The following is a 57,671-nucleotide window of genomic DNA, read 5'->3' on the forward strand; positions in this document are numbered from 1 at the left end:
CGACGATCCCTTCAAGGTGACAGCCGATTGTTCCACGTGAACCCACGGTCCGCCGACGGCGGTCGGCCCGACATCGAGAGGCGTAGATCACCCTCCCTCTTTCGGGGACTTCTCGCCTCCCCGGGCAGCGCGGATGCTGTGGAAACAGCATAAGGAGGGCGGAATGGGAGCGGCACTGATCGGTGTCTGCGTAGCAGTCATAGCCGGGTTCGCCGCCGGTAGCGCCAACACCAAGGCCAGGCGGGCCCGGCTGGACTACACGCGCACGAAGGCGCTCGTGCCGACCGCGCGGAAGGCCGCGTGGACGGAGAGTCTCCGCGGCTTCCGCGTGATTGCCACTGCGGCGGCGGTACTGGTAGCGCTGGCGATGGCGATGAACGTCATCGGGCAGCGCTGACTCCGACGCCTCCGAAGTTAGGGTGAAAAGTCCGTTTTGTCAATAACGGTCACGCGGAGAGCGACCGCAGCAGTACCGACGCCACATCGACGACCTCGACGTCATCCGGCGCAGCACCGGCCGCCTTCTTGCCGGTGACGCCGTCGCCCAGCATCGTCAGGCAGAACGGGCACGACACGGCCACGGTCTTCGCGCCGGTGGAGAGCGCCTCCTCGACCCGCTCGACGTTGATGCGCTTGCCGATGCGCTCCTCCATCCACATGCGCGCGCCGCCGGCGCCGCAGCAGAACGAGCGCTCCGCGAAGCGGTCCATCTCCACCAGGCCGGCGTCGTCCTGGGTCGAGGTGCCGGCGACCGCGCCGAGGACCTCGCGCGGCGGCGCGAAGACCCGGTTGTGGCGGCCCAGGTAGCACGGGTCGTGGTAGGTGATGGAGCCGTCGAGCGGCTGCACCGGGGTCAGCTTGCCCGAGGAGACCAGCTGGGCCAGCAGCTGCGTGTGATGGATGACCTCGAAGTGGCCGCCGAGCTGGCCGTACTCGTTGGCGAGCGTGTTGAAGCAGTGCGGGCAGGTCGCGACGATCTTCTTGACCCCGGCCTCGTTGAGCGTCTCGACGTTCTGCTGCGCCAGCATCTGGAAGACGAACTCGTTGCCGATGCGGCGGGCCGGGTCACCGGTGCAGGTCTCGCCCTGGCCGAGGATCGCGAACGACACGCCGGCCTGGTTGAGCAGGGTGGCGACGGCGCGGGTCGTCTTCTTGGCGCGGTCCTCGAAGGCGCCGGCGCAGCCGACCCAGAACAGGTATTCGAAGTCGCCGCCGTCGGCCACGTTGGGCACCGTGAAGTCCAGGCCCTTGGTCCAGTCCTCGCGGGTCGACTGGGCCGCGCCCCACGGGTTGCCCTTGTTCTCCAGGTTGCGGAGCATGACGCCCGCCTCGGTCGGGAAGTTCGACTCGATGAGCACCTGATACCGGCGCATGTCCACGATGTGGTCGACGTGCTCGATGTCGACCGGGCACTGCTCGACGCAGGCGCCGCAGGTGGTGCACGACCACAGCACGTCGGGGTCGATCACGCCGTGCTCGTCGACGCCGCCGATGAGCGGCCGGTCCTTCTCGGCGAGGGCGAGGACGTCGACCTTGGCCAGCGCCTCCTCGCTGGCCGACGAGCCGCCGGCCAGCAGGTAGGGCGCCTTGGCGTAGGCGTGGTCGCGCAGGCTCAGGATGAGCAGCTTCGGCGAGAGCGGCTTGCCGGTGTTCCAGGCCGGGCACTGCGACTGGCACCGCCCGCACTCGGTGCAGGTGGAGAAGTCGAGCATGCCCTTCCACGTGAACTGCTCGACCTGCGCGACGCCGAACTGGTCCTTCTCCGGGTCGGCCTCCTCGAAGTCGAGCGGCTTGCCCTCGCTCATCATCGGGCGCAGGCCGCCGAGGCCGGAGCCGGCGCGACCTGGGTTGCGCTTGAAGTAGATGTTGAAGAACGCGAGGAAGCGGTGCCAGGCAACGCCCATCGTGATGTTGCTGGCGATCACGATGACCCAGGCCATCGAGACGATGATCTTCACCATGGCGATGAGGCTGACCGCGGCGGCGCTGGCGGGCAGCAGGGCGCCGAGCCCGTGGCTGACCGGCGCGGCCCACACGGGCCACTCGAGGGTGTCGTTGGCGGCCTTGAAGCCGCGGATGAAGAAGCCGCAGAGCAGGACCGCGAGGATCGTGTACTCGACGTAGTACGCCTGCCACATCGTCGACCCGGCGAAGCGGGAGCGCCGGTTCGGGTTGCTCGGCAGGTTGCGCAGCCGGATGCCGATCAGGACCAGGATGCCGACGAACCCGAGCACGCCGATCCACTCGGTGACCAGGCCGTAGACGTTCCAGGCGCCGATCAGCGGAAGGCCGTGGTCCGGCACGGCGACCTCGAAGTACGCCTCGAGCACCAGCGACGAGAGCGCGATGAACGCGATCATGACGAACCAGTGCGCCGCGCCGACGACGGTCCAGCGCAGCATCCTGGTGTGACCGAGCGTCTCCGCGAGCATGGTCTTGAGGCGCAGGCCACGGGAGTCGCCGCGGGACGGGTCGGGCTGGCCCAGACGCACCACGGAGATCATGCGACGCACGGTGCGCACGACGAGCACGATGGCGACGATGGTGATCGCCGCCGCGACACTCGTCGCGATGTACTGCACTAGGCCCATGCCGATGCCTCCAACGCCGCTGGTTCTTCAGGAGACCCTAGTCCCCATCGTTACCCACGAGTAACGTGAAGTTTGTCGCAGCAAACGCTAAGACACCCGGGAGCGGGCCAAACACACGACGCGGCAAGTTGTGACACATTCGCACCGTTGACCCCGAAAACGCACGCCAAGAAGCCCCCTCGACACGTTGGCATGCCGAAGGGGCCCCGAGCTGTGGAGCCTGCTAGATCAACGCCACTTGGAAAGCACGCCAAGCGACGCCACGAGGAACGCGAACCCGATGGCAAGGTTCCAGTACTGCAGCTTGGCAACGGCGGAGAACGCATCCACGTCGAAGAAGCCCTGCGTCAGGTAGTAGGCGACCAACCACCCGATGCCGATCACGATGAAGCTCACCGCGAGGATCGGCACCCAGACCGGACTAGGACGGCGCTTGGCGGCCACCGTCTCTTGTGGGCGCAACTCCGCCGGCGGCGTGTACACCTTCTTCTTACGAACTGTCGACTTCGGCACGGCGCTCTCCTGGAGGGGTCGTCTGGCCAACACTATCCACGTGACGCCGCCACCTCCGCCAGCGTCGGCCTGAATAATGTTCTACGTCTAGCGTAGTCAAGTCGGCACGCGTCTGCGGGGAGGGGTCGTGGTGGAGTACACATCAGGCGACTCCTCGTGGGCTCGCGCCCTGCGCAGGCTCGGTCGCGCTATGCTGCCGCGCCGCCGCAAGGACCGACGTTTGGGCTGGTCAGTGGCGACGCCGGTGGTGTTCGGCGCGGCCGGGCTGCTCTTCTCGCTGACGGCCGCGACGGCGCACGGCACCGACCTGCGCGACGACCGCCGGCCCGAGCTGACGAATCTGATCGCTGAAAGAAAACAGGAAATTGCCACGTCTCGCGCCAAGGCCGGCCGGCTGCGCGGCGAGATCGAGGCACAGCAGCAGGGGCAGACGGGCGCCGACACCGCGGTCGACGAGCAGCGCCGCCGCGGCGAGAGCCAGCTGGCCGCCGCCGGCCTGACCGCGGTGCACGGCCCCGGCGTCGTGGTCGCGCTCGACGACGCGCCCCGGCGGCCCGACGGCAGCCGTCCCGCCGGCGCCCGCCCCGACGATCTGGTGGTGCATCAGCAGGACGTGCAGGCCGTGGTCAACGCCCTCTGGGCCGGCGGCGCGGAGGCAATGACACTCATGGGCGTCCGGGTCATCTCCACCAGCGCGGTACGCTGCGTTGGCAACACACTGCTGCTCGACGGTCAGGTGTATTCACCCCCGTTCGAGATCGCCGCGATCGGCGACCAGGCGCGCCTCCAGCGCTCGCTCGACGAGACGGAGGGTGTTCAGCTGTTCAGGGACGCCGCGGACAACTTCGGCCTGGGCTACCAGGTGCGGATGGAGGCAGACGTGCAGGCGAAGGCCTATGACGGCTCCACCGCGCTGCGGTCGGCGACGACCGGGTCCTGACGTGAGCGGGCCGCAGCGGAGCGAGGAGCCGCGAATCATGTGCTCAGATTGGCTCAGGCCGACGCCGGAGGCGGCGGCATGAGCAATGATTCGCACCGACCTCGTCACCGCGCGCTGGATCAGGACGACATAGCGACCCGGATCATTCCTCGCATCCGGGACGAGCATCCGCCCGCGGAAACTGGCACCGTCCTAGCGGAGCCGGTCACCGCTCCGGCGGAGACCCACTCGGAGACCTCTTCCGAGGCTCGCTCCGAGACCCCCTCCGAGACCCCCTCCGAGACCCCCTCCGAGACCCGCTCCGTCCCTGCGGAGAGCGTCAGCACCCCCGCGGACACCACGGCCTACATCCCGCGCTTCACGGAGCAGGCCGACGCGACCACAGTGCTGCCGAAGATCCCGGCAATGCCGGAAACACCCCTGAATGCCACCCCTCAGGATGAACCGGAAGCGACTCAGGACCCTGACATCCCAAAGGGTGTCAAGGTCGTGCCGTTGCGGCCGGTGCGCACCCAGGAGGGTTATCGCAGCGTGTACTCCGAATACACGAGGACGACGTTCGGCACAGTCGTGCGGGCAGTGAGCCGGGGCACCGGCGAGCTGCTCATCACGTTCGGCCTCATCGTGCTGCTCTTCGCCGGCTATGAGGTGTGGGGCAAGTCGGCGATCGTCGAGGCGCACCAGGACGAGCTCAACCGCCAGCTGGAGCAGCAGTGGGCGCAACCGGGCTCGGACCCCACCGTGTCCCCGTCCGGGACGCCCAGCCCAGTCGCGAAGCCCGCCAACGGCGCGGTGATGGCCTCCGTACACATTCCGCGGCTGAAGAAGAAGTGGGCCGTGGTGCAGGGCGTGACCCCCGCCGACATCCGCTACGCACCCGGGCACTATCCGGACACGGCGCTACCGGGGCAGATCGGCAACTTCTCGATGGCCGGGCACCGCACGCCGGCGATCTGGTGGGACCTCGACCAGCTCAAGCCCAACGACCCAGTGGTGATCAAGACCGCCGAGACCTGGTACGTCTACCGCGTGACCGGCCACGAGATCGTGCTGCCGACGGCGGTGCAGGTCGTCGCGCCGGTGCCGGACAAACCGGGGGTGGCGCCCACCAAGGCGCTGCTGACGATGACGACGTGCAATCCGAAGTTCAACAACTACCAGCGACTGGTCGTGCACGCCGAGCTGGTCCGCACACAGCCGGTCGCCGAAGGCGATCCCGCCGAGCTGAAGGGATAGCCGCGTGTACGGATGGATCTGGCGGCACATCCCGTTCAAGCAGTGGCAGCTCAAGTCGCTGGTCTCGGTGATCCTGATCGGCGCCCTCGCCGCGCTGCTGTGGTACAAGGTCTTCCCCGCGGTCGAGCCGGCCCTGCCGTTCGACGACGTGCAGGTGGAGACCACCGACCCGGCCGGCGGGCAGATGGAGCCGGCCAGCGCGGCGCCGTCGACCGCACCCTCGACCGCGACATCGACCGGGCCGTCCAAGCTGCCGTCGAAGCTGCCGTCCAAACTGCCCACCAAGACACCGTCCGCCCCCCAGGTCCTACCGAGCTAGGTGAGCCGATTGCGCGTCCTTGTCATCGACAACTACGACTCCTTCGTGTTCAACCTGGTCCAGTATCTGGGCCAGCTCGGCGTCGACTGCGACGTGCGCCGCAACGACGAGATCTCGGTGGACGAGGTCGGCGCGGCGAGGCCCGCCGGGATCCTGCTCTCCCCCGGGCCGGGCACGCCGGAACGGGCCGGGATCTGCATGTCCGTCATCGAGCGGTACGCGGGTCAGGTGCCGATCTTCGGGGTGTGCCTCGGCCATCAGGCGTTCGGCGCGGCGTTCGGCGCCACCGTGACCCGCGCGCCGGAGCTGCTGCACGGGAAGACCTCCCTCGTCAGCCACGACGGCCAGGGCGTCCTCAACGGCCTGCCGGACCCGTTCATCGCGACCCGGTACCACTCGCTCGCGGTGGTCGAGTCGACGCTGCCGCCGGAGATCGAAGTGACGGGTCGCACCGAGTCGGGTGTGATCATGGCGATGCGCCACCGTGAGCTGCCGATCGAGGGCGTGCAGTTCCACCCTGAGTCGGTGCTGACCCAGGGCGGGCACCTGATGCTGGCGAACTGGCTGGCGGTCTGCGGCCTTCCCGCGGCCCTCGACCGGGCTCCGGAGCTCGTCGCCGAGGTGGAGGCACGCCGCGTCGCGGCGTTCGCCTAGCGACGGCTCAGGCGGCTCTGCCGCCACCCCACGCGGGTGACTTGAGGACTTGCCTGTGTAAAACCCTGTGGATAACTGCCGTGTTATCCACAGGGTACGCACCGTGACTGGTGGGGAATCACCCCAAACCAGGACTAATTATTGGGTGACGCCGTCACGCTCGGCTTCGGCGAGTTCGACGGGTTGGTCCCCGCCAGCACCCCGATGCGCAAGGTGATGATGTCGGTCTTCATCAGTGCCTTGCCGCTCGGCTGTGACGCGCTGATGACCAGACCGTTCTTGTTCGCATCGGTCACCTGCGTCTCCGTCGTCTTCGGCGGGGACGTGAAGCCGGCCGCCTCGAGCGCCGCCTGCGCCTGCTCGAGCGTCTTGTTCGCAACGTCGGGCATGATCGCCTGGTTGAACTTCGAGACGTAGAGCGTGACCGTCGAGTTCGCCTTGACCTGCGTGCCGGCCGGCGGGTCGGACTCGATGACCTCGTCCTTCTGCTGCGGACCGTCCTTCGGGATCGACACGACCTTCAGGTTGAGGTTCTGCAGCTGCTGGGTGGCCACGTCCTTCGTCTGCCGCACCAGCGTCGGGATGGTGATCATCGTGGGCTGGCCGCAGATGTCGTAGTCGATCTGGGTGCCCTCTTTGACCTCGTTGCCCTTCGGCGGGTTCTGCGAGATGACCGTGCCGGCCTTGCAGTTCTCGCTCGAGCCGGTGCGCGGGTCGCCCTCCAGCTTCGACTGGCGCAGCGCCGCCGCGGCCTCGGTCTCGTTCTTGCCGACCAGGTCCGGCACCGGGACCGTCGGGTCCTGATTGGCCAGATAGAGCCCGATCGACAGCGCGGCGACCGCGAGCAGGCTCAGCACCGTGAGCGCGACGGCGATGCCGGTGGAGTTCTTCCGCTTCTGCCGCTGCGCGGCGCGGGCGGGCTGGCGCGAGGCCGGCGGCGGCCGGTAGGCGGTCTGCGCCGCCATCATGCTCGCCACTTCGTCCTCGGTCATGACCGGCGGCGCCGAAACCGGCCGGCCCGCCGCCGCGCGCATCACGTCGGCACGCATCTCGCCGGCGCTCTGGTAGCGGTTGAGCGGGTTCTTGGCCAGGGCCTTGAGCACGACCGCGTCGATCTCGGGGGTCACGTCGCGGTTGCTGCTGCTCGGCGGCCGCGGGTCTTCCCGGACGTGCTGATAGGCCACCGACACCGGGTTGTCCCCGACGAACGGCGGATGGCCGCAGAGCAGCTCGAAGAGCACACAGCCGGACGCATAGACGTCGCTGCGGGCGTCGACCGGCTCGCCGCGGGCCTGCTCCGGCGACAGATACTGGGCGGTGCCGATGACCGCGGAGGTCTGCGTCATCGTGGTGGCGCCGCTGGCCAGTGCCCGCGCGATGCCGAAGTCCATCACCTTGACCTGGCCGGTCTGGGTGAGCATCACGTTGCCGGGCTTGATGTCCCGGTGGATGATGCCGTGCCGGTGGCTGAACTCCAGCGCCGCGCAGATGTCGGCGGTGATCTCCAATGCCCGCCTGGGCATGAGCCGCCCCTCGGCCGCGAGCACCTCTTTGAGGGTGCGGCCGTTGACGAACTCCATGACGATGTACGGGAGTTCCTCGCCCGCCGGCCCACGCTCGTCGCCGGTGTCATACACGGCGACGATCGCGGGATGGTTGAGCGAGGCGGCGTTCTGTGCCTCCCGGCGGAACCTCAGCTGGAAGGTCGCGTCGCGGGCCAGGTCGGTGCGCAGGGTCTTGATCGCAACATCGCGGCCCAGGCGCAGGTCACGGCCCCGATGGACCTCGGCCATGCCGCCATAGCCAAGCAACTCCCCGACCTGGTATCGGCCGCCGAGGAGGCGAGGCTGGGCGGTCATGTCGTGTCGTCCTTCGGTCATCGACTCTTACCTTGCCACGTCTTGCGACGAGAACCCATTCCGATCTAGCCCACGCACTGGTTCCCGACGAGGATCGCCGGCGGTGTGCACGACGGCTTGGCGCCGCCGGCGGGCGGCGACGAACCGCCGCCGGTGGCCGGGGACGGGGGCGCAGAAGCGTCGTCCGTCGGCTCCGCGGTCGGCTGCCCGGCGCCGGCCTGGTAGAACAGCGTGACGTCGGTGCCCTCGGGCACGTCGCCGCACGGCTGGACATCCAGCACGATGCCGGGAATGCCCTTCTTGTCGTCCCGCGCGACCTGCTTGACGTTGAGCTTCGCCTTCTTCAGCTGCTGCGCGACCGGGGTCCGCAGCTTCGGCGCGCCCTTCGTCCATTCGTCGCCGCAGGGCACCTTGACCAGCTTGCCGGTCGGCTTCGTGCTGGCCGGGGCCTGCGTGGCCGGCGCCGTGGTGCCCTGGCCGGTGGGGTTGTCCTTCTCGTCGTTGTCGCTCATGGCATACCAGATGCCGCCGATGCCGAGCAGCAGCACCAGCACCGCGGCGGCCGCGCCGACGCCGACCAGCAGGCCGCGGTTATTGCCCTGCCGCTTGTTTGGCGGCGACTGGTAGCCGCCCGTCGGCTGATAGCCACCGGCGTCGCCGGGGAAGTAGGCCGTCTCGTTGCTCGGCGGCGGCGGTACCCCGGCCGCACCACGGGCGGCGTGCCCGCCGGCGGCCGCACCCGGGGGCGGCGGGACCGCACCGCCGGGCATGATCCGCGTGCCACCGGCACCCGGCGACGTGGGTGCGCCACCGGAGACCGGCGATCCGGACATCGGGATGCCGGACATCGGGCCGCCGGAGACCGGAGGGCCGGAGACGGGCGAATACGCGACGGGCGAGCCCGGCATGCCGACCGGCGACCCGGGCGGGCCGAGCGGCGCCGCCATCGGGATGCCGGGGCTGGCCGAGGTGCCGCCACCGGAGACCCTGCGGGCCGCCTGCGCGAGCGCGGCGGCGCTGGGCCAGCGAGCCGCCGGGTCCTTGGCCATCGCGCGCTCGACGAGCTGCACGATCGCCGGCGGGATGTCGGCGGGCAGCGGCGGGGGCATGTCGCGGACGTGCCGCATCGCGATCTGCAGCGGGTTGTCGCCCTCGAACGGCCGCTGGCCGGACAGGCACTGGTAGGCGACCACGCCGAGGGCGTAGACGTCGGACAGTGGCGTGGCCTGCGCACCGGAGGCCTGCTCCGGCGAGATGTAGGAGGCGGTGCCGAGCACCGAGCCGGCGGCGGTGAGCTGCGCGATGGCGGCCGACCGGGCGATGCCGAAGTCGGTGAGCACCAGCGTGCCGTTGGGCCGCACGAGCAGGTTGCCGGGCTTCACGTCACGGTGGACGATGCCCTTCTCGTGCGCGGCGTGCAGCGCGTCGGCGGCCTGGGCGACCAGCGCCATGGCCCGTGCCGGGGTGAGCCGGCCGACCCGCGACAGGGTGCGGGAGAGCGCGTCGCCCTCCACGTACTCCATGATCAGGAAGGCGGTGCCGTTTTCGCTGCCGTAGTCGTAGATGTCAACCACGCCGGGGTGGTTGATGGTGGCCATCGTGCGCGCCTCGCCACGGAAGCGCTCGGCGAAGCCGGGCTCCTCCAGCAGTGCGGGCAGCAGCACCTTGATCGCGACCGTGCGGCCGAGCACCTCGTCGGTGCCACGCCACACGTCACCCATCCCACCGCCCGCGATGCGTTCGTCCAGGCGATAGCGCCCACCCAACGTGGTGCCGGCGCTCAACATGTCGCGCACCTCATTATTTGATGCCCTTTTCGTCCGCGTATGCCTTCATGACCAGGCCGGCAATGCGAGCCGCCTCCGCGCTGCCACCCTTGCCAGCGTTTTCGAGGAAGACCGCGACCGAGACGATCGGCTTGCCGTCCTTCAGTGCGAAGCCGATGAACCAGCCGTGGTCGCCCACGTCGTCGCCGTCCTCCGCCGTTCCGGTCTTACCACCCACCTGCAAGCCCGAGACGGCAGCGCTGCGGCCGGTGCCGTCACGGGACGTGACGACACTGAACATCATCTGCTGCAGCGAGCTCGCCACGTTGCCGGTGATCGGGCGGCGCAGCTCCTGGGGGTCGGTCCGGTCGGCGTTGGACAGGTCGGCGTTCTGCAGACGGTCAACAATGTAGGGCCGCATCTCGCGTCCACCGTTGGCCACCGTCGCCGCAATCATGGCGCCTTGCAGCGGAGACATCTTCACTTCCCGCTGTCCGATGCTCGACTGAGCAACGGCCGGCGGGTCGACGACGCCGTTGTCGGCGGTCATGGGCCCGGTGTGGCTGGGCGCGACGTTGCAGTAGTTCTTGTCCTGGTCCTCGATGAAGCGCGGCTCGGCCTCGAAGCCGAACGCCTGGGCCATCGACTTGAGCCTCTCCGCGCCGATCCGCTCCACGCCCATGCGGGCGAAGACCGTGTTGCACGACACGGTCAGCGCCTGCTTCAGCGTGATCTGCTCGGGGCAGATGCCTTCGTGGGCGTTCTTGATGCGGAACGACGAGGTCTGCGGCGGCTGGTAGAACTCGCCACCCTGCACCGTCGAGTCGGGCGTCAGCGACGAGTCCGCGGACAGCGCCGCCGCCGACGTGATGACCTTGAAGGTAGAACCGGGCGGGTAGATCTCCTGCACCGCGCGGTTGAGCATCGGCTTGGTCGGGTCGGCGTCCAACTTCTTGTAGTTGGCGCTGGCCGCGTTGATGTCGTGGGTGCTCAGCAGGTTGGGGTCGTAGCTCGGCAGCGACACCTCGGCGAGCACCGCACCGGTCTCGGGGTTGAGGGCCACGACCGCGCCGCTCTTCGCCTTGACCTTGTTGGTGCCCAGCTGCGTGTACGCGGTGTCCTGCGCGGCCTGCGACAGCGTCAGCAGCACGTTGCCGCCGGCCACCTCCTTGCCCGTGAACAGCCCGGCGATCCGGTCGGCGGCCTGCTTGTCGGAGGTGCCGACCAGGAAGTCGTTGTTGAGCTTCTCGAGGCTCGTCGCACCGAGGTTGACCGGCTTGAAGCCGACCACGTGCGCGTACTTGTCCTTGAGCGGATAGGTGCGCAGGAACTTCAGCGTGTCGCCGGTCTCCTGGGCGTCGGCGAGCGCGATGCCCTGCGCGTTGATGATCTTGCCGCGAGCGCGCTCGTATTCGCTGGCCTGGACCCGTCCGTTGTGCGAGTTGGTCCGGTAGTCGTCGGCCTTGACCACCTGGCGGTAGTTCAGGTTGACGAACAGCATCGCGAACAGCACCAGCGCCACGACACCGACCCGGCGCAGTGGGGCGTTCATCGCACGACCTCCGTGGGAAGCTCTTGGATCTGGACCGGCGCGCCGCCACCACCACCGGTGGACACCCCGCCCAGCCCGATCGACGGCGCACCGCCGGCCGGACGTCGCGACGCGTCGGAGATGCGCAGCAGCAGACCGATCAGCAGCCAGTTGGCCACCAGCGACGAGCCGCCCGCCGAAAGGAACGGCGTGGTCTGCCCGGTCAGCGGGATGAGCTGGCTGATGCCACCCACAATGACGAACACCTGCAACCCCAGCGTGAACGCGAGGCCGCCGGCGAACAGCTTGCCGAAGGAGTCCCGCACGTTGATCGCGGCCCGCAGGCCCCGCTCAACCAGCAGCAGGTAGATCACCAGCAGGGCAGTCAGGCCGAAGAGCCCGATCTCCTCGCCCAGCCCGGAGAAGATGAAGTCGGTGCGGACCTCGGGGACCTTGTTCGGCTGGCCGGCGCCCGGACCGGCCCCGGTCAGGCCGCCGGTGCCCAGCCCGAGCAGCGACTGGACGAGCTGGTAGCCCTTGTTGTCCGCGTCGGCGAAGGGGTCGAGCCAGGTCGTCGCGCGCTCGGAGAAGTTGAGGAACGGGCCGCCGACGGTCTTGCCGAGGAAGTAGGCCAGGAAGGCGCCGCCGAGGAAGAAGCCGAGACCGATGATCAGCCAGCTGACCCGGACGGTCGCGATGTAGAGCGTCACGACGAACATGCCGAAGTACATGAGCGACGTGCCGAGGTCCTTCTCGAAGATGAGGACCATCAGCGACAGCAGCCAGACGAGCACGACCGGGCCCAGGTCGCGGCCGCGGGGGAAGTCGACGCCGAGGAACCGCTTGCTCGCCATCGACAGCACCTCGCGCTTGCGCACCAGGTAGTAGGCGAAGAAGACGAGCAGGCAGATCTTGGCGAACTCACCGGGCTGGATCGAGAACCCGGGGAACTTGATCCACAGCTTGGCGCCGTTGATCGAGGAGAAGCGGGCCGGCAGGACCGCCGGGATGAGCACCAGCACGATGCCGGCGAGCCCCAGCGTGTACGCGTAGCGCGACAACGACCGGTGATCCCGCACGATCAGCATCAGGATGATCGCGCCGATGATGGCGGCCGCGGTCCAGCCGAGCTGCCGGAAGCCGTCGCCGCCGAAGACGCTCAGGTCGGCGCGCAGCGGCGCCTTCGCGCGAGCCAGGTCCAGCCGCCGCAGGAATGCCACGCCGATGCCGTTGATCAGCGCGACCGCCGGAAGGATCACCGGGTCGGCATACGGGGCCAGGAAGCGGATCGCGACGTGCGCGACCGCGAAGATGACGGCAAGGATCGCGGTCTGCACCCAGAAGTCGGGGGTGACCTCACCGACCGCGTTGCCCTCGACGACCGCCGCGTAGACCACCAGGATCGCGGCGACGAACAGCAGCAGTCCCAGCTCGACGTTGCGTCGGGTGCGGGGCCGCGGCGCGCCCGCCCCGTCACCCTGGTCCATGGGTGACGGGGAAGGGATGGCTGTTGCGGTCACAGCAGAATTCCTCTTGGCCTCGCGGTCAGGATCATCGTCAGGTCAGCAACCGGCGGTCGGGGTCGGGGTCTCGGACACCATTGTCGGTGGTGCCTCGGTGCTCGCCGCCGGCGACGTCGGTGCGCCGGAGCCAACCACAGCGCCAGTGGGCGTCGTGCCGGGCGCAGCCGCACCGGTCGAGCTCAAAATCGGCGTCGGCGTCGGGCCGCCGGTCGGGCAGGCCGGCTTCCGCGACGGGTTGTCGGGGTCGATCAGCGCGGCGAGCTTGTCCTTGGCCTCGTCCAGGCTGTCGGCCTCGATGCCCTGCTTGACGGTGCTCTGCGCGGCCGGGGTGAGATCGTCGAGCTTGAGCGTGCTCGGCTCGTACACCTCCGACAGGTCGATCCACGCGATCTTGCCGGGGACCCCCTTGAAGATCGCGATGGTGCCGTCGTCGGTGGCGCCCACGTAGTAGCGCGACTGGGTGACGCTCCACCCGTACCAGAGGCCACCGCCGAGCACGCCGAGCAGCACGACGAGCAGCAGCACGGTGCGCACCGGATGGCGCTTCGGCCGGGCGGCCTCGTCGCGGGCGTTCGCCGCGGCGCGGGCCCGTGCCTCTTCCTCGGGCTCCGGCACCGGCGGGCGCGGCGCGGCGAGCGCGGCACCCCGGGCCGAAGACATCGACTGGTCGGCGGACGTGGCCATGCCGCGGTCCTGTGCGGCCGCACCCCCGACGATCGGCCGCTCCTCGACGATGTCCTCGTCGGTGACGTCGGCGACGATCACGGTGATGTTGTCGGGGCCGCCACCGCGCAACGCGAGCTCGATGAGCCGGCCGGCGCACTGGTTGGGGTCGGCATACTCCCGCAGCGTCGACTCGATGGTCTCGGCACTGACCACGCCGGAGAGCCCGTCGCTGCAGAGCAGGTAGCGGTCCCCCGTCTTGACCTGGCGCACCGAATACTCGGGGTCGGCGTCGCGGCCGTCGAGGGCCCGCGTCAACAGGGAACGCTGGGGATGACTGTTGGCCTCTTCCAGGCTGATCCGGCCCTCGTCGACGAGCATCTGGACGTAGGTGTCGTCCTTGGTCACCTGGGCGAACTCGCCGTCGCGCGTGATGTACGCGCGGGAGTCACCGATGTGGACCATGCCCATCTTGCTGCCGGAGAACAGCATGGCGGTGAGGGTGGTGCCCATGCCTTCCATGGCGGGGTTTTCCTCGACCGCGTCCCGGATCTGCTGGTTGGCCAGGTCGACGGCGCCGCGAAGCGTGTCGATCATGGCGTTGCCGGGCACATCTTCGTCGAGTGGCGCCATGGTGGCGATGACAATGTTGCTGGCGACGTCACCGGCGGCCATGCCGCCCATGCCGTCTGCCACGGCAAGCAGCCGCGGTCCGGCGTAAACGGAGTCCTGGTTGCCACTCCGAATCAGACCGCGGTCACTACGGGCCGCATAGCGCAAGGTGAGGGTCATGGCCGTAACTCGAGAGAAGTGCGGCCGATGCGAATCGGCACGCCGAGGGGGACGGGGGTAGGGGCACCGACCTTGGTCTTGTCGAGGTAGGTGCCGTTGGTGGAGCCGAGATCCTCGAGATACCACTGGCCGGCGCGGGGCACGAGGCGGGCGTGCTTCGCCGAGGCGTAGTCATCGGTGATCACCAGCGTCGAATCCTCGGCGCGACCGATCGTGATCGGCGCCTCGCCGAGCGTGATCCGAGTGCCCGCCAGCGAACCGGCGGTGACGAAGAGCTGATGCGCGGTCTTGCCACGCTTCACCTTCGCCGGACGGCCAGGAGCCGTCGCCGCACCAACCCCCCGGGGTGCGGCGACGATCCGGCTCGACCGTGAGCCCGCGAACAGGTCGCGCCGGATCACTCCCACCACCGTGAACACGAAGATCCACAGCAGCACGAGCAACCCGTAACGGGCGACCGTAATGACAAATTCCATCTACGACCTATCAGGGGCCTGGTGAAGGCCCGGTCGAGCAGGTGCACTCATCCAGATCCGCCTAACGTCGACCACGTGGTGCAGTAACTTCAGCCATCCACGCGGTATGTGAGCGTGGTCGTGCCGAGCTGGATCATGTCACCCGGATTCAACGCGACCGCGGAGACGCGTTGACCGTTGACCATCGTGCCGTTCGTCGAGCCGAGATCGGTGAGCACCACCTGCGCACCGTCAAAGTCGAGTCGCGCGTGACGCCGCGAGATGCCGACATCTGGCAGCCGCATGTTGGCCTGGTCGCCCCGGCCGATCACGGTCGAGCCGATCGACAGAGGGTAGCTGCGCCCGTCGCCGGACACCAGTCGTACGTTGCGGGCGGGCCCACCAGGGCCGCCGGCGCCTGGCCCGTAGCCACCACCCTGGTTGTATCCGCCATACGGGTCGGGCGCGGCCTGCGGTGCCACCTCGCCACCCGTGTAGACCTCGGCAGTGACCCGGAACATCCCGGTGTCGAGGCCGTCACCCCGCTCGATCTCGACGATGACGTCGCCATAGACCGTCCACCCCTGCTCGCCGATGAACTCCGCCTGTGACTGGGCGAGCTCCTGGGCGAGCGCGGCGGCATACGGCGCCAACCTACTGTGGTCATAGGGCGAAAGGTCGATCACATAGCGATTCGGCACGAGCGTGCGCCCGCCAGCCAAGATCGCCTTGTGGGCTTCCGCCTCCCGTTGCATGGCGTTGAGGATCTCCACGGGGTGGACGACCCCCTTGAAGACCTTTGCGAAGGCCCCCTCGACCAGGCCCTCTAGGCGCTTCTCGAAGCGCTGCAGCACACTCACCGGTTCCTCCTCGGGTTCCGAGGTCATGATGGTATCCGGACGTCGCACGCCCTGTTGCAAGCTGACCGGTCAGCCCGTGCTACTCTTCCGTGGCGCCCAGGGCAGCCTAGTCCCTACCCGGTCAAAACGCCGAGTTGGGACACGCTACTCTGAGCACTGCCAGACGATTGGTTCGCCGGTCGTCAAGGGGAAGTGGCGGAATGGCAGACGCGCACGGTTCAGGTCCGTGTGCCCGAAAGGGCGTGGGGGTTCAACTCCCCCCTTCCCCACAAGACGATGAGCGCACTCTGTTCGCGGAGTGCGCTCACTTTTCGTCTCGTCATTCCTCGCGCGAGGCTGCGCCTCGCTCCCCAGTGGGGGAGCTTTGCTCCACCCACACCCCCTCAACCGCGTCGGTGGTTGCTCTCGTCGGCTTGTCGCTCGCTTGTCCTTTCGCGTTGGTACTGCGTCAAAAAGGCGACTCTGGGGTGCGGGGTATGCTCGGCCGGACCTGCTGGAGCCGCAAGGAGTTCTTCTCGTGAGCGTCGTCATCGTCACCGGGTCTGCCGGGTTGATCGGGTCTGAGGCCGTCCGGCATTTTGCCTCGTTGGGGCTGGATGTCGTGGGCATCGACAACGACATGCGGAAGCAGTTCTTCGGGGCTGAGGCGTCGACCGCGTGGAACGTTGTCAGGCTGGCGAGTGACCTCGGGGATGCCTACACGCACCATGACGTGGACATCCGGGACCGGGACGCGCTGGCGGGGATCTTCCGGCGGTATGGCAAGGATGTGGCGCTGGTCGTGCACACGGCGGCGCAGCCCAGCCATGACTGGGCGGTGCGGGACCCGTTCACGGACTTCGACGTGAACGCGGGTGGCACGCTCAACATGCTGCAGAACGTGCGGGAGCACTGCATCGAGGCGCCGTTCATCCACTGTTCGACCAACAAGGTCTATGGCGACCGGCCCAACAGCCTGCCGCTGGTCGAGCAGGAGACGCGGTGGGAGATCGAGGCGGGCCATCCGTATGAGAACGGGATCAAGGAGGACATGTCGATCGACGCGTGCCTCCACTCCGTCTTCGGGGCCTCCAAGGTCGCCGCGGACGTGATGGTCCAGGAGTACGGGCGCTATTTCGACATGAAGACCGCGTGCTTCCGCGGCGGGACGCTGACCGGGCCGGCGCACTCGGCGACCGAGCTGCACGGCTTCCTGGGGTATGTAATGCGCTGCGCGATGGAGCGGCGGACGTACAAGATCTTCGGGTACAAGGGCAAGATGGTGCGCGACGCGATCCACTCGCACGACGTGGTCGCCGCGTTCGAGGCGTTCTTCCGGGCGCCGCGCAGCGCCGCGGTCTACAACCTCGGCGGTGGGCGGCACTCCAACACCTCGCACCTGGAGGTGTTCTCGCTCGCCCAGCGGATCACCGGCAACGAGATGGTCACCGAGTATCACGAGGCCAACCGGGTCGGCGATCACCAGTGGTGGATCGGGTCCAACGAGCGTTTCCAGCTGGACTACCCGGACTGGAAGCAGGTCTACGACGTGCCGATGATCTGTCAGGAGATCTACGAGGCCAATGTCGACAAGTGGACCCCGGAAGCCTGACCGTGATCGACCAGGGCAAGCAGAACGTCCTCGGCGTGCAGGTCAGCGCCGTCGACTATGACAGCGCCGTCGACAAGGTCATGAGCGCCGCCCGGGACGGCCGGTCGCTCGCGGTGACCGCGCTCGCGGTGCACGGTGTCATGACCGGCGTGCAGGACAAGGCGCACGGTGCCCGGCTCAACGCGTTCGACCTGGTCACACCCGACGGGCAGCCGGTGCGCTGGGCGCTCAACCTGCTGCACCGGGCCCGGCTCGCCGACCGGGTCTACGGGCCTGAGCTCACGCTGCGGGTCCTGCGGGCCAGCGCCGAGCAGGGCCTGCCGGTGTACCTGTACGGCTCGACCGAGCAGACGCTCGAGCTGCTGGTGCGCAAGCTGCACGAGCGGTTCCCGGCGCTGAAGATCGCCGGCATGGAGGCGTCGAAGTTCCGTCCGGCGCAGCCGGGCGAGCCCGAGGAGATCGCCGCGCGGATCAAGGAGTCCGGGGCGCGTGTGGTCATGGTCGGCCTGGGCTGCCCCCGCCAGGAGGTCTTCGTCTACGGCATGCGCCACCTCGTGGACGCGCCGATGCTGGCCGTGGGTGCCGCGTTCGACTATCACGCCGGCGGGTTGAAGAACCCGCCCGCGTGGATGCAGAAATACGCCCTGGAGTGGCTCTGGCGGCTCGGGCTGGAGCCCAAGCGGCTCTGGCGCCGCTACGTGCTGCTCAACCCGGCCTACCTGGCCCGGCTCGGCGCGCAGAAGGCGCACCTGTGGCGGGCGACCCCGCCGCCGCCGGCGACCGAGCCGCTCACCACGTTCGCGGTGTAGCGCCCTGGTGCGGCGCGCAGCGTCGCACCCCCCACGGAACCCCAGCCGCTCACACCGTTCGTAGCCTGAAGCCGGCCCCCGTTCGGGGAGCCGGCTTCAGCGGTTGGTGCTCAGCGACCGGTGATCGCGTCGACCTTGACGGTCCGGCGCTTGAAGGTGCCGCGCTTCTCCAGCGCGCGCTCGGCCGGCACCAGCATGAGCGCCAGCGGCGCCGCGATGTACCAGCGGTCGAGCATCACGTAGGCGACGATGTTCATGACGACGCCGAACGCGTACAGCGCGATCAGCCAGTCGACACGCTTCTCGCCGATTCCCCGTTTGTGGTAGGCGTCAAGGACGCCAAACGCGCCGATGCTGAGGGCCAGGAGGCCGCCGCCACTCATCATTGCGAACATCAGATCGGACACGTCACTCACCCTTGCCTCCCCGTTACCACCAGGAACCTGCCCAAAGCTAAGCGGACATTTCAAGATCGACCATCAACTTTGCGACACCGACCTAGGCCGAACGTAGCCAGCCAATCGGACATTCAGCCGATATCACTGATCTTGCTTGTCAGCAGTGCCCGGGTGACGTCGTCGCAGGCCGCGCCCGCAACGCCGGCCTGGTAGGCCGCTCGCGCACCAAGACCGAGATCGGCAGCGACCCGGTGCTCTTGAGCCAGATCTGTGTTGAACATCGCTGGGTCGTCGGTGTTGACCGTGCAGGGCACACCGGCCGCGACCAGGGCAGGGAGCGGGTGTTCTGCCAGGGACGGCACCGACCGGGTCCGCACGTTCGAGGTCGGGCACACGTCAAGGACCAGGCCACGATCGACGATTTCCGCCAGTACACCGGCATCCTCGACGGCACGGATGCCATGGCGCAGCCGGTCGGGTGCGAGGGTCAGGATCTCGCGCACCGACTCGGCGCCGGCCGACTCGCCGGCGTGCGGGACGATGGCCAGGCCGCCGTCGCGAGCCAGGTCGAACGCCTTCGCGTAGATCACGGCGGGGCTTGCCTGCTCGTTGCCGCCCAGGCCGAGGCCGACGATGCCCCGGTCGGCGTAGCGGACACTCCACCGTGCGACGTCCTCGGCCAGCTCCACCGGCATGCCGCGGTAGAGGTCCGGGGTCAGCCGGACGATCAGCCCGTGCCGCTCCCATGCCTCGGCGATGCCGTCGGTGTAGCCCTCGTACAGCTCTTCCCACGCGACGCCGCGTTGTGCCCGCTCGCCGGGGGAGAAGATCGCCTCCAGATATACCGCACCGTGCGACGCCGCCACGCCGGCGTAGTCGACCACGATCTGCCGGAAGTCGGCCGCGGTGCGCAGGCAGTTCGTGGTGAGGATCCAGACCTCGACGAACTTCTTGAAGTCGGTGAACTCGTACAGTCCCTGCATGCCTTCGACGGTGTCGACCGGCAGCGGCAGGTCGTTGCGGCGGGCGATCTCCAGAAGCGTCGCGGGAGGGATCGCCCCCTCGAGGTGCACATGCAGCTCGATCTTCGGGAAGCTCATCCGTTCAAAATAGCGACGGGCCCGGCGCGCACAGCCACGCACGCGCGCACCGGAGCCCGTCCGACCTCCCCAGGTCGAGTCTCCCTGCGTTTCTACGGCATGGGATTCGACCTGTCGACAGGCGAGCTGGTGCGCGCTCACGGGCCTACTTCAGCCCGCGCGCCTCCTGCGAGTAGATGAGCTCCAGGATCGAGCGGGCCGCCTCGAACCAGCGGTCCAGCCATTCCTGCTGCGGCATCGTGCCCTTGGGCGGCAGTTCCAGCAGCAGCCCCCGCAGCAGCGGGTGGTCGGCCATCGAGCCGCTGGGGCCGTCCAGCCAGGAGTCCTGCAGCACGTTGGACCGGCCGAACATCGGCTCGGTCAGCGGACCGAGGTCAGCCACCAGCGACGACTCGGGCAGCTTCGGCGGCGTCAGCGACGCGGCGATCGGGGAGTTGTCCAGCGGCAGGGACGCGCGGTCCAGCGGCGAGGAAGGACGGTCCAGCGGCGAGCCGTTGCGCGGCGACAGGTCATCGATCGGCCCGTCGCCGATGACGTCCCGGCGCCCGCCCGGGCGGTAGCTTCCGAGCTGCCCGGAGAAACGGTCGTCGGTCTTCGACGATCCGTTGCCGAAGTTGTCGGGGCCATTGTTCATCGGATACAAGCCTTATCTGACTCGGGTGTGTTCGGGTCTCCAGTGGAAAGTGCCTGAGCGCTCATCGAATACAACGATGACCGGCCCGGTCCGCAACGGCGATACCACCGTCGCGGGCCGGGCCGGTCGATTCCAAGCCTGGCGTTTCACTTACGAGAGATCGAACTCCCCGTCCTTGGTCCCGCCGACGAAGGCCAGCCACTCCTCCGGGGTGAACAGGAGAACCGCCCCGGCCTTGTCCTTCGAGTCCCGGAGCGCCACAGCTCCGCCGACGAACGCGACCTCGACGCAGTTGTCCGAGTACGGACCGCTGCGGGTGCTCTTGCGCCAGCCGGCACTCTCGAGATTCACGCTGAAGCCCTTGGCCTCGATTTCCACTACAGCTCCTTTGTCAGCTTCACGATCATTGAGTCTGACTCGTCCGGACGGAGTGCGTTGGCGCGCAAGTAGTCAAAGATGAATCCGTAGCGCTGAAGCTCGTCGTCCTTCTCGAGAAAGAGACCGCCAGCCGCGTTCGAGGCGAACACGAAGTTTTGCCCGGCGGACTCGTCGTACAGCAACATCGTGAATGTCCCGTCCATCCCGGCATGTGCACCGGCGGAGAAGGGCAGGACCTGGAGGGTCACATTCGGCCACCCGGCCGCCTCGCTCAGGTGCTCGAGCTGGCGTCGCATAACCGCTCTTCCGCCGACCGGACGGCGCAGCACAGCCTCGTCCAGCACCACCCAGAGATCAATCGGGTCATCCTGTGTGACCAACGACTGGCGGCCGATACGGACACGCACACGTTTTTCGACCTCGGTGACGCTGATGTCCGGGCGGGCCGCATGGATCATGGCCTGCGCGTACTCCTCGGTCTGGAGCAGACCGGGCACGACGAGCGCCTCGTAGGAGCGGATGTGGTCGGCGGCCGCTTCGAGGCCGACGTAGGCACCGGTGAGCACGTCACCGTAGAGCTGCCACCAACCCTTCTGGCGCGCTTCCCTGGCGATCTTCAGCAGCTGTTCGGCGTATTCGGGCTCGACGCTGTAAATGTCCAGCATGTCCCGTACGTCGCGCGGAGTGACACCAGTCTGTCCGGTTTCGATCCGGGAGATCTTGGACCCGGAGCATTCCAACCGCTCGGCGACATGATCAATGGTCACGTGCGCGGCCTCGCGGAGGCGGCGCAATTCCATGCCGAGCTGTCTCCGTCGCAGCGTCGGGCTGCCTCGTCGACTTGCCACGCGTCGCACCTCCGCCGGGCCACGTAATTCTGTTACGTATAGATCAGCGCAACATCATGAAGCTGCGCAACCCGGCTCCGGCACGACATTTTCACCATCTCCCGCAGTCCCCGCCACTTGGAAGCGGGTCGCTCATACGTGGGATGGAATTTTCGCCATGCAAGTTGCAATGATCACTGTCCTGAGGCAATCTGTGGGTGTGGCGGCGGTTACGGTCTGTTCATCTTCGAGCCCATCGAGACGACCTAGTCACCACCGCGGACGCAGCGACAAACGATCGAGCCGATCGGCGGTTACGGCATTGCCGTAGCCGACCTTCCCCATGCCGACGGATGACGGGAGTCTTAACTGTGTTACCGAAGACCGGTGACGTGCTGCGCGTGACCAAGGCCGCAAGCGTGCAGTTCGTGCAGCCGATGCTGTTCCGGGTGATCCGGGTGCACGACTGGCAGACCTACGACGGATGGGCGTGGCTGGACGGATACCAGCTCAACGCCGCCGGCGACGCGGTCGAACGCCGGTCGATCTTCGTCCAGCTGCAGGGGCTGCAGCCCGGATGCGTCAAGGTCACCCAACGGACGGCCAGCCGCGTGCCGGTTCCCGCCTAGCCGTTCGGTTGATATAAAGCTGACCGAAAGTACTGTCATCCGTGCTTTCACCGAGCTCACGTCTTCACGGGTACATCGGCGACGACCTCCGCGGCGCCGTCCCAGCCAGCCGGATTCCCTGGCGCGCTCTACAGCTGATCAACCCGCCGACGGTGACACCGAACTCTTCGACGGTGCGGCTGTCGGCGCGGTCGCGACATAGAGCGTGACGGTCTCTCCGGTCGCGACCATCGTGCCCGGGCCCGGGTCGGACTCCAGGACCTCGCCGGGTTGCACCGAACCGTCGGCGCGGCGGACCACCTTCACCTCGAGGCCGAGCTGCTGCAGCTTGATCGTCGCCTGGGCGAGCGTGTTGCCGCGCAGCGGCGGGATCGCGACGCTGGCCGGCGGCGCCGCCGTCGTCTCAGACGGGGCGGCCGACGTGGGTGCCGCGGTCGTCGGCGCGCGCGTCGGCGACGGCACCACGGCGCTGCTGCTGGTTTCCACACCTGGCAGCTGGTCCGGCGGCGCGTTGTCGCCGTCGGCGGTCGCCTGATAGATCAGGTACAGCCCGACGCTCAGCGCGGCGACCAGAACCAGTGCGACGACCCCGACGATCACCGGGGTGAACCAGGACCGTCCCTGATATGGGTCCTCCTCGACCCATTCCTCCGGCGCCGGCTGGCGCAGCGCGGGGTCACCCGGTCGGGGGACATTGGCGCGGGCCGACCACCGGGGCGGCTCGTCGTGCCCGAGGGGACCGCCGATCTGGGTCGCGCCGCTGTCGTCGGGGCGCAGCGGTGAGGTGCCGCCGCCGATCCTGGTCGCGTCCGGATCCACCGGGTGGTCATCACCTGGCCAGGGATCGACCGGCTCGGGGTGGGTCGGCCCGATCCTCGTCGCGTCGGAATCGCCCCTCGGGGGTGTTGGTCGATCGAACGGGGCGGTGTCGTCCGGCTCGTCAGGCATAGGTCCCAGTTCACCACCTTGTCCGACATGTCGCGTGCCTGTGCACAGGTTGCCCACCTCAGGTCCACCCTCCGCGACCGCTGCCAGCACCGCCTGACGTTCCTCTGACATCGACTCGCCCGGGTGGACGGCTGGGCGTACGCTGCGCGGCATGGCCGCACGAAGCTGGGCAACCTCAATATTCACCGCGATCGGTGTCGCGGCGGGCGCGGGTGCCGCGCAGCTCGGTCTTGGCTACGGCCTGGGGATCGTCTCCTGGCAGCCGACCGGTAATAGCGCGACCGTCTGGGTCAGCAGCCTGGCCTGGGTGGCGTGGCTTGCGGCCTCCTCGACGGTCATCGGCGCGCTGTGCGCCGACCGGCTCAGCCCGGCCGACACCCCGGTCGTGGGTGATGCCTCCACGCCGGGCGCGCACGCGTTGACGGCCGCTTGGCGGATCGTGATCGCACTGTCCGCGGCGGTGGGCGCCCTGATCATCGTGCCGCTGGTCGCCGTGCCGTCCCGCACGCCCCGACCGGACAACGTCGCGCCGTACTTCACCGCCGGTGGCTATGCGATCGCCGGGATCATCGTCGGGCTGCTGATCGCGGTCGGCGCCCTGGCCGCGCGGGCGATCGCCGCCAACGTCATCGCCTCGTCGGCGTGGCTGTGGCTGCTCGCGGTCGTCGCGGTCGTCGACGTGGTCCGCGCCGACGGCAACCTCGCCACCGCCGCCCAGCTCGGCACCTGGCAGTTCACCGACGCGACCTGGATCCGCGGCATGGTCAACCTGCCGGGGGCGCTGCTCATGCTCGCCGTCGCGCTGCTCATCGGCGCACTCGCGGCCTGGCCCGCCGGCCGGCGCGGCGACAACCGGGTCGGCGTGGCGGTCTCGGGCGCGGCCGGCCCGCTGCTCGTCGCCCTCGCATACTTCCTCGCCGCGCCCGCCGTGAGCGAGCGGGATCAGCAGCTATCGGCGTTCGTCATCGCCCCGTATGCCGTGCTCGCCGGTCTCGCCGGCTCGGTTATCGTGTCGGCGATCGGCCCGCGCGGCTCCCGCGCGCAGGCCCGGGCGGCCCGCAAGGCCGCCGCGGCGGACCGGGATGCGCGGGCCGCGTCCGACATCGCCGACTGGACGCAGGCACTCGCCGACGCGGACGCCGCCGAGGCCCGCCGCCGCACCGAGACGGGCGAGCAGCCGGACGGCGACGACCCGTGGGCCGCCGCACCGGACCGCTCCCCCGAGCCGGTCACGATCGGCGCGGGCAGCAAGCCCCCCGTGACCACTGGCAAAGCATCCGCCTCCACCAGCAAGGCATCGGCCGCTACCAGCAAGGCGGCGCCCGCCTCCGCCGGCAAGGCGAGTGTCAGTGCGGGCAAGGCGAGCGTCAGTAGCAAGAGCGCCGATCTGGACTCGGCCAAGGACCTGGAGTCCGACGCGTATGCGCCGGCCCGTGCGTATGGCGGCAGTGAGTCGTCGGGCCGGACCTACACGTCGGAGTCGGCGAACCGCGCGTATGCGGAGGACACCGTCACCGACGATGATGCCGATGCGCAGCCCGCGGCGTCGCCCGCCGCCCGCGGGTCGGTCGAGCCGCTCTGGCCGACGGACACCGCGACGGAGAGCTCGACCGAGCCCGCCAAGCCCGCTCCGGGCCGAGGTCGTGGCCGAGGCCGCGGCCGGAACGGCGAATAGCGAACACCCTGCGACGGCGGCCGGACCGCGGCCCGGCTGGCCCAGCGGGGGCGGGGACGCCGCAACGGAGAGCTCGACCGAGCCGGCCAAGCCCGTTCCCGGCCGAGGTCGTGGCGGGGACGCGGACGGAACGGCGAATAGCGAATACCCTGCGACGGCGGCCGGCGGGCAGCCCAGACCCCTGCGGCCTCGGGCGCTCTGGTTAGTAGCCGACACACCGCGACGGCGGGCCAGGCCACGGCCGGCGGACGCAGGTGGAACGGCGAATAGCGATCATCCCGCGCCAGCGGCCGGGCTGCGGCCAGCGGCAGCGGGCGTTCCGGCGAGCAGGCGTTCCGGCGAGCAGCGAGCACCCCGCGAAGGCGGCGGCCGGGCCGACCGGCCCGAGTGGGCTGGAGCCCGAGTGGGCTGGAGCCCGAGCAAACCGGAGCCCGGGTGAGCTGGAGTCCGGGTGAGCTGGATCAGATCGGCCAGGTGTGGACGGGCTCGTTGGCGTGCAGGCCGACGCTGTAGCGCTGCAGCATCTCCCGCAGTGCTGAGCGGCGGTCGAGGTGGTGCCTGGACTGCAGGTCGTTGACCGTTGCGGTCTGCCAGGCCGCGCCGTTGCGGCCGGTGCGGCAGCGGCCCTCGATCACGCCTAAGAGCCGGTCGCGGGTCCCCGGGTGCACACCGAAGCGGTCGAGGCCCGCGGACGCTAAAGGCAGTAGCTCGTCCAGTACCAAATCTGCAACTTGCACCTCGCCGTGGTCTGGCCACCACAGTCGGGCGTCGAGTCCTTCGCGGGCGGCGGTGTGGAAATTTTCCTCCGCTGCGGAGAACGTCATCTGCGTCCAGATCGGACGGTCCTGCTGCACGAGCTCGCCGACCAGGCCGAAGTAGAACGCGGCGTTGGCGACCTGGTCGACGACGGTCGGGCCGGCGGGCAGGACCCGGTTCTCGACGCGCAGGTGCGGCCGGCCGTTCATGATGTCGTAGACCGGGCGGTTCCACCGGTAGATCGTGCCGTTGTGCAGCCGCAGCTCACCGAGGTGTGGGACGCCGCCGGCCTCTAGAACCGCGACCGGATCCTCGTCGTCGGTGATGGGCAGCAGCGGCGGGAAGTAGCGGACGTTCTCCTCGAACAGGTCGAAGATCGAGGTGATCCAGCGCTCGCCGAACCATACCCGTGGCCGGACGCCCTGGGCCTTGAGCTCCTCCGGCCGGGTGTCGGTGGCCTGCTCGAACAGGGCGATGCGGGTCTCCGCCCAGAGCCGCTTGCCGAACAGGTACGGCGAGTTCGCACCGACCGCGACCTGGACGCCGGCGATCGCCTGGGATGCGTTCCAGTGCATCGCGAAGTCTTCGGGTGCGACCTGCAGGTGGAACTGGATGCTGGTGCACGCGGACTCGGCGGCGATCGAGTCGGACTCCGCCTCCAGCCGCTCCTGGCCGCGGATGTCCAGGGCAATGTCCTCACCACGCGCGTTGATGATCTGCTCGTTGAGCAGCTGGTAACGCGGGTTGTTGGACAGGTTGGCCAGCACCGTGTGCTCCTGGCGCAGCGTCGGCAGTATGCCGATGAGCACCAGCTGGGCGTCGGACTTGCGGGCCCGCTCGTCGGCGTGGACGAGGCTGGCGAGGACCTCGCGCTCATAGACGTCCAGGCCGTCGCCCTCGATGACGCGGGGCGCGACGTTGATCTCGAGGTTGAACTGGCCGAGCTCGGTCTGGAACGACGGGTCCGCCAGGTCGGCGAGCACCTCGGCGTTGCGCATGGCCGGCTGCGCGTCGGGATCGATGAGGTTGAGCTCGATCTCGAGCCCAGTCATCGGCCGGTCCGAATCGAACCGGAAGTCGTTGAGCATTAGGGCAAAGACATCAAGACATCTACGGACTTTATACCGATATCGGGCACGGTCCTCACGCGAGAATGCTCCTCGTATGACGTCTTGCCCCATTGCGTTCCCCAAATCCCCGGCCGACCCCGTGGACCCTCCACGTTAGGAGTGGTCGGGGTGTACCGCTAGGGACAAAAAGGGCGCAACCTCAGCCTAGGGTGAGCAAAACCTTGCAGAGGGTGGGAGATTTCGCCCACCCTCTGCACGATGGTCAAACTCCGGCATAAGCCACAATCGGCCCAGACTCTGGTCTTACAGTTGGCGCGATCGGCCGATGCCGACTCAGGCCTGGCGCACACCCTCGGCGCCGATCTCGATCTTGATCTTCTTGCCGACGAGGACGCCGCCGGTCTCGAGCGCCTGGTTCCAGGTGATGCCGAACTCCTCGCGGTCAATCTCGGTGGTCGCGCTGAACCCGATGACCTCCTGGCCCCAGGGGCTCTTGGCATGACCCTCGAACTCGACGTCGAGCTCGACCTCGCGGGTGACGTCGCGGATCGTCAGGTCGCCGACGAGCTTGAACTCGCCGCCGGAGAAGCCGACCACGCGGGTGCTCTTGAAGGTCAGCGACGGCCACTGCTCCACGTGCAGGAAGTCGGGGCTCTTCAGGTGGCCGTCACGGTCGACCACGCCGGTGTCGATGCTGGCGGCGTCGATGTCGACCTCGACGTGCGACTGCAGCGGGTCCTCGGCGATGACGATGCTGCCGGTGGCCTTGGTGAAGCCGCCGCGGACCTTGCTCACCATGAGGTGCTTGGCCACGAAACCGACCCGCGTGTGGGCCGGGTCGAGATCGAACTTGCCGGGCGTGGGGATGGTGACGCCGTTGAACTCGCGGGTGTTGACCGGTGCGGTCATGATGCCCTCCAGATAAGCTGTGGCGGAGATGTTTGCTGGAGCAAATATACGCTCAGCAGACTCTCGTTTGTCAAGCTCTTCTGTTAGACTGCCACTGTGACCGACGAGATGCTGGAAGATCCGCGAATCACCGCCATGGGCCTGTTCGTCGAGGCCTTCACCGGTGTGACCGCGCGTCTCAACGTCCAGTTGGCTGAGCACGGACTCGGCAACGTCGACTTCGAGGTGCTGGTCAGGCTGTCCCGCTCGCCCGGCGGCGAGCTGCGAATGACCGACCTCGCCGCACAGACCGGGCTGTCGACCAGCGGCGTGACCCGGGTCGTCGACCGCCTCGAGCGCGACGGCCTGGCCACCCGCCGCGCCTGCCCGACGGACCGGCGCGGCTCGTTCACCGTGGTGACGCCCGCCGGCGTGGCCAAGATGCACGAGGTCCTCCCGGATCACCTCGCCCTGATCGAGGAGTGGTTCACCGGCCGGCTGTCCCCGGAGGCCCTGGAAGCGCTCCTGTGCAGCTTTCGCACAATCCGTGACGCGGTCCGTCCCGGCGCGACCTCCGGCGCCGCCACGGCCGCCGCGGCCTGACGCCGCCCGGTCACCGCGTCCTGAAACCCGGCCCGCGACCGGCAGGATGACCGGCAGCTTCTATCGGTTCCCGGTGGTAAATAGCCTGGAAAGCCGCATTCCGGACGAACAGCTTCGTTAGTGTCCGCCCCCGGGGGAGGCACCGCCCCGTGGGGACCGGCACGGACGAAGCAGGTGGGAAGGCAACACGCGCCCGGGGGGTCTTCGTCCGTGCCCAAAACCGATCAGGCGCCGGACAGCAGCGCACGCTCTCGCGGTAGGAGCGTCAGCCGCCCCCTGGCACGGATGCCGTCCAGCTCACCCAGCGCGCGCTTCCGGTCCGCCGGCTCGGCGCTGGCGGCCAGGCCGGTGAGTGCCTCCAGGACATCCCGGATGTCGTCCCGACCGGCGAGCAGGTTGGCCGCCGCCTCGAAGGCGGTCGCCGCCGCCGGCCGGTCGTCGCGGGCGAGCGCGAGATAGCCGCCGATCATGGCCGACATGCCGGCGCTGCCGGGCAGCTCCGCGAGCTCGACCAGGACGTCGGCCGCCTCCGGAAGGCGGCCCGACTCGGCGAGTGCCTGCCCCAGGGTGCCCAGCGCACGGACCCGGTGCGTCGGGTCGCCGACCTCCGCGGACGCGGCGGCGGCGCGGCGGGCGAGATCGACCGCCTCGTCGAAGCGCCCGTCCAGCCGGGCGACCTCGGCCAGGTTCGCCTGGGCGAGCGCCTGGATGCGGGCGTCGCCGGCCTCCGCGGCGCGGCGTCCGGCAGCGACCAGTCGACGCGCCGCCGTGGCCAGGTCACCGGCGCGGATGTCGTGCCACGCCAGATTGTTCTGCGAGACTGCGATCTCACGGACCCGGCCGGTACGGATGGCCAGGCCGAGCATCGCTTCGCTGTGCCGGCGGGACTCGTCGACGCCGCCGACCGCCTGCCAGACGCCCGACAGGACCGCCCGGGCGGCGAGCTCCCCGAACGTGTCGCCGTGGGCGACGAGCACCTCGAGTGCGGCCTCGGTCGGCCAGAGCTCGGCGACCCCACGCCCGTGCGCCATCGCAAGCATCCCGGCCGCGACCTGGGCGTTTGCCCGGATCACCGGGTCGCAGTCGCCGGTACGGGCATCGTCGAGCAGCCGCCGGAGCAGCTTGTGCGCCTCGACGTCACGGCCGCGCAGCCGGCACCAGCGCGGGATCGCACCGGCGAGGCGCAGCGCCGTCGCCGGTTCCCGGACGGAGGCGTACCGCAGGGCCGCGCGGATGTCGCTGTTGAGGTAGTCGAGCCGGGACACGGCGGCGGCGCTGGCCGGCCCGGTGAGGTCGGCCGCGAGCCGCACCGCGAGCCTGGTGATGACGTCGGCGTGCCTGAGCCGGACGGCACGCAGCTCGCCGCGCTCGACGCAGCGCTCGGTGGCGAAGTCGCGGACCACGTCGAGAAGGCGGAACCGCAGGTCGCCCGGGCCGCGGACGCTGACCAGGCCGAGCCCGACGAGACGGTCGAGGACCGCCTCCGCGTTGAACCCGAGCAGCGCCTCGGCCAGATCGAGCGACCAGCGGCCCCGGAACATCGCGAGGCAGCGTAGGGCGGCCTGCTCCGGCTCGTCCAGCAGGTGGTAGCTCGCGGCGACGGCATCGCGCAGCCGCTGGCCGTCCGGGTCGGTGGCGGCGAGGTCGAGGACCCGGTTGCCGTATCGGGACAGCAGCTCGGGCAGCTCCAGGACGCGACCGCGGGCGGCGGCGAGCTCGATCGCGAGCGGCAGGCCGTCGAGCCGCCGGACCAGTTCGGCGACGGCCGGGACCTCGGCGTCCGGCACCGGTTCGCGGCGGACCTGCCGGAGCCGGTCGAGGAACAACGCGACAGCCGGCACGTGGCGTACCACATCCGGAGAGCTCAACGCACTCGGCAGTTCCAGCGGCTCGACCCGCCAGTCGACGGCGCCGGGCACCACGCCGGCGAGGGGTCGGCGGCTGGTGGCGAGGATCTTGACCGCCGGCACCCGGGCGCGCAGCCAGGCGATCGCCTTGACCGCGCTGCGGTGCGAGCGGTCGATCCCGTCGAGGACGAGCAGCGAGGGGCGGTCGGGCAGCTCCTCCGCGCGGGCGACGCCGAAGACGGCGGCGACCGCGGCGAACACGTCGTTGGGCTGCGACACGTCGGTGATGGTCACCGAGACCGCGGTGCCGGTGACCGCGTGCGCGACCGCGTGGGCGAGGCCGGTCTTGCCGACGCCGGCGAGGCCGACGAGCACGACCAGGTCGGTGCGCTCCAGCAGGTCGAGCAGCTCGGCGACGTCGGCGTCCCGGCCGATCAGCGCCGGCGCGGTGGGCAGCGGCAGCGTCGTCGGGGCCGGGGTGACGGTCCCGGCGAGAAACTCCTCCCGGTCCATGCCGACGAGATCCAGGGCGTCGGCGAGCAGCGTGAGGGTCCCCCGCTGCGGCCGGGCGACCCGGCCGCGTTCCAGCTCGCGGAGGGTGCGTACGCCGAGGCCGGCCCGACCGGCCAGCTCTTCCTGGGTCAGTCCCCGGGCCAGGCGGCGGGTCCGCAACGCGGCGGCGAACCCTGCCCCGGCGCCCCGCGGATCATGATCCGCAACTGGAGACATGTTGAGGAAGGGTACTAATTGGAGCCGTTCCGAAGAAGCCGGGCGTCGGAACTACGACGGTTATCTATGCGTTACCTGAGGGTGGCCGGGTCGGCTCCTCGGCCGGCTTCCGGTCGAGCGCGGGCACCTCGACGGTCAGTTCCTCGGCGGCCGGGGTCCGCTGGCGGGCGAGCGCCGGCACCTCGACGGTCAACTCCTCGGCGGGCGGCGTCACAGCGGCCGCCGGTGTCGAGGCGGCGGCCGGCGCCTTGGGCTTCGCCGGCTTCTTCTTCCCTGGCGCGGCCGCGACCGCCGGGGCCGTGCTCAGGCCGCTGAGGAATTTCGGCGCCCACCAGTTCCAGCTGTCGAGCATCGTCATCAGCGCCGGCAGCAGCAGCCCGCGGACCACCGTCACGTCGATGATCACGGCGACCGTCATGCCGACGCCGATCTCCTTCACCGCGACGAGCCCGCCGACGGTGAAGCCAAGGAACACGATGACGATGCAGATCGCCGCCGCGGTCACGACCGGGCCGGACTTCGTGATGCCGCGCAGAACCGCGCGGTTGGTGTCGGGGCGCCGGTCGTACTCCTCCTTGATCCGCGCCAGGAGGAAGACCTCGTAGTCCATCGACAGGCCGAAGATGAACACGAACAGCAGCACCGGCGTGGTCAGGTCGATGCCGCCCCAGGAGTCGAAGAAGAGCGGCAACTGCCCCCAGCCCCACTGGAACACCACGACCAGGACGCCGAGCGTGGCGATCAGGGTCAGCAGGTTCATCAGGACGGCCTTGAGCGGAATGACCACGGAGCCGGTGAGCATGAAGAGCACCACCATGGTCACCACCAGGACGATGAGCGCCGCGACGGGCAGCCGCCGGGCAAGGGAGTCCTGGTAGTCCACGACCTCGGCGCTCGGGCCGGTGACCCACTTCGGGAAGGGCGTCTGCATGGCCCGCAGCTTGCGGACCAGCTCCACGCTCTCCTGCCCGCCGACCTCGCCCTTCGGGGTCAGGTCGAGCACCGTCCAGCCCTTGGGCACGTCGGGCCGGACCTCCTGGCGGAACACCTGCGCGTTGAGCTGGTTGTTGATCTGGTTCATGAACATGCGGACGTCGGCGCGTTCGGGGCCAGCCTGCACCAGCACCACGACGTCTTCGGGGTGGTCGTTGTTGAACTTCTCCTGCAGCGCGTCGTAGGCCTGGCGTGCCTCGTTGCTGTGCGGCAGTGCCCGCGCGTCGGAGTTGGCGAAGTTCGCGCCGAGCAACGGCGCGGCCAGCACCAGCAGGCCGACGACCACGCCGAGCGCGACCGGGCCGGGCGACTGCTGCGCCTTCGCGGCGAGCCTCGCCAGCAGGTCGGTCTTGAAGCTGAACCGCCCTTCGCCGGCCGCCGGGATCCTGTCCTTCGCGAGCGACAGCAGCGCCGGTACCAGCGTCAACGCGGCCACCGTGGCCAGCACGACGACGGCGGCACCGCCGAGCGCGACCGCGGCGAGCAGCGGCTCGGCGAACACGGTCAGCCCCGCGAGGGTCGCCGCGACCGCGATGCCGGAGATCGCGACCGCCCGGCCGGACCGCGCGACCGCCTCGACGAGCGCCTCGGTCGGCTCGTGCAGGAGCCGCTCCTCGCGGAACCGGGCGACGATGAGCAGGGAGTAGTCGACGGCAAGGCCGATGCCGAGAAGGGTCACGACGTTGAGCGAGTATTCGCTCACCTTCGTCGCGTAGCTGAGACCGAGCAGGAGCAGCAGCGAGCCGGACACCCCGACGAGCGCGACCGCGAGGGGCAGCCCGGCGGCGATCACCCCGCCGAAGATCAGCACCAGCACGACGAGCAGCGCCACCAGCGCGATGCTCTCGCCGATCGCCAGGTCGTGCACCGACTGCTCACCGAACGCCCGCTCGGCGATCTTCGTGCCGCCGACCGTGACCTTCGGCGCCTCGATCAGCTTCAGGCGCGCCTTGACCTTGTCCTCGAGCCGCTCGCGGGCGTCCTGGCTCAGCTTCGGGTCGAGCTCGACCCGCACCGTCGAGCTCAGGTTGTCGGCGCCGATCTGGCCGCCGGGGCCGTTGTAGAGGTCGTTGACCTCCTTGACCCCGGCCATGCCCTTGATCTCCTGGCTCGCCTTGGTGACGCTGGCGTTGAGCCCGGGGTCGTAGACGTCCTTGCCCTCGATGACGGCAATGACCATCGAGCCCTCGGGGGCGAGCTCGTCAATGCGCTGCTGGGCGATGGCCGACTCGCTGTCGGCGCGGTTGGTGCTCGTGGTGGCGAGCCGGTCGAACAGCCCGCCACCGAACACCGCACCCGCCACGGTCACTGCCAGCCACACGCCGATCACGGACCAACGGTGGCGGTGCATGAGCAGGCCCAGTTTCGCGAACATCGCAGTATGCAAGCACGTGCGAAGAGCGCAGCGAAATCCCCTTTGTCGTCGGAGACCCGACGAACTCGTTAGAGACCCAACGACCTGGAGATGATCATGCGCTGGACCTCCGAGGTGCCCTCGCCGATCTCGAGGATCTTCGCGTCGCGCCACATGCGGGCGACGGGGGTCTCGTTCATGAAGCCGTAGCCGCCGTGCACCTGGGTCGCCTCGCGGGCGTTGGTCACCGCGGCGTCGCTGGCCTGCAGCTTTGCGATGGCCGCCTGCCGCTTGAACTCGCGACCGTGGACCAGGCGCGACGCGGCGTCGTAGTAGGCCAGCCGGGCAGTGTGCGCCCTGGCCTCCATGTCGGCGAGCTTGAACTGGATCGCCTGGTACTCCCCGATCGCCTTGCCGAACGCGCGGCGCTGCTTGGCGTAGGCGACCGACTCGTCGACGCAGCCCTGGGCAAGGCCGACGCCGAGCGCGGCGAACGCGACCCGGCCCTCGTCGAGGATCCGCAGGAACTGCGCATATCCCCGGCCGCGCTCGCCGAGCAGGTTGGCGGCCGGCACGCGAACGTCGTCGAAGGCCAGCTCGTGCGTGTCGGAGGCGCACCAGCCGACCTTGGAGTAGCCGGGCTGGACGGTGAAGCCGGGCGTGCCGCTCGGCACGATGATCGCCGAGAGCTCCTTGCTGCCGTCCGGGTTGACGCCGGTGACCGCGGTGACGGTGACCAGGACGGTGATGTCGGTGCCGGAGTTGGTGATGAAGGCCTTCGACCCGTTGATCACCCACTCACCGGTGGCCTCGTCGAGCACCGCGCGGGTCTGGGTGCCGCCCGCGTCGGAGCCGGCGCCCGGCTCGGTGAGCCCGAACGCGGCAAGCGCCTCGCCGGAGATGAGCCGGGGCAGCCACTGGGCCTTCTGCTCGTCGGTGCCGTACCGGAAGATCGGCATCGCGCCGAGGGAGATGCCGGCCTCGAGGGTGACGGCGACCGAGGAGTCGACCCGGGCCAGCTCCTCCAGGGCGACGCAGAGGGCGAAGTAGTCGCCGCCCATGCCGCCGTGCTCCTCGGGGAAGGGCAGCCCGAAGAGGCCCATCTTGCCCATCTGACGCACGATGTCATACGGGAACGCGTGCCGCTCGTAGTAGTCGCCGATGACGGGTGCGACGACGTCGTTGGCGAACTCGCGGACGCTGAGGCGGAGAGCTTCGAGATCCTCGCCGAGGGTGAAGTCGACCATGACAGGGTGCCTCTCAGACGGGTGTTACGCCGTGGCGACGGCGCGAGAATTGACGGTTCTTCCCAGTGGCGGCGGCGAAGCGGCGGGCCAGCTCGTCGCGCAGCGCGCCCGGCTCGACGACCGTGTCGACGACCAGCTCGCTGGCCAGGCGCATGATGTCGATGTCGCGCTCATACTCGGCGCGCTTCTCCGCGACGAACGCCGCACGCGTCTCGTCGTCGGGCAGGGCGGCGATCTTGTTGGCGTAGACCGCGTTGACGGCGGCTTCCGCACCCATGACGGCGATCTTGGCGGTGGGCAGCGCGATGGTGGCGTCCGGCTCGAAGCCGGGACCGGCCATCGCGTAGAGGCCGGCACCGTAGGCCTTGCGGACCACGACGCAGATCTTGGGCACGGTCGCCTCGGAGATCGCGGTGATCATCTTGGCTCCGTGCCGGATGATGCCCTGCTTCTCGACCGCCGAGCCGACCATGAAGCCGGGCACGTCGGCGAGGAAGAGCAGCGGCACGTTGAACGCGTCGCAGAGCTGGACGAACCGGGTCGCCTTGTCGGCCGAGTCGACGAAGAGCACCCCGCCCTTGAACAGCGAGTTGTTGGCCACGACGCCGACGGGCTTGCCGTCGATACGGGCGAAACCGGTGGTGAGCTCGCGCGCCCACAGCGCCTGGATCTCGAAGAACGAGCCCTCGTCCACCAGGCCCTTCACGAACCGGCGCATGTCGAAGGCCTGGCGCTCGCTGGCGGGGATCTCCGGCAGGCCGGTGGCGTCGGCCGCGGCGGCGACCGGTGCGGGCAGCGTCCAGTTGGACGGCAGGTATGACAGGTATCGCCGGACCGTCTCGATCGCGTCGGCCTCGGTCTTGCACAGGAAGTGCCCGACGCCGGACTCGGCGCAGTGCACCTTCGCGCCGCCCATGGCCTCGAGGGTGGTCTTCTCGCCGGTGACCATCTCGACCATGCGGTCGGATCCCAGATACATCGAGGCGTTGCCCTCGACCATCGCGACGATGTCGCAGAAGGCGGGGATGTAGGCGCCGCCGGCGGCCGACGGGCCGAACAGGGCGCAGGCCTGCGGGATGCTGCCGCTGGCCCGGACCTGGGTGTGGAAGATGCGCCCGGCACCGCGCCGGCCGGGGAAGAGGTCGACCTGGTCGGTGATGCGGGCGCCGGCCGAGTCGACCAGATAGATCATCGGTACGCCGGTGTCGTAGGCCTTCTCGATGATCCGGATGATCTTCTCGACGGTGCGGGCGCCCCAGGAGCCGGCCTTGACCGTCGAGTCGTTGGCCATCAGGCACACGGGCCGGCCGTCCACGGTCGCGGTGCCGGTGATGACGCCGTCCGCCGGGAGGCCTTCGGCCATGACGTTGGCGAAGATCCCGTCCTCGACGAACGTGCCCTCGTCGACGAGCAGCGCGACCCGCTCCCGGGCGAAGAGCTTGCCCCGGGCGGCGTTGGCCGCGTGATACTTCTCGGCTCCGCCGGCCTCGACGCGCTTCCGAACACCCTCCAGCATGGTGCGACCTCCGCGTCAGCAACCTGAACGATCGTTATGCCTAACGATCGTTCAGGTTAGCCGAAGCGGAGGTCAAGTACCAATTGGCTTCGTCGGGCACGGGTCGGTGTATACCCGGCGAGGGCCCCGGGTCCCCCTGCGGATCAGAGGGACCCCAGTACCGCTGTCAGCAGGAGTACGCGACCGCGCCGCCCTGGCTGGACGCCTGCGAGAAGCCGAACAGGCTGATCGCGTTGCCGCTGATGTTGATCGGAACCTGCAGCGTGGTGTCGAACTGGTTGCCGTTCAGCAGGCCCGCGTTGTACCCCGTGGTCCAGTCGCTGCACGAGTTCTTGACCGCGGTGGCGCCGCCGCCGTTGCCGCCGTTGCCGTTCCCGTTGCCGTGACCGTTGCCGTTGCCGTGGTGACCGTTGCCGTGGTGGCCGTTGCCCCAGCCGCCGTCGTCGTCACCGTCGCCGTTGCCGCCGCCGTTGTTGTAGCCACCGTCGTCGTCACCGTTGTTGTCGCCGTAGCCGCCGTTGTTCTGGCCGGCCGGGTACCCGCCGTTGCTGTTGCCGTGGCTGTTGCCGTAGCCACCGTCGTTGGCGGTGCCGGTGCCGGCGCCGTTGCCGCGGCCGTGCTCGCTGGCAACCTTCTTGGTCTTGGCCTTGCCGTGCGACGCCGAGGCGCCGTTCGAGCTCATGTTGCTGGCGTTGCCCGCGGCGTTGCCGTACGCGGCCGGGTTGGCGTGGTGGTTGCCGTTGCCGTAGCCACCGTTGCTGTCGGCGTCGTCGTCGCCGTAGCCACCGTTGGTGTCAGCGTCGTCGTCACCGTAGCCGCCGTTGCCGCCACCGTTGCCGTTGTCGTCCCAGTCGTCGTCCCAGTCGCCGTTGCCGCCGCCGTTGCCGTGGTGACCGTGGCCGTGACCGTTGCCGTTGCCGGCACCGTTGTCGCCGCCCCAGCCGTCGCCGTCGACGGCAACCGCGCCGCCGCCGCAGGAGGCGCTGGAGAAGCCGAGCACCGCGATCGCGTTGCCGCAGACGTTGATCGGCGCCTGGAGCGTGGTGTCGAACTGGTTGCCGTTGAGCAGACCCGCGTTGTAGCCGGTGGTCCAGTCCTCGGTGGTCGCGCTCTCGGTGGAGGCGCTCTCACCCTTGACCGCCCACGCGCCGCCGGTGCTCTGCGCGCTGGAGAAGCCGAACAGGCTGATCGCGTTGCCGCTCAGGTTGACCGGCACCTGGAGGGTGGTGTCGAACTGGTTGCCGTTCAGCAGGCCGGCGTTATAGCCCGAGGTCCAGTCCTCGGTGCGGTTCGCGGCGCTCTCGGTGTAGTCCCCGTCGGCGTCAGCGTCGGCGGCGTAGCCACCGTTGTTGTTGGCGTTGTAGCCGCCGTTGTTGTTCCCGCCGCCGCCGTTGCCGCCGCCGTGACCGTGACCGCGGCCGTGACCGTTGCCCCGGCCGTGGCTGTCGTCCGACGCCATGCCGCCCTTGACGGCGTACGCGCCGCCCTGGCTGGACGCCTGCGAGAAGCCCAGGACGCTGACAGCGTTGCCGCTGACGTTGACCGGCACCTGGAGGGTGGTGTCGAACTGGTTGCCGTTGGCGACACCGGCGTTGTACCCGGTGGTCCAGTCCTCGGTCGTCGCGCTCTCGGTGTCGATCGCCGCGGCACCGCCACCGCAGGACGCGTCGGCGAAGCCGAGCACCGCGATCGAGTTACCGCAGACGTTGACCGGCAGCTGGAGGGTGGTGTCGAACTGATTGCCGTTGAGCAGGCCGGCGTTGTAGCCAGTCGTCCAGTCGGCGTGCGCGGCCCCGCCCGAGATGAGCAGGAAGCCCGCGGAAAGCACGCCCACGTTGAGCGACTTACGAACCCACGTCTTCATGGTGAAAGTGAGACCCTTCGGTAGGTGATTCTCTTCAGTGCTGCTTGATGGGCGCGGATCAGAGCCGCGAACCTGCGTGCGGGCAGGCTCTGCCCGGCTCCGCCCTGTCGACGTGCGCCCGGATGGTGCGTGTTCGGTATTGCGAGATGCCGCGATGTGGTCGATGCGGGTCAACGGACCCTGGCTGGCTCCGGCTCGGCCCGCTTCGCTTCGCGTCGGCTGGCCGGCCGGCCTCAGTCGGGTGAGACTGTCGGCTTCTCGGCTGCGAGCAGCCGTAGCTCGGCGTCTTCGACCGCGTCCAGCCGGAAGGTGAGCACCTTCGTGCCGGCCGGTGCGGCGGGCAGCGTGGCGGCGGCGCCACCGTCGTGGGTGAGGCCCGAGCCGGTGCCCGGGGCTCCCGAGGTGAGGCCGACCGCCGGCGCCGGAACAGGCGCCGGGCGGGGCAGCAGCGGTACGTGGCGCGTACCCTGCGCTTCAGTCCGGTCCGCGACCGGCTTCACGTGCGCGGCGTCGCCGGCGTCAAGCCGGTCGAGCTGGTCCTGGGCACGTGACATGGCGACGCGTGTCGAGTCGACGCCGGCACGGGAGGTGCCGGTCGCCGCGGCTACGACGTCGCCCGTTGACCCGACGCCGACCGGCTCGGCCTGGACGGCCGGCTCCTGCGTAGACGTCATGCGGGCGTTCTTGATGCCGGCTTTTGCCGGCCTCTTGGTGCGTGAGTTCGTGGCGCTCGACGCGTTCACCGTCGTCAAGCGGGACATCTTGACGGATGTCGGAGTGGCGGCTTTGCTGGCCGCCTTGTCCTGGGTCGGACCCATTGCCCTGTCGGTCGTGGTCAGGACGGCGCCCGTCACCGGTCGCAGGACGGTCAGGACCGTCCCGGTGAGCAGGTCACGCTTCGACTCATGCTGCGTCGCGCCGGAGGGCACACCGGTGGACCCGATGTGGCCGCCAGAAAGGTCGCGACTGGTGGCGCCGTGACGGTTGCCACCGGCGCCGAGGTCGAGCAGGTCGAGCCCTGCGCCGCCGGCCCCGGTGACCAGGTTGGTCACCGGTGCGAGCAGGGAAACCCCGGACGTGAAACCGTCGGAGCCCGACGAGTCGGAGGCGTGCGCCGCCGACGCCGACAGCAGCCAGGCCACACCGGCGAAACCGGCGACGACCAGGCCCTTGACGGCGAATCGGGCCGCAGACCGGGCACAGTGGGCCGTGCGCGGGTTGCGCTCGCTCCTCTGGGCCATGGCTGCCTCTCAGTACGGGCTCAATGTCGGGCTTGTCCGCCCTACATGTGACTGTTTCCGTACTGAGCAACGAACCGTCCCGGCCGGGGACACGCCACTATCCCGGCGAATCGGGCACAAGTGGGACAGCGAGTGTCAGAAAGGGATGCGCGGACCGGCCTTGAGCACGCCCGACGGCAGCTCCCGCCCGACGATCTCCTGGGCCATCGCGGCCGCCTCGATCAGCGCCTTCAGGTCGACGCCGGTCTCGTAGCCCATGTCGTGCAGCAGGTGCACGACCTCCTCTGTGGCGACGTTGCCGGTGGCTCCCGGCGCATACGGGCACCCGCCCAGCCCGCCGACGCTCGCGTCGAACTCGGTGATCCCCAGCTGCATGGCGGTGAGGATGTTGGCGAGGGCCGCGCCCCGAGTGTTGTGGAAGTGCAGCAGCAGCGGAATGTCGGGATGCCGGTCGCGGACGAGCCCGACCACCTCCCGCACCCGGCGGGGCGTCGCCATGCCGGTCGTGTCGCCGAACGACACCCGGTCCGCGCCGTCCGCGATCACCCGGTCGACGATGCCGGCGACCCGCGCCGGGTCGATGTCGCCCTCGAACGGGCAGCCGAAGCTCGTCGAGATGATCACCTCGGCGGTGGCGCCCGCGCCGTGCAGCAGCGCGATCAGGCCGGCGATGTCGTCGAGCGACTCGCCGGTCGACCGGTTGACGTTGCGCTGGTTGTGCGTCTCGGACGCCGAGACGACGACCTCGATCTCCCCGAAGCCGGCCTTGAGCGCCCGCTCGGCGCCGCGCGAGTTGGGCACCAGCGCGGAATACCGCACCGCCGGGCTCTTCTGCGCAGCCGCCCATACCTCGTCGGCGTCGGCCATCTGCGGGATGGCCTTCGGATGGACGAACGAGACCGCCTCGATCCGGCCGACCCCGGTCGCCGACAGCGCGTCGAGCAGCCGGACCTTGTCGGCGGCGGGGACCGGGTCCTCGTTCTGCAGGCCGTCGCGGGGTCCGACCTCGCGGATGGAAATGAAGCTCAACGCACACCTCCCGGGCGCATCCGGCCCACGATGCCGGTGTCGTAGTCGCCGGAGACGAACTCGGGGTTGTCCAGCAGCTCGGCGAAGAACGGCAGGTTGACCTTCGGCCCGACGACCTCGAACCCGGCGACCGCGGCCCGCAGCTTGGCGAGGGCGTCGGCGCGGTCGGCGCCGTGGACGACGAGCTTCGCCATCAGCGAGTCATAGCTGGGCGTGACGACGTTGCCCGGCCCATACCCGGCGTCGACGCGCACGCCGTCGCCGGTCGGCTCGACCCACGACGTGATCGCGCCGGGGCCCGGCAGGAAGCGCTTCGGGTCCTCGGCGTTGACGCGGACCTCGATGGCGTGACCGGTGACCCGCAGGGCGTCGGGGTCGAAGGACGGCGCGAGGCCGGAGGCGACCCGCAGCTGCTGCTCGACCAGGTCGAGGCCGAACACGGCCTCGGTGACCGGGTGCTCGACCTGCAGCCGGGTGTTCATCTCCAGGAAGAAGAACTGCCCGGACGTCGGGTCGAACAGGCACTCGACGGTGCCGGCGTTGCGGTAGTCGACCGCCTGGCCGGCCCGGACGGCGGCGGCGAGCAGGTCGGCGCGCTGCCGGGCGTCGAGGGCCGGTGACGGCGTCTCCTCGACCAGCTTCTGGTTGCGGCGCTGCACCGAGCACTCACGCTCGCCGAGGGCGACGACCCGGCCGTCGGCGAGGCCGAGGATCTGCACCTCGATGTGGCGGACCCGGGGGAAATACCGCTCGATGAGCACCGAGCCGTCGCCGAACATCCGCTCGGCGAAGCCGCGGACCTTCTCGTATTCGGTGCGCAGGCCGGCCTCGTCGGCGGCGACGGCCATGCCCATGCCACCGCCGCCGGCGGCGGCCTTCACCATCACGGGGAAGCCGATGCCGGTCGCGGCGGCGAGGGCGTCGTCGACCGTGGCGGCGGGGTCGGTGGTGCCCGGCGCGACCGGCACCCCGGCGGCGGCCATGAGATTCCGCGCGTTGATCTTGTCGCCCATCGCGGTGATGGCCGCGGGACCGGGACCGACCCAGATGAGGCCGTGCTCGACGACGGTGGCGGCGAAGGCGGCGTTCTCCGACAGGAAGCCGTAGCCGGGGTGGATGGCCTCCGCGCCGGTCGACTTGGCCGCGGCCAGGATCGCCTCGGTGTTGCGATACGACTGGGCGGGGTTGGCCGGGCCGATCAGCACCGCCTCGTCGGCCTCGCCGGCGAACGGCAGCCCGGCGTCGGCCTCGGAATACACCGCAATGGTGCGGATCCCCAGCCTGCGCGCCGTGCGGATGATCCGTCGGGCGATCTCTCCGCGGTTGGCGACGAGCAGAGAACTCAGCATGCGGAGCGTCTCCTGTGGATAACTCTGTGGGTTTGAACGTGGCCAGGTTGTGGATAACCCTGTGGGGTCACCCGGAGGGTCATCCCTGGAGCGCGGAGAGTGTCGCCGCGCGGAGCAGTTCCGCGCGCCGGACCCGGTCGACCTCGCCGCCGAGGAACGGCGTGGAGTTCATGAGACCGAAGGCGGCGTGCGCGAGGACCCGGGCCTCGCCGGCGTCCAGCTCGGCGCGCAGCACGGTGAGCGTGCTGACCCACTCCTCGACATAGAGCCGCTGGAGGCGGCGGATCTGCCGCCGCGGGTCTTCGGGCAGGCGGTCGAGCTCGTGCAGGTGCAGGGCGATGACCGCCGGGTTGGCCAGGGCGAACTCGACGTGGAAGTCGACCAGCGCGACCAGGGCCGCGGCCGCGTCGCCGGACGACTCGGCGATGCGGGCTTGCCCGCCGGCGAGCAGCTGCTCGCTGACCGGGATGAGGGCGGCCGCCAGCATCGCTTCCTTGCCGGCGAAGTGGTGATAGAGCGCCGGACCGGTCACGCCGGCGGCCGCACCGATGTCGTCCATCGACACGCCGTGGTAGCCGCGGGTCGCGAACAGGCCCACAGCGATCTCGAGGATCTCCTCGCGTCGTGAGCGGCGGCGTTGTCCGGCGGGGCCGGCGCCACGGCTCTGCGCGGGAGGGCGGACGGCCGATTGTTCCAGCGTCATGGGCAAAGCCTAACCTTGTGTCAAGACATGTGCTGAACGATCGTTAAGTTCATCACTGCTCGAGATGGAGTTGACGGATCTCGGCGGCCTCTGCCGGGCGGTCCATGGCTTCCAGCGCCTCGGCCAGCATCCAGGCCGCGTTCTGGCCGGCCTGCGAGCCAGTCGGCGCCGTGCCGAGCACCGACCGCAGCAACGGCTCGGCGGGTGCCGGATCACCAGACCGCATGAGCAGCTCGGCGTGCAGCAGGTCCGCCTCGAGGGCATCGCCGAACGCGCCGATGTCACGCAGCCTGCCGGCCGCGCCCGTGATCCGGGTCAGGGCCTCGTCGCCCTGACCCGCGCCGAGATGCACGCGGGCCGCGTCGCAGTCGAGCATCGCCCGGTGCCACACCAGCCACGCCTCGGACTTGTCGACCGTCAGCGCCAGCGACTCGACGAGGGCATCCGCCTCGGCGAGCGCGGCGAGCGAGTCGTCGATGCTGCCGGCCCAGCGCAGCGCAAGGGCCCGCATCCGCCGGTTGTAGAGCTCGGCCTGGACCACCCCGGCCGCCTCGAACGCCGCTGCCGCCGCGGCGAACCGCTCGGCGGCCTGCGCGTCGCGGTCGGCCCGGTAGAGCAGTTGGGCCGCCTCCTGCAGCATCTGCCCCCGGGACTGCAGGTTGTCGAACCCGTCGAGGTTGCCGGCGAGGGTCTCCAGCAGCGCGAGCGCCTGGTCGGGCTCGTCGAGCTCCCGGTAGATCCGGGACAGCAGATACCGGGTCCGGTCGGCGTGGTCCTGGGCGCCGATCCGGTCGAGCACGTCGATCGCGCTCTCCGCCGCCTCGGCCGCGTCCAGCAGCTGACCGGCCTGGTCATAGGCGCCGGCCAGGTCGAAGCGCAGGACCGCGGCGGGGCCGTCCTCGCCGTGCGCCACGTGATCGGCGATCGCCTCGACGAGGTCGTCGACGGCCTCGGCCGGCCGGCCGGCGGCGAGCCTGGCCCGGGCCCGGCCGACCAGCGCCGACAGCCGCGGGTCGCGCTCGACGGCGGCACCGAGCGCCGCGTCGAATGCCTCGACCGCGGCGTCGAACCGCTCAAGGTTGGCCAGCGCGTGGCCGTGGATCAGTGCCGCGAGCGCGACCGGCGGCGGGTCGCCGAGCCGGCCATACTGCTCCCGGCAGTCGACGGCGGCCGCGGCGGCCTCCTCGAAGCGCTCCAGCACCAGCAGGCACCGGGCCCGCCGGCCGGCCAGCTCGGCCCGCAGCGCCGGCCGGATCGGCTCCTCGGCGAGCGCCGCGTCGACCGCGGCCAGCGCGTCGCCGAGCCGGTCGAGCGCCAGCAGCGGATACTCCAGCCGCAGCCGCGCCTCGGCCCGTGCGTCGGCGTCGCCGATCGCGACGATCCGCTCGGTGACCGCGGTCAGCTGGGCCAGGACCTCCTCCTGCCGCTCCTCGGCGTCCGGAGCGAGGATCGCGCGGGCCTCGGCGACCAGCGCGGCCAGCTCGTCGCCGAGCGTGCGGTGGCCGGCGGCGGCCTCCCGGAACGCCGCCTCGGCCTGCTCCGGCTCGTGATCGACGCCCGCCATCCGGCCGCGGCCCTCGACCCGCCGGACCGCGAGCGCGAACGGCGGCTCGGGGTGCAGCTCGTCGAAGCGCTGCCAGGCGGCGCGGGCCTCGGTGAAGCGGTATTCGTCGAACAGCTCCTCCGCGCGGTCGAGCAGCTCGACCGGGTCGCTCGGCAGCGGCCGCGCCGGCGGGGGTGCCGGGACGGCGACGGCCGCCTTCAGCGTGCGGGCGACGGCGCTGAGCGGCAGGTGCTCCACGATCGGCTCCGCCTGCAGCCTGGCCTCGATGAGCCGGCCGATGTTGGCGGTGCCGTTGCGCGCGTCGAACCGCGTCGACAACGCCCGCGCCCGGGCGGCGAGCCGCTCGGCGAGCTCCGGCGCCGGTGTGTCACCGACCAGCACGTCGGCGCCCAGCCGGCCGAGCAGCAGCGCCGCCGCGGCGGAGAACCACATGTCGGCCTGCGGGTGCGGCGCCTTGTCCAGCCAGCTCAGGTGCCGCTCGACGATCTCCAGGCCACGGGTCTCGTTGCCGGTCCGCGCGCAGAACACCACGTGCTCGCCGATGCGCTGCAGGTCGGCCAGGTTGCCACGCAGGCTGCGATAGGCCCGGCGGTGCGCGTCGGCGGCCTCGCTGAGCCGGCCGGTGCGCAGATAGGGCAGCAGCAGCGACGTCAGGATCGACTGCGGCTGCTCGGCGCAGGTGAGGTGGCCGGCCAGCACCGGCTGGGCGAGCGCTACCGCCGCCTCGTCGTCACCGGCCGACACCAGGTGATAGACCTTCGAGGTCGGGTCGCAGCCGACGCAGTCGGAGTTGTCGTCGCGGGGCGTCGCGCACCACTTCTCATACCACTCGTCGACGGCCGGGTCGCCGACGTGCGCGGCCACCGCGTGCCGATAGGAATAGACGGCCTGCAGGCTGTGCCCGCCGGCCCGGAAGCGGCGCTCCATGTCGTCGAGGACGTCACGGGTGCGCCCGAGCGGCACCTCGGGAAACTTCAGCAGCCCCGACACCATGTATTTGAACTGCCACAGCAGCAGGCTCTCGGCGTGCCGGTCGAAGCGGTCCGGATGGGCGTCATATTCGGCGCGGCACCAGGAGAACGTCACGAACGACTTGGCGGTCTCCCCGCCGTGCACATATGCCGTCGTGGCCTGCATCCGGGCGGCGAAGCGCAGCTCGTCGAAGCCGCCGGCGTCGGCGTGCTGCACGATCTGCTCGACCAGTGCGATCTGCCCGCTGCCATAGGGCATGTGGTCGGCCTCGCGCAGCAGGCTCCACAGCTCGTCTTCAGTCTTCATGTGCGACCGCCTTGTTGAGCAGACCCAGGAATGAGCTGTTGAGCAGTGCGGCGTCCGCCGGCCGCAGCGGGTGGTGGCCGAGCAGCAGCGCCTGGCCATACAACCCCTCGACGGCGAGCCGCACCAGGTCCTCGTCGGCCAGCTCGCTGACCCGCCGGACCAGCGGGTTGCGATGGTTGAGCACCAGTTGGGGCCGGTCCTCGTCGTCGGTGCGGGCGAGCGCGTCGAGCACGTCGGCCCACACCTCGTCGACCCGCTCGCGGGTCGCCCGCAGCTCTGCGGCGAACATCGCCGAACGGTTGACCAGATACATCGCCGGCATGCCGGCCGGGTCGAACGACCGCAGGACCACCTCGCAGCCGAGCCGGTCCATGGCCCGCTGCGCCCGGGCCACGAACGGCCGCCGGGCCAGCTCCAGCCCCGGCTCGAGCGCGTCGAAGTGGGTGGTCAGGTCGCTGGGCTCGAGCCGCTCGATGAGGGCGCCCGGCTCGATGAGCGGCAGCCGCTCGATGAGCTGCGCGTCATAGACATAGCCGGCGTTGACCACCGGCATGCCCTGGGCCGCGGCGACCGCGCCGATCTGGCGGAACTCGTCGACCTGGACCGTGTAGCGGACCAGGCCGTGCGCCGCACGGAAGTCGGCGAGGGTCATCCGGCCGGTGTTGGTCTCCATCGGCCACCAGCGCTCGACCAGGCGCAGCATCTCGTCGTCGTGGACCGCGAGCGCCTTGACGCCGAGGTGGTGGATCTCCAGGAACTCCGTCAGCCGCCGCGGGTCGCGGGTGGCGAGCCGGACCAGCCAGCCGCGCAGCTGCTCGCCGAGCGCCTCCCGGGTCGATTCGAGCAGCTGGTCCTCATACAGCGACTCACGGCTCGCGGTCGGGCGCAGCTCGCCGGCGTCGAAGACGCACCGGGCGAAGAACGCCCACTCCGGCAGCACGCCCTCGGCGCCCTCGGCGAGCAGCATCCGCTTCAGATAGACGCGGTGGCCGGCGCGGGCCGCCGGATTGGCCGGCGTGGGCAGCACGAACGCGGCCCCGGTCAGCCCCGCCTCGGGCACCGACAGCTCCACCACGTCGAACGGAGTGAAGCCGAAGACCTCCTGGCAGTGCGCGATCAGCCGCTGCCGGCGGTCCTCGCCGCCGGGCCGCCACGGCAGGCCGTCGCCGGTGATCACGACGTCGCCGACCTCGACGGTCACCGGCAGCAGCGAGCCATAGAGCGTGGCGAGCTCGGTCACGGTCCGCCGCAGCAGCCACTGGCCGGTGTCCCGGCGGGGCACGAGCGTCACGGTCGTGCCGACCTGCAGGCGGTCCTCGCCGGCGAGTGCGACGCTGTAGCGACCGTCGGCGAAGCCGCGCCACAGCACCGTCGGGCTGCCCTCCGCCCTGGTCAGGACCCGGATCTCGTCGGCGACCAGGAAGCAGGAGAGCAGGCCGATGCCGAACTGCCCGAGGAAGTCGTGCCGGGCGAAGCCGAAGTCGTCGCGCTTGGAGCTGCGGCCGATCGTGGCCAGGAACTGATGGACCTGCTCCTCGGTCAGCCCGATGCCGGTGTCGGACACGCGCAGGGTGCCGTCGCCCGTCACGTCCGGCGGGTCGATGCGCACCCGCGCCGGGACCGGCGGATCCCCGGGACCGGCCGCTGCGCGCCGCGCGGTGATCGCGTCGACGGCATTTTGGAGCAGCTCACGCACATAGACGCGAGGGCTCGCATAGAGGTGGTGACTGAGCAGGTCCACAACCCCGCGCAGGTCCACCTGGAACGTCCGATCCACGGGCGCACGCTACCGCGCCCCACCGACATTCTCCGCCCCGTTCTCACCCGATGACGCGCTCCACCGCGGTGAGACCCGGCACCGCAACGGTCGAGGTGGTCGCACCGGTCGCCGGATCCCGCCGCTGCACGGCGCCCGGCTGCCCCACGTACAGGTGCGAACCCGACACCGCGACGCCCCTCGCCTCGGCGGGCAGGGCCCAGGTCGCCCGGACCTCCTTCGATCCGACGTCGAAGACGTGCACCTGTCGGCCCGCCGCGAGGTACGCCGCCGAACCGGACACCGCCAGCCGCGCCCGTCCCGCCAACGGGGGGAAGGACTGCTCGTGGACGACCACCAGGGCGTCGGCGTTGATGACCGCGAGGACCCCCTTGCCGGCGTCGGCGACCCAGACCTCGTCGTTGTGCTGGGCGATCGTGAGGCCCTCGACCGCCCCGGTGCCGAACGACGACGGCAGGTCGACACAGACCGCCCACCCGTCGGCCACGCTGAGCGTGTGCACGAACGCGTGCACGTCGGGCTTGCCGTCCCGAGCACCGTTCTGAGCTTCAGGGTGCAGCAGGTCCCGGACGTGCTGGTGATCCGGTTGGTGGCTGTACAGGGTGAAGAGCCGCTCCCGCTTCGCGTCGAACACCGCCTGCCGGCCTTCGCCGCGCATCTCCTCCTCGGCACCCGCCGGCACCAGGACCTTCAACCCGGCGTTCTCACCCGGCAGGTTCAACGCGGTGACCTGCCCCGCGGCCAGGTCCAGGACCCGCACCCGGTAGTGGTCGGGGTGCTCGGGCGGCAGCATGTCGAGCACGAAGAGGCTCGTGCCGGTCGAGGAGAACGCCTCCGGCTGGACGAACCCCGACAGCGTGAGCCGGTGCCGCTCGCCGGCCGGCCCGGCCACGACGATCGTGGTCTCCCGCCGCCCGGCCGGGTCGCCGTCGACGAGCGCGACGAGGCCGGCGTCGGGCGCGACGGCGGCCACCCGGCCGCCACCCCGCACCGTGGCCTGCGCGACGATCTCGCCGGTGACCGCGTCGCGGGTGACGACGCGCGACGTGCCCGACTCGGCGACGGCGCTGACGAGGCGCCGGCCGTCGGCGGTCGCGAGGGTCGCCGCGGGCGCCACGACCCGGCGCCCGGTGCCGGACTCGATCACGGTCAGGCCGTCGTCGACGGCGACGGTGAGCAGCTCACCGGGCTCGACCCGGCGGGGTGTTCCGGTCGACGCGCAGGAGGCCACGAGGACGACGCCACCCAGCCCGAGCAGTTCACGACGCTTCATGTCCAGCACGAGCCGCGATCCGGAGGCGTCGTTCCCGCCTGCCATCGACTATTTTCGGCAGGTGGATCTCCGCGCCGCACTCGACAGCCTGACCGGACTCTCCGTTGGTGACGCGCTCGGCGCACCCTTCGAGATGCACCCGCCGTTCGAGGACGGCGCGGTGTTCGCACCGCCACCGGCGCCGTGGCGCTGGACCGACGACACCGAGATGGCCTGCACCCTGTTCGAGGGGCTCCGCCGGGACGGCCGGGTCGATCAGGGCTGGCTGGCGACCACGTTCGCGCAGCGGTGGAGCGCCGACCGGGGCTACGGCCGCGGCTCGATCTCGCTGCTGTCCAGCATCCGCGACGGCGTGCCGTGGCGGACCGCGGCCGGCGCCCTGTTCTCCGGCCGGGGCTCCTCCGGCAACGGCGCGGCGATGCGGGTCGCGCCGCTGGGGGCGTTCTTCGCCAACGACCCGGACGTCGCGGTCCGGCAGGCGGCGCTGTCGGCGGAGGTCACCCACCGGCACCCGGAAGGGGTGTCCGGCGCGGTGGCGGTGGCCCTGGCCTCGTCGCTCACCGCCCGGCACACCCCGCGCGATTCGCTGCTGCGGATGGTGCTCAACCAGCTGCCGCCCTCCGACGTCCGCGACGGCATCGGCCGGGCCGTGCGGATGTCGGAGAAGTCCGATCCCAGGGACGTCGCGGCGGACCTCGGCAACGGCTCCCACGCATTGGCGCAGGACACCGTGCCGTTCGCGCTGTGGGTCGCCGCGACGCACCTCGACGACTATCCGAGGGCGATGGAGGCCTGCGTGCAGGCGGGCGGCGACACCGACTCGATGTGCGCGATCACGGGTGGGATCATCGCGGCGCACACCGGGGTCGGCGACGATGCCGCCCGCGGGACGATCGGCGTGCCACAGCAATGGATTGAGCGCCGTGAACCGCTACCTGACTGGATCTGAACACCCTACGTGATCTCCGAATCTTTTTTCACCCAATCGATCATGCCCGGACGGGTTTCCATAAAGCTGGACTGAGCAGCACATTCGCCCCAGAGCCCCATCCGGGCGTATCAAGGTTTTTTGCCGTGGCCCGGGGTAACAATGTGCTCATGTCACACCCTGCCGCGACCTATCGCCTCGGTATCGTGTCGACCTATCTGCCTCGCCGTTGCGGGCTCGCGACGTACACCGCGGACCTGCGTGAGGCACTTGGTGTCGCCACCGACGATCTGGAAACAGTCGTCGTGGCCATCGACCGTGACGGGCACAGCTACGGTGACGAGGTCGTCGTCACCATCAACCAGGACCGCATCGAGGACTACTCCGCCGCCGCCCGCGCCTTGCGCGAGTCCGGCGTCCAGGTCGTGCTGATCCAGCACGAGTATGGAATCTTCGGCGGGACCGACGGCTCTCACCTGCTCGAGTTGACCCGCGCGCTCAACGCGTGCGGCATTCCTTACCTGCTGACGCTGCACACCGTGCTGACGCGGCCCTCGTCGGGCCAGGCGGCGACGCTGCGCGCGTTGTGCGCACGGGCCGCCAGGGTCACGGTCTTCACCGAGACCGCCCGGCGGGTCGCGATCCGCACCGGCGTGGCCGCCGGTCACCAGCTGGTCGTGGTCCCTCACGGCGCGCCGGAAGCGATGCGCCAGCCGCCGGACCCGGCGACGCTGCGCCCGGACCTGCGCGAGCTGCTCGAGAAGGTCGCGGGCAAGCCGACACTCACCACGTTCGGCCTGCTCAGCGAGGGCAAGGGCATCGACATCGCGATCGACGCGCTGGCCGCGGTGGTGAAGGAGCACCCGGACACGCAGTACGTCGTGGCGGGCGCGACCCACCCGGAGATCAAGCGGCGGGACGGTGAGGTCTACCGGGACAGCCTGCAGGCGCAGGTCCAGCTGCTGGGGCTGACCGACAACGTGCACTTCGTCGACGCCTTCCTCGCGCTCGACGAGCTGTCGGCGATCCTGCACGCCAGCACGCTGTTCGTCACGCCGTACCGGCAACCGGAGCAGATCTGCTCGGGTGCGCTGACGTTCGCGCTCGGCGCCGGACTGCCGGCGGTGTCCACGTCGTACAGCTACGCGGAGGACATGCTGGCCGGTGGCGCCGGACGGGTGGTGCCGATCGGCGACGACGCGGCGCTCGCGGTCGAGATCAACGACCTGCTCACCGACGGCCGGGCGCTCGCGGCCGCGAAGTCGGTGGCGGAGGCGTGCGCGGCGTGGCTGCCCTGGCCGGCGGTCGCCGCGCGGGAGGCCGAGCTGGTCGCCGACGTGGTGCGCCAGACGCAGGCGGCGACGGCGCGCCCCGGTCACTCGACCGCCGCGGCGCCGGTGCTCAACCTCGCGCACCTGGACCGGCTCACGGACGAGATCGGCATCATCCAGTTCTCCCGCGGGTCCAATCCGGAGCTGGCGTCGGGGTACTGCGTCGACGACGTCGCCCGGCTGGCGATCGTCGCGGCGGACCTGCTCGCGGTCGGCATCGACACCAAGCAGACCACGCAGGCCACCCGCTGGCTGCGCCAGTCGATCCGGTTCCTGACCGCGGCCTACGACCCGTCGGGCGCGATGCATAACGTGCTGAGCTACGGCGGTACGTGGCAGGACTGGCCGCATCACGGCGACCACGTCGGCCGGGCGGTCTGGGCCCTCGGCGTCCTGGTCGGCACGCCGGCCGTCCCCGACGACATCCGTCGGCCGGCGGCGGCTCTGCTCGACGAGCTGGGCCCGCGCACCCATCAGCTGCCCGACATCGGCCTGCGCACCGCCGCGTACGCGCTGATCGGCCTGGCCCGCGCCGGTCGCAACGAGCAGGCCGCGCCGCTGCTGCACAGGCTGGACGAGGCGCTGCTGACCACCTCCGCGGTGGACCCGTCGTGGCGCTGGTTCGAGCCGGAGCTGACCTACGACAACGCCCGGCTGCCCCAGGCGATGCTGCTCGGTGCCGCGCTGCTGGAGGACGACGCGGTGGCGGCCCGCGCGATCGCGGCACTCGACTGGTATGCCCAGCATGTCGGCCTGGCCGACGGCACCCTGCGCTGCGTCGGCAACCGGTGGCACCGGCGGGGCGAGCCGCCGGCGGTCTGGCTCGCCGACGACGGCGACGAGCAGCCGCTGGACGCGGCCGCGATCACCGAGGCGATGGTTGATGCCTGGCAGCACACCGCCGACCCGTCGTCGGCGCGGCTGGCGGGGTGGGCCTACTCCTGGTTCCTGGGCCGGAACCGGGCCGGCGCGCGGCTCTACGTCGACGCGACGGGCGCCTGCCATGACGGTTTGTCCGCTACTGAACCAAATGGGAACCAGGGCGCTGAGTCCACGCTAGCCTATTACCAAGCGCTGCTCAGCCTCCTCAAAGCCGGCCTGGCTGCTCTGCCCCATCCGGTGGTCGCCACGACGCCAGTGCCGACATCGCTGCCGGTCACCGGACCGTCCCGGACGACGCCGAACAAGGCGCCGACGGGCAACCGGGCGGTCGGACGGGCTTCAGCCGGCTTCAGCGCGACCGCCCAGCCGCCCCGCTCGCGCACCACGGAGGGCCATTCCGATGCACTTTGACGCGGAGCTGTTCCACCGCGAAGCCACAAATCCCCTGCTCACCGCAGGGGACTGGCCCTATCCGATCAACAGCGTGTTCAACCCGGGCGCCTGCCTGCACAACGGCGACACGGTCCTGCTCTGCAGGATCGAGGACAGACGTGGCATCTCCCACCTGACCGTCGCCCGTAGCAAGGACGGCCGCACCAACTGGGTCGTCGACGCCAAGCCGCTCATCGCCGACGACCCGACGGACCAGCACAGTTGCTGGGGCGTCGAGGATCCCCGCGTCACCTATGTCGACGAGCTCGGCGGTTACGTGATCGCCTACACCGCATACGGGCCCAGCGGCCCGTGTGTGGCCCTCGCCCGCACCGAGGACTTCGAGTCGGTGGAGCCGCTCGGGATCGTCATGCCGCCAGAGGACAAGAACGCCTCGCTACTACCCCGCAAGATCGACGGGAACTACGTGCTGTTCCACCGGCCGGTGTCCGTGCTGTCGGCGCGCGCCGACGTGTGGCTGTCGAAGTCGGTCGACCTGCAGGCGTGGACGACCCCCGAGCCGGTCATGCAGTCGCGCTCCGGCCCCTGGTGGGACGCGACCCGGATCGGCATGGGGCCGCCGCCGATCGAGACCCCGCACGGCTGGCTGTGCGTCTACCACGGCGTCAAGCAGATGGTGGCGACGTCGCTGTATCGTGTCGGCCTGATCATGCTCGACCTGGACGACCCCACGAAGATCATCCGGCGGACGCCGAGCTGGGTGCTGGGGCCGGATGCGGAATACGAGCGGGTCGGCGACGTGCCCAACGTCGTCTTCCCTACCGGTCTCGTCCACGACGAGGCACGCGACGAGCTGCGGCTGTATTACGGTGCCGCGGACCTGTGCGTCGCGATGGCGAGCGCCCGCTTCTCCGAGGTGGTCGACTACCTGGTCAGCCTGCCACCCGAGAACGAGTAGCGGTTCGAGAACGGCGGCCCCCTGCAGTGGGCCGCCGTTCTCTGTCACTACTTCGGGCTGCTGCCTTTAACGACCGGCACCCGCACCAGGTTGCCCCACTCGGTCCACGAGCCGTCGTAGTTGCGGACGTGCTGGTAACCCAGCAGGTGGGTCAGCACGAACCAGGTGTGCGAGGACCGCTCGCCGATGCGGCAGTAGGCGATGATGTCGTCGTCCGGCGCGAGCCCCAGCTCCTCGGCGTAGATCTTGCGCAGCTCGTCGACCGGCTTGAACGTGCCGTCCTCCTGCGTGGCCTGCTTCCACGGCTTGCTGACCGCGCCGGGGATGTGCCCGCCGCGCAACGCGCCCTCCTGTGGATAGTCGGGCATGTGCAGCAGCTCGCCGCTGTATTCGCCGGGCGAGCGGACGTCGACGAGCGGACGGTCCGCGGCGATGTGCGCCTGGACGTCGTCACGGAACGCGCGGATCCCCGCGTCGTCCCGGGTGGGCACCGGATAGTTGGTCTTGGCACGGTCCGGCACCTCTTTGGTGACGGCCCGGCCCTCGGCGATCCACTTCGCCCGCCCGCCGTCAAGGATGCGCAGGTCACGGTGGCCGAACAGGGAGAAGACCCACAGCGCGTAGGTCGCCCACCAGTTGAAGTTGTCGCCGTAGAACACGATCGTGTCGTCGGGCCCGATGCCCTTGGCCTCACACAGCGCGGCGAACTCCGCCGCGTCGAGATAGTCGCGGGTGATCTGATCATTGAGCTCGGTGTGCCAGTCGACCTTCACCGCGCCCGGGATGTGGCCGGTGCCATACAGCAGCACGTCCTCGTCCGACTCGACGACGACAAGCCCTGCTGTGTCACCGGATTCCAGTCGCTTCGCCAGCCACTCGGTGGTGACGAGTTTTGTCGCAGACATGATTTCAATCTAGCGGCGCGAGCTCCGGCCGCTTGGCAGTCACCATGTCTCCGGACGATTTTCCGGTCAGCCGTCGCTTGACCCACGGCGCCAGGTGCGAGGTCGCCCAGCGGGCGTCGGCCGCCTTCCGCGACATCCACGACAGGTCCTCCGGCGGCGGCGGCGCGGCCAGCCACGACGCCTCGCAGGTCACGCCGAGCGCCGTCAGCACGTGCCCGGCGACCCTGCGGTGCCCGGCCGGCGACAGGTGCAGCCGGTCGATCCCCCACAGCCGCGGGTTGAGGAACTCGCTGTCGTCCCACATGTCCACCACGTGCGCGCCGTGCTTCGCGCCGATGCCGTCGACCGCGGTGTTGAGCGCGTCGACCCGCGGGCGCAGGATCTTGCCGCCCGGCATCCGCCCCGTCAGGTCCGCCCAGCGGAACAGGATCACGTCCGCGCCGGTTGCCCTGAGCCGCTCGATCGTCTTGTCGAACCGCGCGACCAGCACCTCGGGGTCGAATCCCCGCCGCAGCGCGTCGTTGCCGCCGCCCGCGAAGCTGATCAGATCGGGCTTCATGGCCGTGGCGAGCGGCACCTGCTCGGCGACGATGTTGTCGAACAGGCGGCCCCGCACCGCGAGATTTGCGTAGCGGAAGTTCGGCTGGTCTGCGGCGAGACACCCTGCCACGAGGTCGGCCCAGCCCCGGTAGCCCTTGCCGTCGGGTCTCGGATCATCCATGCCTTCGGTGAAACTGTCACCGACCGCTACGTAGCTCGTCCACCCCGCCACCGCACAACCTCCCCATGGTCTGCTGCCTTGCTTCGCATCCTTTCAGGGCACCCGGAGCGTTGGAAGCGACTTTGCCGCACGCCACACCTGGTTCAGCCCTTCCACCCGGGGGTAACAAACAGATATCGAACATCTGGGAGGACAACCATGACGATGCAGACCGTCCGTGACGTGATGACGACCAACGTGGTGTATCTCCCGAGCGAGACCACCCTCGCCGAAGCCGCCCGCACCATGCGCGAGCAAGACATCGGCGACATCGTCGTCGCCGACGGTCCGGGCCTGACCGGTGTGGTCACCGACCGGGACATCGTCGTGCGTGCGGTGGCGGAGCGCTGCGACCCCGCGGCGACGACGATCGGCGAGATCGTCACCCGCGACCTCGTCACCGTCCGGCCGGAGGACTCCATCCACACCGCGGCGCTGCTGATGCGGGACCAGGCGGTCCGCCGCGTCCTCGTCTGCGACGACGTGCAGGGGCTGGTCGGCATCGTGTCGATCGGCGACCTGGCCGAGGAGATCGACCCCGACTCGGTGCTCGGCGGGATCAGCAAGGCCGCCCCGAACAACTGACGTCAGCGCCGCGCAGGGACCGGCCACGGCCGGTCCCTGCGCGTTGTGCGGGCTAAGTTGGTAGGTGTGGAGATGCCTGACAAGCTTGCCGCCATCGTGGACGATTTCGCATCGGCGCCGCGCGAGGTGGTGCTGGAGATGCTGCTCGAGTTCGCCGACGCGGTGAAGCCGCTGCCCGCGTCGTTCGACGGGCATGAGGGCATGGAGCAGGTGCCCGAGTGCCAGACGCCGTTCTTCCTCAAGGCGGTCGTCACGCCGCAGGACCAGGTGGAGGTCTACTTCGACTGCCCGCCCGAGGCGCCGACCACCCGGGCCTTCGCCGGCATCCTGAGCGAGGGGCTCGACGGTGCCAGCGTCGAGGAGGTCCTGGCGGTGCCGTCGGACCTGTATCAGCGGATGGGGCTTGCCACGGCCATCAGCCCCCTGCGCGTGCGGGGCGGCATGGCGATCCTCAACCGGCTGCAGCGCCAGGTCCGCGAGGCCACCGTTTCACGTGCAACAACATAGAGCGACGTCAGCGTCAGCGCGCCAGGTCCGAAATGACCTCGGCGGTGGCGAGGCTGGCCAGCGCCGCTCCCGGTAGCACGATCTTGCTGCGGCGCAGGCCGCTGCCGATGATGACCAGCGGCACCTCGACGACGCGAGCGTCGATGAGGACCGGCCAGCCGGCGGGCAGGCCGATGGGGGTGATCCCGCCGTATTCCATGCCGGTCAGCGAGACCGCGTCGTCCATCGGCGCGAAGCTCGCCTTGCGCACGTCGAGTCGCTTGCGGACCACGCCGTTGACGTCGGCGCGGGTGGTCGCGAGGATCACGCAGGCCGCGTAACGGACCTCGCCGTCGCGCTTGCCGGCGACGACGACGCAGTTCGCGGACTGCTCGAGGCCGACGTCGTACGCCGCGCAGAACTCCGCCGTGTCAGCGAGCGTGGGATCGATGGGTGCGACCAGGATGTCCGGGTCGTGCAACCCTGCGGCGGCAAGAGCGACGGGGGCGGCCAGCAGGTCGGTGGCCGACAGGGCCGGCACCGTTTCGAGCTTCCCGATCAACGGCCGTCGTCCAATGCGAGCGCCTTCATGAAGATGTCTCCGATCATCGACGGGTCCTGTGCGATGAAGACCGCACCGCCGGTGGCGTCGACGATCTTCTGCATCTCGCCCTGGTTCACTTCAGAGCCGACGCCGATGATGATGATCTGCACCGGCTGGCTTTTATTCTCGGCCTTTTTCAACGAACCGACGAGCGTGTCGAGCGATATCCCGGTGGGGTTGTTGTTGCGTCCGCCGGTGATCACCACGACCGAGTTGCCGCGGGTGGGGTCCCAGCCCTGCTGCACCGACTGGTATGCCGCGAGCACGGTGTCATACAGCGCGCTGCCGCCCTTGGGGTTTGGCTTCTGGCCGGCCAGCGCCCCGCGGAGCTGGTCGCGCTGGGTGTTCAGCGGGCCGATCGGCACCAGCTGCTGATGCCCGGTCGAAAAGGACCAGAGCCCGACGGCCCAGCTCTCGGGGAACATGTCCAGGCCGCCTAACGCGGCCTGGACAGCGATCTGTTCCTTGCTCAGGCCGCCCGCAGACGGCACGGTCTGCTTCATCGCCGAGGAGACGTCGAGGACCGCCAGCATCCGCGACGGCTGGGTGATCTCGATCCACATCTGCAGCGCCGCGTTGATCACCTTGGCGTCCGGCACCGGGGTGACCGCGCTGCTGCTCGCCGCGCTGGGCCCGAGGGTCATGCCGGAGCCGACGGTGCCGTCGTTGGCGCGCAGTTGGTGGGTGGATAGCAGGTTGCGGAAGTCGGGCCCGGACAGCACACCTCGGAACTGCTCCGCGGCGGCGGCCCGGTTCGGCGACAGGCGGGGCATCGCGGCGAACGGGTAGTCGAGCGCGATCGGCGCCGGATCGGGGTAGACCGCGACGAGCGGCACCGCGGGTCCGGTCGCGTTGTACGCGTGTAGCGCCTGCTCCGACAGCGGCGCCAGGGTCACCGCGGTCGACAGCGTCCGCGGGTCGGCGTCGCGGGGGAACCGCGCCATCAGCCCCGACTGCTGCTCCGACTTGCCGGTGGTCAGCGCCTTGATCGCGCCGACCGTCAGCGCATCGCCCTCGGGGCCGAACTGGTCGCGTACCGATGCCATCGCCACCATCGTGGAGATGCCGACGGCGTCACGGTTGGGGTCGACGATGCCCGGCGTGATCCGGGTGTCGCCGACGATCTGCTGCAGCACCTGCTTCCAGGTGAGCTTGTTCTCCAGCCAGCCGAGTGACTTTGCCGTCGGCTCTGGCACCGCCAGCACTATCGGACTGCGCGCCAGCGACGGCGCGACCTGTGGCACCAGGTCTTCGCGGGCCGCGCGCATGCGCTGCAGCCAGATGGAGGAGTCCGGGATCCATACGTGCGGCACCTGCGTCTTGCCGTCGGCCTGCCCGAGCGTGTTGATGCTGACGCCGTGCTCTCCGGCGATCGCCGCGGCGACCTCGGATGCGCCCACGGCGACCACATCGACCGCGACACACTCGTTGTCGACCTGCGGCTCGGTCTTGATCCACCGGGCCGCGGCATCCTTGATGGCCGGCGCGATCTCCGGGCTCGCCGCGACTGAGAGCCGCACCGTGCCCGAGCACCCCGTCGACGACATCACTTGATAGCCGCCATAGACGGCACCGATGACGACGAGGGGAAGGATCATGCCGGCCGCGAGTGCGACGAACCCGTTACTTCTCAGGTCCGCCGCTGCGTGCCGTCCTCTCACGGGTACCAATATTCCCTAGATAAGCGGTTCATGGGTCCTCAGTTCGGGTATTCGTCCCACGGATTCGCGCGACACGAGTACACTCCGCATTTCAGTGATCACGTTGAGTCCGAAAATTGTTCGGATCCTTACGGAAGCCTTTACAGACTGTTTGCACGAACGCCCGCGCCTCGGCGCCGTTGCCCGGCCGCCACGTGCACGCGAGGTCCACCGCGACGACCCGGCCGGTGGCGATGATCGCCTCCACCTTCGCCAGCACGTCCCGCATCGACGGTCCGCCGGGCACGGGGAAGAGCAGTCCCGGCAGCTCGGCGCCGTCCACGACGTCCAGGTCCACGTGCACCACCAGAGGTCCCTCGGGAAGTTCCAGATCCTGGAGTTGGTACCGCCGGATCCCCGACGCTCG

Annotated in this window: 49 protein-coding genes and 1 tRNA gene (1 of these 50 only partly in view); 16 read left to right on the forward strand and 34 right to left on the reverse strand. The window is 69.9% G+C overall.

From position 1 onward, the window contains the following. Positions 1-163 precede the first annotated feature (163 nt). On the forward strand, positions 164-397 hold the full coding sequence (locus AB0K00_RS02065; protein ID WP_363513818.1) for a hypothetical protein: 234 nt from the start codon (positions 164-166) through the stop codon (positions 395-397). A 49-nt stretch (positions 398-446) separates the two neighbouring features. Here the strand turns inward: AB0K00_RS02065 and AB0K00_RS02070 are convergent, their stop codons facing one another. Beyond that, positions 447-2,591 (reverse strand): (Fe-S)-binding protein, encoded by a 2,145-nt coding sequence (locus AB0K00_RS02070; RefSeq protein WP_363513821.1) that lies wholly within the window; start codon positions 2,589-2,591, stop codon positions 447-449. Positions 2,592-2,819: 228 nt separating this feature from the next. Then, positions 2,820-3,104: a cell division protein CrgA gene (locus AB0K00_RS02075; protein WP_363513824.1), complete on the reverse strand. Its 285-nt coding sequence runs from the start codon at positions 3,102-3,104 to the stop codon at positions 2,820-2,822. 130 nt (positions 3,105-3,234) lie between these two features. On the opposite strand from AB0K00_RS02075, the gene AB0K00_RS02080 reads away from it, so the two are divergent. The 4 genes from AB0K00_RS02080 to AB0K00_RS02095 all read left to right on the forward strand — a co-directional run bounded on the left by AB0K00_RS02080 (position 3,235) and on the right by AB0K00_RS02095 (position 6,253). Beyond that, positions 3,235-4,044: a DUF881 domain-containing protein gene (locus AB0K00_RS02080; RefSeq protein ID WP_363513827.1), complete on the forward strand. Its 810-nt coding sequence runs from the start codon at positions 3,235-3,237 to the stop codon at positions 4,042-4,044. A gap of 489 nt (positions 4,045-4,533) precedes the next feature. Continuing rightward, complete coding sequence (locus AB0K00_RS02085; protein WP_363513829.1) at positions 4,534-5,280, forward strand: class E sortase; 747 nt, start codon at positions 4,534-4,536, stop codon at positions 5,278-5,280. A gap of 58 nt (positions 5,281-5,338) precedes the next feature. Then, entirely contained in the window at positions 5,339-5,599 is a 261-nt protein-coding gene (locus tag AB0K00_RS02090; protein ID WP_363514998.1) for a hypothetical protein, read from the forward strand. A gap of 9 nt (positions 5,600-5,608) precedes the next feature. After that, the gene (locus tag AB0K00_RS02095) at positions 5,609-6,253 is read left to right on the forward strand and encodes an aminodeoxychorismate/anthranilate synthase component II (RefSeq protein ID WP_363513832.1); all 645 of its coding nucleotides are present in this window, start codon (positions 5,609-5,611) and stop codon (positions 6,251-6,253) included. 134 nt (positions 6,254-6,387) lie between these two features. On the opposite strand, the gene pknB is transcribed toward AB0K00_RS02095, so the two are convergent. The 7 genes from pknB to AB0K00_RS02130 form a co-directional block, all read right to left on the reverse strand. Further along, a complete protein-coding gene (gene pknB, locus AB0K00_RS02100) occupies positions 6,388-8,112 on the reverse strand; it encodes a Stk1 family PASTA domain-containing Ser/Thr kinase (protein WP_363515001.1) in 1,725 nt (574 codons plus the stop codon). Between the two features lie 65 nt (positions 8,113-8,177). Further along, positions 8,178-9,899 carry a serine/threonine-protein kinase gene (locus AB0K00_RS02105; protein ID WP_363513835.1) on the reverse strand — a complete coding sequence of 574 codons (1,722 nt, stop codon included), beginning with the start codon at positions 9,897-9,899 and terminating at the stop codon, positions 8,178-8,180. Positions 9,900-9,912: 13 nt separating this feature from the next. Then, the gene (locus AB0K00_RS02110; protein ID WP_363513838.1) at positions 9,913-11,430 is read right to left on the reverse strand and encodes a penicillin-binding transpeptidase domain-containing protein; all 1,518 of its coding nucleotides are present in this window, start codon (positions 11,428-11,430) and stop codon (positions 9,913-9,915) included. Then, complete coding sequence (locus AB0K00_RS02115) at positions 11,427-12,896, reverse strand: FtsW/RodA/SpoVE family cell cycle protein (protein WP_363513841.1); 1,470 nt, start codon at positions 12,894-12,896, stop codon at positions 11,427-11,429. The genes AB0K00_RS02110 and AB0K00_RS02115 overlap by 4 nt, the downstream gene beginning before the upstream one ends. Positions 12,897-12,971: 75 nt before the next feature. Next, the gene (locus AB0K00_RS02120; RefSeq protein ID WP_363513843.1) at positions 12,972-14,387 is read right to left on the reverse strand and encodes a protein phosphatase 2C domain-containing protein; all 1,416 of its coding nucleotides are present in this window, start codon (positions 14,385-14,387) and stop codon (positions 12,972-12,974) included. Next, positions 14,384-14,863, reverse strand: coding sequence for an FHA domain-containing protein (locus AB0K00_RS02125; protein WP_033359880.1), 480 nt, complete (start codon positions 14,861-14,863; stop codon positions 14,384-14,386). Before AB0K00_RS02125 ends, AB0K00_RS02120 begins: the two co-directional genes overlap by 4 nt. Positions 14,864-14,952: 89 nt before the next feature. Then, positions 14,953-15,729 (reverse strand): DUF3662 and FHA domain-containing protein, encoded by a 777-nt coding sequence (locus tag AB0K00_RS02130; protein WP_033359881.1) that lies wholly within the window; start codon positions 15,727-15,729, stop codon positions 14,953-14,955. A 159-nt stretch (positions 15,730-15,888) separates the two neighbouring features. On the opposite strand from AB0K00_RS02130, the gene AB0K00_RS02135 reads away from it, so the two are divergent. The 3 genes from AB0K00_RS02135 to AB0K00_RS02145 all read left to right on the forward strand — a co-directional run bounded on the left by AB0K00_RS02135 (position 15,889) and on the right by AB0K00_RS02145 (position 18,102). Further along, positions 15,889-15,971, forward strand: a tRNA-Leu gene (locus tag AB0K00_RS02135). A gap of 248 nt (positions 15,972-16,219) precedes the next feature. After that, positions 16,220-17,293 carry an NAD-dependent epimerase/dehydratase family protein gene (locus AB0K00_RS02140; protein WP_363513848.1) on the forward strand — a complete coding sequence of 358 codons (1,074 nt, stop codon included), beginning with the start codon at positions 16,220-16,222 and terminating at the stop codon, positions 17,291-17,293. 2 nt (positions 17,294-17,295) lie between these two features. Continuing rightward, entirely contained in the window at positions 17,296-18,102 is an 807-nt protein-coding gene (locus AB0K00_RS02145; RefSeq protein ID WP_363515004.1) for a WecB/TagA/CpsF family glycosyltransferase, read from the forward strand. A 110-nt stretch (positions 18,103-18,212) separates the two neighbouring features. On the opposite strand, the gene AB0K00_RS02150 is transcribed toward AB0K00_RS02145, so the two are convergent. The 5 genes from AB0K00_RS02150 to AB0K00_RS02170 all read right to left on the reverse strand — a co-directional run bounded on the left by AB0K00_RS02150 (position 18,213) and on the right by AB0K00_RS02170 (position 21,460). Then, positions 18,213-18,509, reverse strand: coding sequence for a hypothetical protein (locus AB0K00_RS02150; RefSeq protein ID WP_363513851.1), 297 nt, complete (start codon positions 18,507-18,509; stop codon positions 18,213-18,215). Positions 18,510-18,631: 122 nt separating this feature from the next. Further along, positions 18,632-19,600: an adenosine deaminase gene (gene add, locus AB0K00_RS02155; protein WP_363513854.1), complete on the reverse strand. Its 969-nt coding sequence runs from the start codon at positions 19,598-19,600 to the stop codon at positions 18,632-18,634. Positions 19,601-19,745: 145 nt separating this feature from the next. Further along, on the reverse strand, positions 19,746-20,234 hold the full coding sequence (locus tag AB0K00_RS02160; protein ID WP_327007188.1) for a hypothetical protein: 489 nt from the start codon (positions 20,232-20,234) through the stop codon (positions 19,746-19,748). Positions 20,235-20,384: 150 nt separating this feature from the next. Further along, entirely contained in the window at positions 20,385-20,612 is a 228-nt protein-coding gene (locus tag AB0K00_RS02165; RefSeq protein ID WP_363513858.1) for a DUF397 domain-containing protein, read from the reverse strand. Further along, a complete protein-coding gene (locus tag AB0K00_RS02170; protein ID WP_363513861.1) occupies positions 20,612-21,460 on the reverse strand; it encodes a helix-turn-helix transcriptional regulator in 849 nt (282 codons plus the stop codon). Before AB0K00_RS02170 ends, AB0K00_RS02165 begins: the two co-directional genes overlap by 1 nt. Positions 21,461-21,810: 350 nt before the next feature. Between AB0K00_RS02170 and AB0K00_RS02175 the strand changes: the two genes are divergently transcribed. Next, entirely contained in the window at positions 21,811-22,068 is a 258-nt protein-coding gene (locus AB0K00_RS02175) for a hypothetical protein (protein WP_363513864.1), read from the forward strand. A 138-nt stretch (positions 22,069-22,206) separates the two neighbouring features. Here the strand turns inward: AB0K00_RS02175 and AB0K00_RS02180 are convergent, their stop codons facing one another. Continuing rightward, positions 22,207-22,887 (reverse strand): PASTA domain-containing protein, encoded by a 681-nt coding sequence (locus tag AB0K00_RS02180; RefSeq protein ID WP_363513867.1) that lies wholly within the window; start codon positions 22,885-22,887, stop codon positions 22,207-22,209. A gap of 280 nt (positions 22,888-23,167) precedes the next feature. On the opposite strand from AB0K00_RS02180, the gene AB0K00_RS02185 reads away from it, so the two are divergent. After that, entirely contained in the window at positions 23,168-24,691 is a 1,524-nt protein-coding gene (locus tag AB0K00_RS02185; RefSeq protein ID WP_363513870.1) for a hypothetical protein, read from the forward strand. A 461-nt stretch (positions 24,692-25,152) separates the two neighbouring features. On the opposite strand, the gene AB0K00_RS02190 is transcribed toward AB0K00_RS02185, so the two are convergent. Next, entirely contained in the window at positions 25,153-26,628 is a 1,476-nt protein-coding gene (locus tag AB0K00_RS02190) for a glutamate--cysteine ligase (protein WP_363513873.1), read from the reverse strand. Positions 26,629-26,850: 222 nt separating this feature from the next. After that, positions 26,851-27,426, reverse strand: a complete 576-nt coding sequence (locus AB0K00_RS02195; protein WP_363513876.1) for a YceI family protein — start codon at positions 27,424-27,426, stop codon at positions 26,851-26,853. A gap of 108 nt (positions 27,427-27,534) precedes the next feature. Between AB0K00_RS02195 and AB0K00_RS02200 the strand changes: the two genes are divergently transcribed. Further along, positions 27,535-28,008 (forward strand): MarR family transcriptional regulator, encoded by a 474-nt coding sequence (locus AB0K00_RS02200; protein ID WP_363515007.1) that lies wholly within the window; start codon positions 27,535-27,537, stop codon positions 28,006-28,008. Between the two features lie 224 nt (positions 28,009-28,232). Here AB0K00_RS02200 and AB0K00_RS02205 read toward each other — a convergent pair whose 3' ends face one another. The 12 genes from AB0K00_RS02205 to AB0K00_RS02260 all read right to left on the reverse strand — a co-directional run bounded on the left by AB0K00_RS02205 (position 28,233) and on the right by AB0K00_RS02260 (position 47,772). Beyond that, positions 28,233-30,584 (reverse strand): helix-turn-helix domain-containing protein, encoded by a 2,352-nt coding sequence (locus AB0K00_RS02205; protein WP_363513878.1) that lies wholly within the window; start codon positions 30,582-30,584, stop codon positions 28,233-28,235. 64 nt (positions 30,585-30,648) lie between these two features. Next, positions 30,649-32,952, reverse strand: coding sequence for an MMPL family transporter (locus AB0K00_RS02210; RefSeq protein ID WP_363513881.1), 2,304 nt, complete (start codon positions 32,950-32,952; stop codon positions 30,649-30,651). Positions 32,953-33,020: 68 nt separating this feature from the next. Beyond that, on the reverse strand, positions 33,021-34,178 hold the full coding sequence (locus tag AB0K00_RS02215; protein WP_363513884.1) for an acyl-CoA dehydrogenase family protein: 1,158 nt from the start codon (positions 34,176-34,178) through the stop codon (positions 33,021-33,023). 13 nt (positions 34,179-34,191) lie between these two features. Continuing rightward, positions 34,192-35,694: an acyl-CoA carboxylase subunit beta gene (locus AB0K00_RS02220; protein WP_363513887.1), complete on the reverse strand. Its 1,503-nt coding sequence runs from the start codon at positions 35,692-35,694 to the stop codon at positions 34,192-34,194. Between the two features lie 166 nt (positions 35,695-35,860). Then, positions 35,861-37,558 carry a chaplin family protein gene (locus AB0K00_RS02225; RefSeq protein ID WP_363513890.1) on the reverse strand — a complete coding sequence of 566 codons (1,698 nt, stop codon included), beginning with the start codon at positions 37,556-37,558 and terminating at the stop codon, positions 35,861-35,863. Positions 37,559-37,791: 233 nt separating this feature from the next. Then, positions 37,792-38,799 carry a hypothetical protein gene (locus AB0K00_RS02230; protein WP_363513893.1) on the reverse strand — a complete coding sequence of 336 codons (1,008 nt, stop codon included), beginning with the start codon at positions 38,797-38,799 and terminating at the stop codon, positions 37,792-37,794. A gap of 135 nt (positions 38,800-38,934) precedes the next feature. Beyond that, positions 38,935-39,828, reverse strand: coding sequence for a hydroxymethylglutaryl-CoA lyase (locus tag AB0K00_RS02235; RefSeq protein ID WP_363513895.1), 894 nt, complete (start codon positions 39,826-39,828; stop codon positions 38,935-38,937). Beyond that, complete coding sequence (locus AB0K00_RS02240) at positions 39,825-41,177, reverse strand: biotin carboxylase N-terminal domain-containing protein (RefSeq protein ID WP_363513898.1); 1,353 nt, start codon at positions 41,175-41,177, stop codon at positions 39,825-39,827. The genes AB0K00_RS02235 and AB0K00_RS02240 overlap by 4 nt, the downstream gene beginning before the upstream one ends. A gap of 79 nt (positions 41,178-41,256) precedes the next feature. Next, positions 41,257-41,880 carry a helix-turn-helix domain-containing protein gene (locus tag AB0K00_RS02245; protein WP_363513901.1) on the reverse strand — a complete coding sequence of 208 codons (624 nt, stop codon included), beginning with the start codon at positions 41,878-41,880 and terminating at the stop codon, positions 41,257-41,259. Positions 41,881-41,932: 52 nt separating this feature from the next. Then, a complete protein-coding gene (locus tag AB0K00_RS02250) occupies positions 41,933-44,722 on the reverse strand; it encodes a tetratricopeptide repeat protein (RefSeq protein WP_363513904.1) in 2,790 nt (929 codons plus the stop codon). Further along, positions 44,712-46,499 carry an HSP90 family protein gene (locus AB0K00_RS02255; RefSeq protein ID WP_363513906.1) on the reverse strand — a complete coding sequence of 596 codons (1,788 nt, stop codon included), beginning with the start codon at positions 46,497-46,499 and terminating at the stop codon, positions 44,712-44,714. Before AB0K00_RS02255 ends, AB0K00_RS02250 begins: the two co-directional genes overlap by 11 nt. Positions 46,500-46,542: 43 nt before the next feature. Next, a complete protein-coding gene (locus AB0K00_RS02260) occupies positions 46,543-47,772 on the reverse strand; it encodes a hypothetical protein (RefSeq protein ID WP_363513909.1) in 1,230 nt (409 codons plus the stop codon). A 61-nt stretch (positions 47,773-47,833) separates the two neighbouring features. Here AB0K00_RS02260 and AB0K00_RS02265 point away from each other — a divergent pair, with 61 nt between their 5' ends. The 3 genes from AB0K00_RS02265 to AB0K00_RS02275 all read left to right on the forward strand — a co-directional run bounded on the left by AB0K00_RS02265 (position 47,834) and on the right by AB0K00_RS02275 (position 52,264). Beyond that, a complete protein-coding gene (locus AB0K00_RS02265; protein WP_363513912.1) occupies positions 47,834-48,721 on the forward strand; it encodes an ADP-ribosylglycohydrolase family protein in 888 nt (295 codons plus the stop codon). A gap of 149 nt (positions 48,722-48,870) precedes the next feature. Continuing rightward, the gene (locus AB0K00_RS02270) at positions 48,871-51,324 is read left to right on the forward strand and encodes a glycosyltransferase (RefSeq protein WP_363513914.1); all 2,454 of its coding nucleotides are present in this window, start codon (positions 48,871-48,873) and stop codon (positions 51,322-51,324) included. Then, complete coding sequence (locus AB0K00_RS02275) at positions 51,314-52,264, forward strand: hypothetical protein (protein WP_363513917.1); 951 nt, start codon at positions 51,314-51,316, stop codon at positions 52,262-52,264. Before AB0K00_RS02270 ends, AB0K00_RS02275 begins: the two co-directional genes overlap by 11 nt. Before the next feature lie 47 nt (positions 52,265-52,311). On the opposite strand, the gene AB0K00_RS02280 is transcribed toward AB0K00_RS02275, so the two are convergent. Both AB0K00_RS02280 and AB0K00_RS02285 read right to left on the reverse strand, forming a co-directional pair. Further along, the gene (locus AB0K00_RS02280) at positions 52,312-53,169 is read right to left on the reverse strand and encodes a sulfurtransferase (RefSeq protein WP_363513920.1); all 858 of its coding nucleotides are present in this window, start codon (positions 53,167-53,169) and stop codon (positions 52,312-52,314) included. A 4-nt stretch (positions 53,170-53,173) separates the two neighbouring features. Continuing rightward, positions 53,174-53,941 carry an SGNH/GDSL hydrolase family protein gene (locus AB0K00_RS02285; RefSeq protein WP_363513923.1) on the reverse strand — a complete coding sequence of 256 codons (768 nt, stop codon included), beginning with the start codon at positions 53,939-53,941 and terminating at the stop codon, positions 53,174-53,176. A 147-nt stretch (positions 53,942-54,088) separates the two neighbouring features. Here AB0K00_RS02285 and AB0K00_RS02290 point away from each other — a divergent pair, with 147 nt between their 5' ends. Both AB0K00_RS02290 and AB0K00_RS02295 read left to right on the forward strand, forming a co-directional pair. Further along, a complete protein-coding gene (locus AB0K00_RS02290) occupies positions 54,089-54,514 on the forward strand; it encodes a CBS domain-containing protein (protein WP_363513926.1) in 426 nt (141 codons plus the stop codon). A 72-nt stretch (positions 54,515-54,586) separates the two neighbouring features. Next, on the forward strand, positions 54,587-55,021 hold the full coding sequence (locus AB0K00_RS02295) for a SufE family protein (RefSeq protein ID WP_363515010.1): 435 nt from the start codon (positions 54,587-54,589) through the stop codon (positions 55,019-55,021). 13 nt (positions 55,022-55,034) lie between these two features. Here the strand turns inward: AB0K00_RS02295 and AB0K00_RS02300 are convergent, their stop codons facing one another. The 3 genes from AB0K00_RS02300 to AB0K00_RS02310 all read right to left on the reverse strand — a co-directional run. After that, entirely contained in the window at positions 55,035-55,559 is a 525-nt protein-coding gene (locus AB0K00_RS02300) for a YbaK/EbsC family protein (RefSeq protein WP_363515013.1), read from the reverse strand. Further along, on the reverse strand, positions 55,559-57,265 hold the full coding sequence (locus AB0K00_RS02305) for a substrate-binding domain-containing protein (protein ID WP_363513929.1): 1,707 nt from the start codon (positions 57,263-57,265) through the stop codon (positions 55,559-55,561). The genes AB0K00_RS02300 and AB0K00_RS02305 overlap by 1 nt, the downstream gene beginning before the upstream one ends. A 91-nt stretch (positions 57,266-57,356) precedes the next feature. After that, positions 57,357-57,671, reverse strand: the 3' portion of a protein-coding gene (locus tag AB0K00_RS02310) for an arginase family protein (protein ID WP_363513932.1). The gene runs 447 nt beyond the window's last position; 315 of the gene's 762 nt are visible here — the last part of the coding sequence; its start codon lies beyond the right edge, outside the window; its stop codon occupies positions 57,357-57,359.

It is taken from the genome of Dactylosporangium sp. NPDC049525 (genome assembly GCF_040676755.1).
Lineage (GTDB): Bacteria > Actinomycetota > Actinomycetes > Mycobacteriales > Micromonosporaceae > Dactylosporangium.

Excerpts from the sequence above, each read along its gene's own strand:
- AB0K00_RS02220 (WP_363513887.1), bottom strand. The coding sequence starts at position 35,694 with ATGCTGGAGGGTGTTCGGAAGCGCGTCGAGGCCGGCGGAGCCGAGAAG.
- AB0K00_RS02215 (WP_363513884.1), bottom strand. The coding sequence starts at position 34,178 with ATGGTCGACTTCACCCTCGGCGAGGATCTCGAAGCTCTCCGCCTCAGC.
- AB0K00_RS02295 (WP_363515010.1), top strand. The coding sequence starts at position 54,587 with ATGCCTGACAAGCTTGCCGCCATCGTGGACGATTTCGCATCGGCGCCG.
- AB0K00_RS02230 (WP_363513893.1), bottom strand. The coding sequence starts at position 38,799 with ATGGCCCAGAGGAGCGAGCGCAACCCGCGCACGGCCCACTGTGCCCGG.
- AB0K00_RS02245 (WP_363513901.1), bottom strand. The coding sequence starts at position 41,880 with ATGACGCTGGAACAATCGGCCGTCCGCCCTCCCGCGCAGAGCCGTGGC.
- AB0K00_RS02160 (WP_327007188.1), bottom strand. The coding sequence starts at position 20,234 with ATGAACAATGGCCCCGACAACTTCGGCAACGGATCGTCGAAGACCGAC.
- AB0K00_RS02240 (WP_363513898.1), bottom strand. The coding sequence starts at position 41,177 with ATGCTGAGTTCTCTGCTCGTCGCCAACCGCGGAGAGATCGCCCGACGG.
- AB0K00_RS02120 (WP_363513843.1), bottom strand. The coding sequence starts at position 14,387 with ATGACCCTCACCTTGCGCTATGCGGCCCGTAGTGACCGCGGTCTGATT.
- add (WP_363513854.1), bottom strand. The coding sequence starts at position 19,600 with ATGAGCTTCCCGAAGATCGAGCTGCATGTGCACCTCGAGGGGGCGATC.
- pknB (WP_363515001.1), bottom strand. The coding sequence starts at position 8,112 with ATGACCGCCCAGCCTCGCCTCCTCGGCGGCCGATACCAGGTCGGGGAG.
- AB0K00_RS02260 (WP_363513909.1), bottom strand. The coding sequence starts at position 47,772 with ATGAAGCGTCGTGAACTGCTCGGGCTGGGTGGCGTCGTCCTCGTGGCC.
- AB0K00_RS02210 (WP_363513881.1), bottom strand. The coding sequence starts at position 32,952 with ATGTTCGCGAAACTGGGCCTGCTCATGCACCGCCACCGTTGGTCCGTG.
- AB0K00_RS02205 (WP_363513878.1), bottom strand. The coding sequence starts at position 30,584 with ATGTCTCCAGTTGCGGATCATGATCCGCGGGGCGCCGGGGCAGGGTTC.
- AB0K00_RS02250 (WP_363513904.1), bottom strand. The coding sequence starts at position 44,722 with ATGAAGACTGAAGACGAGCTGTGGAGCCTGCTGCGCGAGGCCGACCAC.
- AB0K00_RS02125 (WP_033359880.1), bottom strand. The coding sequence starts at position 14,863 with ATGGAATTTGTCATTACGGTCGCCCGTTACGGGTTGCTCGTGCTGCTG.
- AB0K00_RS02105 (WP_363513835.1), bottom strand. The coding sequence starts at position 9,899 with ATGTTGAGCGCCGGCACCACGTTGGGTGGGCGCTATCGCCTGGACGAA.
- AB0K00_RS02275 (WP_363513917.1), top strand. The coding sequence starts at position 51,314 with ATGCACTTTGACGCGGAGCTGTTCCACCGCGAAGCCACAAATCCCCTG.
- AB0K00_RS02200 (WP_363515007.1), top strand. The coding sequence starts at position 27,535 with ATGCTGGAAGATCCGCGAATCACCGCCATGGGCCTGTTCGTCGAGGCC.
- AB0K00_RS02115 (WP_363513841.1), bottom strand. The coding sequence starts at position 12,896 with ATGGACCAGGGTGACGGGGCGGGCGCGCCGCGGCCCCGCACCCGACGC.
- AB0K00_RS02070 (WP_363513821.1), bottom strand. The coding sequence starts at position 2,591 with ATGGGCCTAGTGCAGTACATCGCGACGAGTGTCGCGGCGGCGATCACC.
- AB0K00_RS02130 (WP_033359881.1), bottom strand. The coding sequence starts at position 15,729 with ATGACCTCGGAACCCGAGGAGGAACCGGTGAGTGTGCTGCAGCGCTTC.
- AB0K00_RS02195 (WP_363513876.1), bottom strand. The coding sequence starts at position 27,426 with ATGACCGCACCGGTCAACACCCGCGAGTTCAACGGCGTCACCATCCCC.
- AB0K00_RS02110 (WP_363513838.1), bottom strand. The coding sequence starts at position 11,430 with ATGAACGCCCCACTGCGCCGGGTCGGTGTCGTGGCGCTGGTGCTGTTC.
- AB0K00_RS02290 (WP_363513926.1), top strand. The coding sequence starts at position 54,089 with ATGACGATGCAGACCGTCCGTGACGTGATGACGACCAACGTGGTGTAT.
- AB0K00_RS02065 (WP_363513818.1), top strand. The coding sequence starts at position 164 with ATGGGAGCGGCACTGATCGGTGTCTGCGTAGCAGTCATAGCCGGGTTC.
- AB0K00_RS02190 (WP_363513873.1), bottom strand. The coding sequence starts at position 26,628 with ATGGGGCAAGACGTCATACGAGGAGCATTCTCGCGTGAGGACCGTGCC.
- AB0K00_RS02270 (WP_363513914.1), top strand. The coding sequence starts at position 48,871 with ATGTCACACCCTGCCGCGACCTATCGCCTCGGTATCGTGTCGACCTAT.
- AB0K00_RS02280 (WP_363513920.1), bottom strand. The coding sequence starts at position 53,169 with ATGTCTGCGACAAAACTCGTCACCACCGAGTGGCTGGCGAAGCGACTG.
- AB0K00_RS02225 (WP_363513890.1), bottom strand. The coding sequence starts at position 37,558 with ATGAAGACGTGGGTTCGTAAGTCGCTCAACGTGGGCGTGCTTTCCGCG.
- AB0K00_RS02185 (WP_363513870.1), top strand. The coding sequence starts at position 23,168 with ATGGCCGCACGAAGCTGGGCAACCTCAATATTCACCGCGATCGGTGTC.